The following is a 56,636-nucleotide window of genomic DNA, read 5'->3' on the forward strand; positions in this document are numbered from 1 at the left end:
GCGATGAAGCAGGAACCCACCCGAAGCCCACGCGGCAGGCGGGAATCTCCGTCCTTTAGGACGGAGTGGATGTCAAGTCATGAACCACATCCAGGAAGGCGTGCCGGACCGGAGAGCCGCCACGCTCCTTGACGCGGTCCACGACGCGATCAGGACCCAGGACCGGTAAAACCCCCGCTTACCGCCCCGCGACGGACCTCCGGTGACGGTCCGGACGCGCCGGATCGATCTCGTGGTCCGGGGCGCGCGGCCGGGTGGTCGGCGGGGAGGCGGACGTGGTGGTCATCGGGGACTCCTTCACGGAACGAGAATGATCTTGCCGCGGGTGCGGGCGGACTCGGCGTCGCGGTGTACCGAGGCCAGGTCGGTGAGCGGGCGGGACGCGGAGACGTCGAGGTGGACCGCGCCGGCGTCGACGAGCTTGACCAGTGCGGCGAGGTGGCTCGTGTCGTTGCGGACCACGAAGTGCACCGCGGTCACCGGGGAGCCGGCGGGGGTCGTGACCGGAACGGTCACGGACACGACGACGCCGCCCGGCCGGACCAGCGGCACCAGGGTCTCGGCGCCGACCACGACGAGGTTGAGGACCACGTCCACCGGTTCGTCCAGCGCGTCGGCGAGGGGCGTGGTCGTGTAGTCGATGATCTGGTCCGCGCCGAACCGGAGGACCGTCTCGGCACTGCGCGGACCGGCCGTGGCGATGACGTGCGCCCCGGCGTACTTGGCGAGCTGGACGGCGAACCCCCCGATGCCGCCGCCCGCGCCGTTGACGAGCACCCGCTGCCCGGACGTGACGCCCGCGTGCTCGAACACCGCCTGCCACGCGGTGAGACCGGCGATGGGGATGGCGGCGGCGTGGGCGAGGGGAACGGCGTCCGGTGCCGCGACAAGGGTGTCCGCGGCGGCGGTGACGTACTCGGCCGCGGCACCGCCGCCGTCGAGCCGGCCGATGACCCGGTCTCCGGCGGCGAGGGTGTGCACGCCGCCGCCGACCTCGACGACCGTACCGGCGACGTCCCCGCCGAGCGTGTACGGCAGGTCGATCCGGAAGACGGAGCGCAGGAGCCCGCGGCGCAGGCCGATGTCGGACGGGTTGAACGAGGTCGCGGCGACGTCGATCAGCACCTCACCCGGGCCGGGCACCGGCCTGGGGATGTCGTCGAGGCGGATGACGGACGCGTCGCCGTATCGGTGAATTCGCATGGCTTTCACGGATCGAACCTAAGGGTGAGGCAGGAAGACGAACCATGCTTGGAGATCCCTCATTCATAATCGATCGTCTCCGCGGGGATATCCTCGCCGTATGGACGTGCTCAGCGACGTGATCGCGGTCATGCGAACCGGACAGCCGCGCTCGGCGCGGGTGGCCTGGCACGCCCCGTGGGCGCAGCGGTTCGCCCCCATGCCCGGGGCCGCGGGCCTGCAGGTGATCCTCCAGGGGCCGTGCTGGCTCATCGGGCCGGACGGCGACCCGGTGCGGCTGGTCGCCGGGGACGTGGTGTTCCGGCCCCACGGGCGCGGGCACACGCTGGCCGACAGCCCGTCGACCCCACCGGCCGCGCTCGACTGCGATCCGGGCGACCCGCGGTTCCTCCAGCGCTACGTCACCGACACCGTCGGCGTTCCCACCGGCGCCGGCGCTCCGGCCACCGTGACGCTCTGCGGCGGATACCACCTCGATCCGGCCCGCACCCATCCGTTGCTCAACGATCTGCCCGAACTCATCCACCTTCCCGCGCACCTCGGCCGGCACCCCGAGTTGCGTTCCACCGTGGACCTGCTCGCCACCGAGGTGGAACGTCCCCGCCTCGGCACGGACGCCATCGTTCCCGCGTTGCTCGACACGCTGCTGCTGCACATCCTGCGCGCCTGGCTCGACCGGCGGCCGGCCCCGGGAAGCACGGGCTGGGCGGCGGCGCTCAACGACCCGGTCACCACCGCCGCGTTGCAGGCCATGCACCGCGACCCGGCGCGGCCGTGGACCGTCGCGACGCTCGCCGCCGAGGCGGGGCTGTCCCGGGCTCCCTTCGCCCGCCGCTTCACCGCCCTGCTCGGCCAGCCGCCGCTGACCTACCTGACGTGGTGGCGGATGACCACCGCCGCCCGGCTCCTGCGGGAATCCGACGCCCCACTGCACACCGTCGCGACCAGTGTCGGCTACACGTCGGAGTTCGCCTTCGCCAACGCGTTCAAGCGCCGGTACGGCACCGCCCCCGGCAGATACCGCCGCGCCGGGTGACGCCGGTGCGCGATATCCGGAAAGAACCGCTCCGGCCTCCGCGCCGCCGGGCCGGTCCCGGCGGCGGGCGGACGGGGCCGGGGACGCGCGTGCCGGGAAGGGGTCCAAGGGCCGGGGACGCGCACACCGGGAGGAGATCGAAGGACCGGGGACGCGCACCGGAGTCCTAAGCTGTCCGACCATGCGCTTCCTCCCGCCAGGCACCGGCTCCCCGCGGCCTGCCCGACGCCTCACCGCCCTCACGCGATGGACCCTCCTGACGGCCGTCTGCCTCACCGTCCTGCCGTCAGGGGTCGCGCAGGCCGCCGCGCCCAAGAACCCGCTCCTGAGAAGCGGAAAGCTGGCGGCCACCTCGTGCCAGGAACCACCGATCATCGACAGAGGCGTGCCGCTGATGCGCGAGTATCTGACGGCGGCCATCAAATGCCTGAACACCTCATGGTCCGCCCATTTCGCCCACGCCGGGCTGAGGTTCCGCAAGCCCACGGTCCGCTTCTACGAGGAACCCGCGCGGCGCGTGTGCGGAGTGCGCTGGCCCGTCAACGCGGCGGCCTTCTACTGCACAGAACGGGCCACGCTGGTGTTCCCTCTCACCGGTCACTGGATCGAGGGCCGGACCGACCTGTACCCCCTCAAGGTGGCGGCCCACGAGTACGGCCACCACCTGCAGAGCCTCACCGGCGTCAGGTCCGCCTACGAGGCCCGCGTCCGCGCCGACCACTCCCACCAGGCCGAACTCGGCCGCCGCTACGAACTCCAGGCCGACTGCCTGGCGGGGGTGTTCCTGGGCAGCGTACGAGGGTCGCTGCCACGTACCGAGCGGGACTGGGAGGCGCTGTCCGGCGCGCTCCGCGCCAGCGGCGACGACCTCGACCACCGTACCCACGGCACCGGCGCCAACCGGCTCCGCTGGTTCGAGCGCGGTTACCGGGCGGTCTCCCCCGCCGCCTGTGACACGTGGACCGCCGTTCCTTCCCGGGTCTCCTGAGCCGGGCCGCAGACGCACAGGGCACGGGCGCACCCGGGTGGTCGCTCGGAGTGGTGGGTGGTGCCGGGGGACGCTCCGGCCACCACGGCGACACCTTTCCCGGCTTTCCCGGCTTTTCGGACTTTCCCGGCGCATGGTCGCCCGGGACGCCGTCGACGCGTGTGCCGTCGGCCCCGAACACAGATGATCATGCGCTCTGATCTCGTGTAACGGCCTGTCGCCACGAGATGATGTGCGGGCATGAACAAGCCGTCGTTAGGTACCGATGACCTGGTCGAGCACCGGCCCCTGCCGCGTGACGAGCGAGACCTCCTCGCGGGCGAACACGGCGCGCCCGTCCGGGCTTCGCACCGCGCCGAAGCGGCGCACCCGCTCCGGCCGCTTCCCCCGGGACCGTTCGAAGTCGCCGGACGAGGCGGTGGAGCATGTGACCCGCCAGGTGAAGGGACCGCCCGCGGAACCCGATCGGCCGCGTCTTCGCCGCGGGCGTCACACCATCACAGCCGCACCGAAGGGTAGGACATCAGCATGCCGGCCCGAGACCACGAACTTCTGCAGGCTGCCAAACGCATCGCCGCCCCGCTGGGCCTCGCCCCCGACGAGGTCATGCGGCGCGTCGTGGAGCTGGGCCGCGGCGACCGCGCCGACTGGTCCAGCGGCGAACTCCTGCTGCTCGCCCTCGCCGAACTGGCCGCCGAGCGGCCGCTCTCTCCCGGAGCGGACAGACGCACCGAGAGGGTCGAGGACATCAAGGCGCCGAGCCTCGGATTCGTCTCGGGTGGGTCCGTTATACCCGAGGAGGAGAACATCGAAAAGCCGCACAGGGCACGATTCCACCGGAATTCCGGCTCTTGATGATCTTTCTTATCGGAACCAAACGAGCATAAACCGCAAAGACGCCCCGGAAAGACGGGCAGAACGCCGGACGCGCCGGGACCGGCCGGCAGGCGAAGGGGCCCGGCCGCGAACCGGTCGACCGGGGCACCGCTCCGGAGGCCGCCTGCCACGTCATCATCCCGGAAGACCGGCTCGCCGGAGCCCCGCGCGGCTAGAGGTTGATCTGGTAGAGGATGAAGCCCCGGTTCACGGCGATCTTGTCGTAGAGCCCCCGGGCGGCGGTGTTGGTCTCCTGGGTGGACCAGTAGACGCGACTGCAGTCACGGGCGCGCGCCCACTCGGTCACCGCTTCGATCAGCGCCCGTCCCGCGCCCTTGCCCCGGGCCTGCGGCGCGGTGAAAAGGTCCTGCAGGTAGCACACGTCCGGCGACGTGGTGCTGGCATGGATGAGGAAGTGCGCGATGCCGGCCAGCTCGCCGTCGAGCTTCGCGCCGAGGGCGTGCATCCGGACATCCTCCCGGAACTCGTCCCAGGCCCGGTCGTACAACTGGGGCGTGAGCGTGCGCTCGTAGAAGTCGTTGTAGCCGCGGAACAGGATTTCCCAGTGGGCTCGGTCCGCGGAGGTGAGCTTGCCTATGGTGAGCATGCGATGGCCTCCGAACAAGGGGCGGGAGTTCAGCCCCTATCTCCCCCCGCGGGAACCGTCCCGAACGTCGACCGGGTGTCGCTTCCCGACAACCGGCCGCCGCCCCCTGTCCCACACCCCTCCCCGTCCTTCCCGACGAGAGGCGTCCCTCCCGGACAACCGGATGACCCGGCGACGGGCCGCGGCCTCCTCCGTGACCGGTCACCGGTACGTCTGCCACCTGACCTGCTGGTCGCGGGCCCTGAAACTGCGCATGCGGTGTTCCCACTGCGGCCGGATGCCCGGGTTGCTGCGCAGGACGGGCACGACGCTGGTGACCAGTTTCAGCTCACGGAGGCGGCGCAGGACCGGGAAGCCCGGCCAGCGGGTGACGTCGAAGCCGTAGCCCTCGGCGAGCGGCGTGTGCTCGTCCCAGGGGTAGTCCATCCGCAGGCGCCCGACCGCGACGGGGACCAGGTCCCACTCGCGCGGGCCGATCGCCGTACTGTCGAAGTCGCACAGCACCGGCCCGGCGGGGCCGGCGATGACGTTGCCCATGAACACGTCGCCGTGGATGACCCCGGGGGGAAGCACGTAGCCGAGGGCGGCGAGCCGCTCCTCGATCTCGTCGCACTCGTCCAGCAGGAAGGCGTGGTCGTCCGCGGACAGGTCCTCCGGCTCGTCGAGCCGCTGGCGGACCTCGGCCATCGGAGTCCACTCCGGCAGGTCCACCGGCGGGTCCGGAAGCGTGTGAAGCCTCCTGAGCATGGCGGCCAGGTCGCCGCCGCCGGGGGGCGGGCCCACCTCGGGGGTGTTCTCCCACAGGGTGACCAGGTGGCCCTCCACCTGGAGCGGCTGCTCGCAGCCGGGCAGGAGCCGTACCGCGGGGAAGTCGTGGTCGGCCAGCCAGCGGGCGACCCGCACCACCGTCGGCACGCGGGAGCGGGCGGCCGAGGATCCGGCGACGCGCACCACGACGGGCGCCCCCCGGAGGCGGAAGACGGCGTTGTTGGTGAACTTGATCAGCTCGGCGTCACCGGGTACGAGCCCCACCCGGGCGCAGACCGACGCCAGCAGCGAGTGGAGCCGGTCGCGAGTGAGGCCGCCGGTGTGATCGGTGGTCACTGTCATGCCGCGCGCACCGCCGAGATGCGCCGGGCGAGGTCCTGCGCGTCACCGCTGTTCGCCCGCATCATGGCGACGGCCTGCAGCGGCGCGAGGCGGTCGATGATCCTCACCGAGCGGATCTCGGTCGCCAGGGTGACGGCCTCGTCGCCGTTGGCGATCCCCGAGGTCATGTCACCGGCTCTGAGCTGCACCGTCGCGAGGGCTGTCAGCTCGAAGGCCCTGCTTCTGGCCATGCTCGGGTCGCGCTGCCCGAGCGCGTCGGTGAGGAACCGCTCGGCGATGCCGAGATGGCTGTCGAGATGGGTCACGGCGAGGTCGGCGTGGACCATCCCGCTCGTGGCGTCGAGGTCGGCGGTGCCGAAGAAGCTCACCCAGGCGGGGGACTCGCGGTCACGGGCGCGGGCCAGCTCGTCGCTCGCCCTGTTGATCGATTTGAGGGCGAGATCGCTGTCGCCCAGCAGCGCGTAGGCCCAGGCCTCGTTGGCGAAGAGCATCGCCACGGTCCGCTCGCAGCTGGCGTCCTGCGCGCAGATCTGCCCGAGCTGGAAGAACCGCAGCGCGTCCAGGATGCGGTCGCAGTGGAGGTGGACGCGTCCCATCCGATACAGGACGTTGGCCGCGAGCGAGGAGTTCCTCGCGTATTTGGCCTGCTCCAGCGCGCGGGCCAGGTGGCTCCTCGCCGCTCCGTACAGTCCGACGTCGAAGGAGGTCCAGCCCGCGAGGTTGTGCTGGTCGGCCAGTGCCTCGTGCAGCCGCAGGGTGACCGACTCCGGGCACGTGGCCCGCAGCAGCCGCTGCGACCAGGCCAGCTGCGCCACCACCGCGTCGCGGCAGACGCCGCCCCCGTGCCGGTAGTCCAGGGCGCGCAGTGTCCGGGTCACCGCCTCGATCTGCTCGACGTCGGCCATGCCGATGCGGTACGGGACGGGGGTCTCCGTGGGTGTCAGCGGCTCGGCCCACTCCTCGGCGTCCCCGACCGTCGCGCCGATGGTCACCTGCGCGGCGTGCGCGAGGAGGCGGCGCACCTGCTCGTCCTCGCAGGGGTCGTCACGGTGGTCGGCCACCGCCGTCCCGGCCGGCGCGGTGGAGGAGGCGTCGTAGGCCAGCCCCATGTAGCCGCGCGGGATTCCGAGACCGTCGGCGATCCGGGCGAGCACCTCGTACGCCATCACCTGGCGGCCCTTGAGGATCTCGGAGATCTCCGACTGGGACTGCGCCGTGAGGGCGGCGATGTGACGCTGTGAGACCCCTATTCGCTGGAGCAGCCGGTACACGGTGGCCATGTCGCGGGCGGCCAGAGCCTGGCGCATCTGTGGACGTTCCCAGAGTGCGGGGTCGATTTCCTGCGCGTTCCCACTGCTGACGTTCATGCCGACCTTCCCGGCCGAATTCCCTTGACGCGTTTCCTTGACGCCAAGGTAACCGGCGACACGGTGCCGCCGAGGCCGTATAGGTGCTACCGATCATGCAAGGTGATCGGCCGGGCCTATCAGCGAGGCGATCTGCGGACAGTATTGGCCCCGCGACTCTCCGTATATCGCTCTTGTCTCGCACCATGGGTAATTCAGATCGGCGGGCGGCCTGCCGCCTCGGTGGCCCCGCGCCCCCGTGCCCTACGTGATAGGAGCGACGATGCTCACCGAGCACGCTCTGCCTCTGGACTTCGGCGTGCACGGCAAGATCCCCGGCCGCTTCCGGATGACCGCCTGGTGTCTTCCGCGGAGCAGCGCCGCCCGCCGCGCCCGCAAGCTGCTCCGCGACCTGCTGTCCCGGCCGCCCTTCGCCGCCCACGAGGTCGCCGAGATGGAGGTCGTGGTCACCGAACTGGCCACCAACGCCGCCGGTTACGCCCCCGGCCCGTACGAGCTGCGCGTCCTGCACGACCACGACCTACCGATCTGGGCCGAGGTGGCCGACTCCGGCGACGGGTTCCCGCTGATCGAACGCCTGCTGCACCACCCGTTCACCACCCCCTGCCGCGTGGACGATCTGGAGCTCGGCGGGCGGGGCCTGCGGATCGTCGACGAGTTCACCGCCGGGCACTGCGGGACCCGCTGGACGCGGCTGTGCGGCACCGGGCGGATCGGGACCGGCGTCTGGTTCGACCTGCCCGCGCACCACCCCCGGGCGTATCCCTCGCATCTCCGCGCATAGCCTTCCCTTCCGGACATAGCCCCCCGTACCGTCACCTCCCCGACGGCGTGGTATCAATTGAATGACCAGATAAGAACATCCGGTCAAATTTTGAGAAACGGTGGGGCCGTGAAGCCGGAGACCAGAAAGGCGGGGCGACCGCCACAGGACGCCTCACATCGGCTCGCGCGGGCGCACCGCGTCCTGGACACCGCCGCCGACCTCGTCCTGCGCTGGGGGTACGACAAGACCACCGTCGAGGACATCGCCCGGCGGGCCGGGGTCGCCAAGGGCACGATCTACCTGCACTGGAAGACCCGCGAGGAGTTGTTCGCCGCGTTGCTGCGCCGCGAGCGGGTCGAAATGATGACCGAGGTGCGGCGGCGGATCGGGGACGGCCCGGCCACCCTTCGCGACCTGCTCAGGTTGCTCGCCTCGGAGCTTCTCGGCAGGCCCCTGATGCGGGCGAGCATCCTGGGCGACTCGGAGGTGCTGGGCAGGCTCACACGCCAGAAGCGGGACGGCGCGGCCGGCACCGAACTGGGCGGCGACTTCCAGACCTACCTCGGCACGCTGCGAAGGCACGGCGCGCTGCGAGACGACCTGTCGCCCGCCGAGCACGTGACCGTGCTCATCTCCGTCCTGTACGGGTTCCTGATCGTCTCGCCGATGATGCCGGCCGGGTACAGGCCGCCCGACGAGCGACTGGCGGAGCTGATCGCCGACGCCGGCGGCAGCGCGATGGAGCCCGCCGGCCCGGCCCCCGCCGACGTCACCGGGGCGGTGACGCTGGCCACCCTGGAGTACGTCGACGCCGCCGTGGAGGCCGCGCAGCGGAAACTGCGCGTCTCCCTCGGCTTCGAGGAGTTCAAGGAGTTCGAGAAGAACGAGGAGAACGAGGAGAACGCGCGGTGAAGACCCTCCCCCTTGACGACGAAGCGGCCGACCTCGCGCTGGCGGGCGGCAAGGGAGCCTCGCTGGCCCGGATGGCCCGCGCGGGCCTGCCGGTTCCCGACGGCTTCCACGTCACCACGGACGCCTATCGCGACTTCGTCTCGCGCGACGGCCTGAACGACCAGATCATGGAGGCCGTCTCCGGCACGCCCCCGGAGCAGGCGTCGCGGCGGATCGCGGCGCTGTTCTCCGAGCGGGAGATACCGGCGGAGACCGCCGCCGAGATCCGCGCGGCCCACGCGAGGCTCGGTGAGGACGTGCCGGTCGCCGTACGCTCGTCGGCCACCGCGGAGGACCTCCCCGACATGTCGTTCGCCGGGCAGCAGGACACCTACCTCAACATCCGGGGCGACGGCCTGCTGGACGCGGTCCGGCGCTGCTGGGCCTCGCTGTGGACCGCGCGCGCCATCGCCTACCGGGCCGCGAACGGCGTACCGCAGGACGAGGTGGCGCTGGCCGTGGTGGTCCAGGAACTGGTGGCCGCCGACGCGGCGGGCGTCCTGTTCACCGCGAACCCGATCACCGGCGCCCGCGACCAGGTCGTGATCAACGCCTCGTGGGGGCTCGGCGAGGCCGTCCTCGGGGGGCAGGTGACGCCCGACACCGTCATCGTCGCCAGGACCGGCGGCAAGGAAGGCGGGAACGGCGAAACAGGTGAAACGGATGAAATAAGCGACATCGGCGAGATCGTCGAGGAGCGCGTCGGCGACAAGACTGTCATGACGGTCCGCACCCCCGGCGGCACGCGCGAGGAACCCGTGCCCGAGGACCTGCGCCGCCGGCCCGTGCTCGACCCGGCCCAGATCATCCGGCTCGCGCGGCTCGCGACGGAGATCGAGGCGCTGTACGGAACGGCCATGGACGTGGAGTGGGTCAGGCGCGAGGGGACGTTCCTCGTCGTGCAGGCCCGCCCGATCACCCGGCTCAGGCAGCGGGTCGAGGAGTGGAACGACAGCCTGGCCGGCGACTACCTGTGGACCGGCGCCAACCTCGGCGAGGCCATCCCCGACGTGATGACGCCGTGCACGTGGTCGCTCGTCCAGATCTTCATCAGGGAGGCGATGTCGACGTCGGCGTTGCCGGGCTTCGACATGGTCGGCAACATCGGCGGCCGCTTCTACATGAACCTGAGCGTCGTGTTCTCGGTGGGGCACGCCCTGGGCATGCGGAAACGGCTCGGCGCGGTCGAGCAGGTCTTCGGCAGGCTGCCGCGCGGCCTGGACGTGCCGCTGCTGCCCGCCTCGCGCTGGCGGATCATCAAAAGCGTGCTGCCGCTCGTCTTCACCCTGCGCAAACGGATCGCGGTCAACACCGAAAGGATGCCCGCCTTCCTCGCCACGGCGCAACGGCGCTGCGCGGCGCTGCGCGAGCGGATCGCCGCCACCGCGACCACGGGCGAGCTGGCCGGGCTGTGGGAGGACGAGCTGCTTCCGTACTTCGTGGAGGCCAATCAGACCCTGGAGGCCGCCGGGCGGCAGGGCGGCAATCTCCTGGTCATGACCCGCGCCAGGCTGCGCGAGATGGTGGGCGAGAGAGACGCCGAGGCCATGCTCACCGGTGCCAACGCCGACGGGGAGCTCGCCAGCCTCGGGACGATCGTCGGCCTGGAGAGGCTCGCCGCGAAGGAGATCGACAGGGAGACGTTCGCCCACCTCTACGGGCACCGGGGCGCGCACGAGTTCGAGGTCTCCATCCCCCGGCCCGGCGAGGACCCGCGGTGGATCGACGCGCAGCTCGCGGCCGTTCACGAGCGCGACGGGCGCACCGGTACGCTGCTCGACCGCCAGCGGGAGGCGCGGGAGGCGGCCTGGAGCCGCTTCGCGGAGCGTTACCCCCGCAAGGTGGCGGCGACGCGCCTACGGGTGGCGCGGTGGAACGCGATCGTCCGTGACCGGGAGTCGGCCCGCTCGGAGGTGATCCGCGCATTCTGGGCGTTGCGCGCCTTCGTCCTGCGGGCCGGAGAGCTCACCGGCCACGGTGACGACCTGTTCTTCCTGTCGATCCAGGAGATCCTCGCCGTCCTGCGCGGCGACGACACACCGACGGCGAAGGTGGCGGTCCGGCGGGCGACGTACGAGCGGTACGCGGCCCTGCCCGCCTACCCCACGCTGATCGTCGGCCGTTTCGACCCGGAACGCTGGGCCGCCGACCCCGACCGGCGCGGCGACATCTTCGACGCCAGGGGCGGCGGCGCCCCGGTGAGCGACACCGTGACCGGCTTCCCCGGAGCGCCGGGCGTCGTCGAGGGCGTGGCCCGCGTCATCGCCGGCCCCGAGGACGGCGACAGGCTCGCCCCCGGCGAGATCCTCGTGACGACGCTGACCAACATCGGCTGGACCCCGATGTTCCCCCGCGCCGCCGCCGTGGTGACCGACATGGGCGCTCCCCTGTCACACGCCTCGATCGTCGCCCGCGAGCTCGGCATCCCGGCCGTGGTCGGCACCGGCAACGCGACCATGCGCCTGCGCGACGGCGACCGGATCAGGGTCGACGGCGAGCGCGGCACGGTCGAACTGCTGGAGCCGTGACCCCTCGCCCCCGACCGTCCCCCGTCGCGGGGCGGCGGTCCCGAAGCGGTAAAAAAACCAGCGGCGTGAAACGCCCCGCTCTGTTAGCTTCGATGCAGTTCCGCCGGGCGAGGTCCGGCGACAAATATGGAGGAAGCCATGGCTGCCCGGGATCTGACACCGGGCCACCGCATCACCCCGGCCGTTTCGGCGCGGTGACGGTCAAGGTCGACGCCTGGGTGGCGGTCGACCTTCTCCCGTGGTGCCCGGTGACGTCGCGATCATGTTGACACACGACACCGTTGGAGCTTTTCCATGTCACACAACACCTCATCCACCTGGTACGCGAACTTCTTCACCGAACTTCCCAACGAGTTCTGGCGGCGCGCGGCGACGCCGGAATCCACCGAGGCGGACGTCGACTTCATCGAACGCCACCTCGGCCTGCGCCCCGGCGCCCGCGTCCTCGACGCGCCCTGCGGCAGCGGCAGGCACACGCTGGCACTCGCCGCGCGTGGCCACCGCCTGACCGGCGTCGACATCTCGGCCGAGGCCATCGGGTACGCCCGGCGGGCCGCGACCGCCGCCGGACTCGACGTCGAGCTCACCATCGCCGACATGCGCGACATCCCGCGCGACGGCTCGTTCGACGCCGCCGTCTGCATGGGCAACAGCTTCGGCTACCTCGAACCCGAGGAAACCCGCGAGTTCGTCGCCGCGCTGGCGGACGCGGTCCGGCCGGGCGGAGGGCTGGTGGTCGACTTCAACGCGACGGCCGAGTCCGTCCTGCCCGGTTACCAGGGTGAGCCGCGCCAGATGCGGACGGGCGACATCACCGTCACGGCGACGACGGGCTACGACGTCGCCCGCAGCCGTCTGATCAGTGGTTATAACTTCACCCGGGGCACGGAGGAACTCGAGGTCACCGCGATCCACCATGTCTACACCAGCGCCCACCTGGGCCAGATCCTCACCGACGGCGGGTTCACCGGCGTCGAACGGTTCGGCGGGCCTGACGGCTCGCCCTTCGAGATCGGCGCCGGACGGTTGCTGCTCACCGCGCGCCGCGCGAAGGGACGGCATCCGGCGGGAACGTGAGCACCGGCCACGACGAGTTCCCGGCAGGAACCGCCCCCTAGCGCCCTGAGCGGCACCCCCGCCGCCCGCCTCCGGAGGACCCGGAACGACTCCCGGAGGCGGGCGGCGGGGTGACCCCGGTCCAGGCGCGGGCAATGCGCTCCCGGCGTACGGCCAAACCGACGAAGTGGCCCGTCACGTGGCGCGACGGCGTCCCGAAGGCGGCGAAGAGCGTAACCACGGCACGCCCACGGGCGGGAACACGGGGAACACAGGGAACATGAGGAAACCGGGAAACCGGGGAAGGACCCGATACGAGAAGACGAACCACCGAGGAAGGCCATCGCTCATGAGGATCACGCTGGTCCAGGGGGACATCACCACGCAGGACGTCGACGCCGTCGTCAACGCCGCCAACTCCTCGCTCCTGGGCGGCGGCGGGGTCGACGGGGCCATCCACCGGCGCGGCGGCCCCGCGATCCTCGCCGAATGCCGAGACCTGCGCGCCTCCCACTACGGCAGGGGACTCGCCACCGGCCAGGCCGTGGCCACCACCGCGGGAGACCTCCCGGCCCGGTGGGTCATCCACACCGTCGGCCCGGTCCACTCCCCCGCCGAAGACCGTACGCACCTCCTGGCCTCCTGCTACCGCGAATCCCTCCGCGTCGCCGACGAGCTCGGCGCCACCAGCGTCGCCTTTCCCGCCGTGTCGGCGGGAATCTACGGCTGGCCGATGGACGACGCCGCCCGTACCGCCGTCGACACCGTGCGGGCCACCCCGACACAGGTGACGGACCTGCGGTTCGTCCTGTTCACCCCGGACGCCTACGCCGCCTTCGAAAAGGCCCTCGACACCGCGGAGTCGTAAGCCGTCCCCGGCCGAACGGCCCGGGGGCAACCGGACCCGGGGGCAACCGGCCTCGGCTCACCCGGGAAATTCCTCGGACGTCGCCGGCGCCCTCCGGTCCGCCGCACGGCCGGACGGCGCGGTCGGGCGGCGCGGTCGTCAGGCCGGCTCGTCGCCGAGCGCTCCCTCCAGGCCCAGATCGCCATCCGGGTAGGGCGGCGCGGGACGGCGTCGTGGCAGGGGCCATCGACCGGCCCCGGGGCGTGCCCGCGGGGCGAGGGTGAAGGACCCGGTGAACCAGGCGGCGAGCAGCGCGCGGTCGATCAGCGTCAGGTCGGTGCCCGCCGCGCACTCCCTGGCCGGAGCCGTGAAAGCCGCCGAGGTGACGAGCACGCCGCGATGGCCGGGATAGGCGTGGAGCGCGCCGAGGAGGTCACGGATCTGGGGTGAGCCCACCGAGGTGCCCCAGCGCTTGCACTGGATGACGAAGCGGTCGCCACCGGGCGCGGTCGCGACGACGTCGACGCCACCGTCACCGCTGCCGCCGACCCTGCGCACCCCGCGAAAGCCCTCACGCCGCAGCAGGGCCTCGACGAGGGCCTCGAACCGGTCACCGGTCATGCGGTCGACGCGTTCGAGGCGCGCGTTGTCTCGCAGCCATTCCCGCTCCCGGGCCTCGATCACCCGATGGCGGAGCAGGAGCACCCCGGCCAGACCCGCGGCCAGCGCGATCGTGCCGCCGATCACCAGCGGCCAGTTGGCGACGACGACGTCGACGAGCCACATGACGACCACGACGAGGGCCAGAACCGCGACCGCCCACAGGAACGCGTCTCCGTCACCCTTGCGCCGTCGAGGTCTTCGCCCGCCGGGCGCCCGCCGTCGCACCGCCTTGGCCGGTGTCCGTCGCCGTGCCATCGCGCACCTCCGGGGGACGAGGTCGGAACGTTGCCGCTGACCCTGCCGACTCTGACAACGGGCACCGACAATTTCCAGGGCGACGTGCTTTGGGGCGACCGGCGAGCACGGATTCGTACCGGCCGCATCGGACACGTCCCGCCCGCGGGCCCAGGTGTCCGGTCAGCCGGCCACCACGGCACCGGCGGGGATTCGAGGCCGCAGGCCGCGTTCGCCGGGATGAAGCGGAGCTTCCCGGACGGAACGTCCAGCCGGGGCGAACCCCTCGGCCGGGCCGAAAGGACAGGTGCTCGAACGGCCGACGAGGGGTGGGATGGCCGGGCCGTCGTCGATCACGATCGTGACGCCTCTTCCGGGCGGGCCGAAAATCTCACGCGTGCCCGGAGGAGACGGGCGAATCCCCGCGGAGCGCCTCGTCGATGTCTCCGACACCGGCGAGGCGCTCCGCGATGTCCGCGACGAGTGCCGCCTCCGCGTCCGCCGGATAGGAGTGGCTCCCCGGGAAGCTCCGCATCTCGAACCCGGCGGCCGCGACGCGGCTCCAGGCACGCATCTCCTCGTGGCTGACGAGCGGGTCGTCCGTCCCCAGGTAGCCGACGATCGGAGCGGTGACCAGCGGGGTGGACGCGGGCCGGTAGGCGTGCAAGAGATCGTGGTCGGCCCGCAGCGCGATCATCGCCAGGTCCATCAGCTCCGGGAAGCGCAGGAGCATCGGATCCGCGGCGGCGGCCTGCTCGGCGAGCTGGCGGTCACCGATGGGCACCCTCCTCGCGTCGTCCGCGCACAGGTGCGGCGCCGCGTACGCCGACACCAGCAGTGCCACCGGGGAGATTTGGTGTCGTCCGGCGAGCCTGACCGCGACCTCGTACGCGACCACGGCGCCCATGCAGTGCCCGAACAGGGCGAACGGCCGGTCCGCCAGGGTGACCAGTGCCCGGCAGATGTGGTCGACGAGGGGTTCCATGCGGTCGATCGGCCGCTCGTTGACGCGGTTCTGCCTGCCGGGGTAGCACACGGCGGAGAGCTCGACGTCGGCGGGCAGCCGGTCCTGCCACCCGCGATAGGAAGCGGCGGCACCCCCGGCCTGCGGGAAGCAGACGAGGCGCACGCGAGGCTCGGCGAGCGGGCGCTGCCTGCGCAGCCACGTGCGGGAGTCGGCCGGGATCGTCTCGGTCATGGGAGGTCGTTCCTTTTCGAGGACCGTGTTCCCCCGCCGGGGAACACGAACACCACGTCGCCACCCGTACGAGCGGCGGGGGCGGGGGCGGGGGCGGGTGCGCCTGCCGCGTGCCCGCGCAGGGCCGCCACGGCGCGGGACCTCTCGCGGAGGACCCCCGCGTGGCGGAAGGGGAGGCGGCCGGACGCCAGGGTGTGGGCCAGGTCGGTGAACCCGGGGTCGGCGAACTCAGGGTCGGCACCCGAGACGTCGGCACCCGGGATACCGAGATCGGGGGCACCGGGATCAGGGGCGCCGGGATCGGGGACGCCCGGTCCGGGCACGCCGGGTCCCCGGGGATCGGGATCAGGCCTCCCGGGGCCGGGAGTGCCCGGTCCGGGGATTCCGGGGCCGGGGACGGCCGGGTTGGGAAGGCCCGGACCGGGCGTGCCAGGACCCGGGAAACCGGATCTCGCGATGCCGTCGGCGCGACCGTCCTCTCCGATGCCGCCGATGCCGCCGGTACTGCCGGTGCCGTCAGTGCCGCTGGTGCCGCCGGTGTGCGTCGCGTTGACCTCTGCGCGTTCGGGCGAGACCGACGCCCACCTCTCGAAGAGGTGGGCGTCAGCCTCACCGCAAACCGGTTCGAACCCGTGCATGCTTCCCCTCAGCGGTTGTGGAGGGCCGCTCGGCGGCTACGGAACTGTTCGGTGAGCACCGCCACGTGCTCGCGCCGGTAGCCCTGCTCCATCGCCGTCAGCACGCGCTCGCGCATCACACCGAGGTAGGACTGGTCGATCCCGGCCCGTTCCGCGATGCCCGCCAGGTTGTTGAGGGTGTTCAGATGCGAGGTCAGCGGAGCCTGCTCGAAGGTGTAGTCACGGCGCGCGATGAGACCGAGGCCGACGCCGATCGTGTTCTGGAAACCGTGGTCGTAGAGCGGCACGGATTCCGCGAAGTCGTTGAGGGGGACGCCCATGCTCTCCGCGATGGCCGAGCATTCGAGGAAGCCGTTGACGAACGCGTAGTAGAAGGCGCTGGAGACGACGTGGTAGGCCTTGACGTAGCCGGGGTCGGGGCCCAGGCGCACCTGCTTGCCGGACAGCGCCTCGGTCACGCCCGCCAGCTCCTTGAAGTCCTCGGCCGCCCCGCCGTAGACGGCGAAGCAGTCTTCGGTGCCGATGGCGTCCGGATAGTTGAGAATCGCGGCCTCCAGGTATCTGCCCCCGGCGGCCTCCACCCGCTCCCGCAGGGGGGTGACGTCGTCGGGGAGGCCGCCGGCGTTCTGGACGACGAGCCTGCCGGAGAGGTCGGCCGCGGCCTCGTCGAGGACCGCGTGGGTGATCTCGTAGTTGAGAAGGCACAGCAGCACGATCGGGGAGGCCTCGATCGCTTCGGCGGCCGTCTCGTAGAGGTGGACGTCCCTTCCCGCGAGCCTCTCCGAGCGTTCGGGGGTGCGGTTCCAGACCGAGACCTCCAGGCCCGAGTCGGCGCAGGCCCGGACGATCGCGGACCCGATCACGCCGGTCCCGATGACCGTCACATCCGTCATGTCAGTGCTCCATCCTGGTGAAGGTCATGACGACCCCGCCGACCTCGGCGGCGTCCGCCCACGCGGCGAAGGTGCCGAGCGGCCGCGCGGTGCCGGACGCCCCGCACCCGGCATCCGGCCGGGTCCCGCGCTCCCGCGGCCCGCGTGTGAGCCTGGAGAAGGAGTCACGGACGTTCTCGGTGATGTCGACGAGCTCCGTGGCGACCATCCCGGCCCGCCGCGCCGCCGACAGATGGTCTTCCGGCGCGTCGAACGACACGGCGTTCAGCGTGGCCAGGTAGGGGGCGATGCGCCCGCGGACCTCCTTGGTCATCGGAACCCGCGGGTAGGGGGTCTCGACCACCAGGCGGCCTCCCGGGCGCAGGACCCTGGCGATGCTCCGGTAGAAGGCCGTGACGTCGAGGTGCGGGGTGACCTCGAAGGCCAGCGCCGCGTCGAACGAGGCGTCGGTGAACGGCAGGTCCAACGCGTCGGCGCGCCGGAACCGCACCATCTCCTCCATGCCCTGTGCCTCGGCGTGCTCGGCTCCGTCGCGCAGCGCCTCCCGGTCGACGTCGATCGCCACGACCCGCGCACCCAGGGTCCGGGCCAGGCGCACCGCCGGGCGGCCGTCGCCGCAGCCCACGTCCAGCACCCGGGAGCCCCGGCCCACGCCCAGCCTGGCCACCACGAAGTCGGTCATCCGCTCCGTGGCCTCCCGGGTCGACGCGTCGTCGTGCGGGCCCGCCCGGAAGCCGTGGTGCCGGTCGGGCCCGGCGGTCTCACCCACCAGCGCCACGAGCTCGTTGTAGGTCGACTCGATCTCCGAGGACGGCGAGGGGCCGGTCCTGACGTTTCCCGCGTCCATCCGGAATCGGGAGTCGTCACCATCCAGACCAGAAATAAGAGGCCCCCTTAACCAGACTTAACCAGAGAAACGCAAGTCACCCCAATAGTCACAAATCGCCGGTTGAACAAAATCTCCGGCCGAGCAAAACACTAGCAGCGGGCGTCGACACAGTCGATGACCACGAATAATGGCTTCTCGCCAGACAAGGTCAACATTTCCACCGATATCAGCGTTGACACCTCGCCGTTTTACCATAAAACCATTCTTAAGCAAAAGGTATTCAAAACCGTATGTCCCCGTGAGACGACGCCCTTTTCCTGAGCCCTTGCCGTAATCGAAATGCCTGAGAATCCGCTTCCCCGGAGCCCGGAGGTCGCCGCACCGGATCCCGCCGTCGCGCGCGTCTCGCATCCCGCAAGCGCATTCCAGGTAAATCCGGACGATAGACGGGGTCACGACGATTCCCCGGTTCCCGATCCTCGGACCCCACCGTTTCCCACCCCGCCAGGGCCCGCCCCGTCACGGCCCGGCCCGGTACGCGATCCGGCCCGGTACGCGATCCGGCCCGGCGGGCCGGCGAGCCCGCCTTCCGTACGGCCCCCGGCCGGAGGCGACCGCCTCCCCCGTACGCCCGGACAACGACACGGAGCGTCAACGTGGCGTCAGCGCTGCCGCCATCCCCGTCTGATTCCCGTAGAGATAAGCCCGAAAAACACCGAAAAGGAGATAACGTCACTTTCGTACGAGTTCTCATCAGGAGGAAGTAATGTCGGAAGTCCCGTTATACGTGCCGGTCCGCGAAGGCGCCTTCAGCATGTCACTGCGCCTGTTCAGGACCGATTCGGGCAGGAGGACAGCAGCCGCCTTCTCCTCGCCGATGCGCCTGACCAAGGTGCTCGGTGCCGGCCAGCGCTGGATCCGGCTCACCGAGCCCGCGCTCCGACGCATGATCGAGGACCTGGACGTCACCGGCATCGTGATCGACCCCGCCGGGACGACTCGCCAGGCGTCCCCGCAGGCCGCGTGATGTGCGTTCTCACGCAGGACCTGGAATGCCAGACGGCTCCCGGCGCCGATCGCCTGCCGGTGCTTCCCTCGGACGCAGATCGCGACGACGCCGCTCCCCGCAAGCAAATCGATCTTCTTGACCGTCACCTCGACACCCGGCACGTCGTCTGGAACGGCATCGCCAGACGCTCCTCGAGCATGACGTGAAAGTCCGAGAGCTGCTCGTGCTCATCGTAGGCGTCGACGGTGGCCTCCTCGGCCAACGCCTCCAGCTCCGTCTTGCTCAACTCTGCCGCGATCACCAAGGCCGGGGCTTCCGCGCGACTTCGCCGGGAAACCCGGTCCCGGCACAGGCCGTACGGAGATCAGACGGCCTGCGAGGCGGCGGCCTCGGGGCGCAGGTCGGCGAGGCTCAGCCGGTGCGCGGGCTCGTCGGGCAGGACGATCCGGCGGGTGGGGGCGAGGCCCGGTCCGATGTGGAGCAGCTCGCCGGGCTCCATCGGGCACCAGTCGGGGTGGTCGTCCATGTGCTCGCTGGCGACCACGAAGGCGGGAACGTCGGCCAGGTCGCGGGAGCGGACGCGGATACGGCCCTCGGTACCGCTCTGGTCGAGGTGCCGGCCGCCGTGGCACCCGCCCGCGGCACGCTGGAGCACGTACAGCCGGTGGGTGTCGGGGTAACGCAGCGCCCACAGATCCTGCGGGGTGGTGAGGACCAGGTTGAGGGCGTAGACAGGCAGGTTCTCGGCGACCCAGCGGGCTGCGGCCTCGATACCGGCGGCGACGTCGCCGCCGTGCGCCCTGGTCTCACGGGTGATCAGCGCGAAGAAGCGCTCGGAGTCGGTCTCTCCCTCGACCAGCTTTCGATACTCGCCCAGCTCCGCGTCGAGGTCGTCCAAGCCCTCGATCACCCCGTTGTGGGCGAAGAGCCGCCCGTCCTGCAGGAAGGGATGCGTGTTGCGTCTCTCCAGGCCGCCGGTGGAGGCGAAACGTACGTGGGCCACGAAGGTGGCGGATTCCGTCTCCTTGGCCTCCTCGGCGAAACACTGGTCCCGGTAGGCAGCGACGGGCGTCTTGTGCACCTCCGGAGTGCCGTCGGTGTCGAAGTACCCCAGACCGGTCCCATCGGGATAGTGGTGACTCTGCTCGCTGAGGCTGTCCGGCGCGTCCAGGAGCCAGAAGGTGGCACACGTACGCCGAGGCGCGCTGCTCAGACCAAACAAACGGCACATCCCGACCTCTCCTTCTCCCTCGTCCTCCGCCCACGCCGGCTCTCCCCGGTCGGCGCGGGCGTCTCCGAACGCCGCCGCCGACGCCTTCATCCGTGGCGCCGGGGTCTCTTGCTCTCGGTGCCGTGCGCGAAGCCTCCGGCGTCATCGGCGGTGCGGTGTGGCCCGCCCCGAGCCTCCAGGCGGGGCAGGACCCTGCGCAGGTCCTCCATCAACAGATCGGCCAGGTCGTGGCTGAAGCCGTTGCGGACGACGACGCGCAGTACCGCCAGGTCCGTACGGTTCTCGGGGAAGGTGTAGGCGGGCACCAGCCAGCCGCGCTCACGCAGCACGGCGGAGACGTCGAAGACCGTGAAGTCGTCGACTCCCTCACGTACCCGGAAGGCGAACACCGGAGTCTGGCCTCCGTCGGTGATCAGCTCGAACCGGTCCAGCCCGGCGATCTCCCCGGCCAGGCGGGTCGCCACCTCCCGGCACGTCCGCTGCACCCGGCGGTAGCCGTCGAAGCCCAGCCTCAGGAAGTTGTAGTACTGCGCGACCACCTGGGCGCCCGGCCGGGAGAAGTTCAGTGCGAAGGTCGGCATGTCCCCGCCGAGGTAGTTGACGTGGAAGACCAGGTCGTCGGGGAGCGCCGGGGAATCGCGCCACAGCACCCAGCCCACCCCGGGCATCACCAGGCCGTATTTGTGCCCGGAGGTGTTGATCGACACCACTCGCGGCACCCGGAAATCCCAGTGCAGGCCCGGGTCGAGGAAGGGGGCGATCATCGCGCCGGAGGCGCCGTCCACGTGGATCGGCACGTCAATGCCGGTGCGGGCCTGCAACTCGTCCAGGGCCACCGCGATGTCGGCGACGGGCTCGTAGCTACCGTCGAACGTGGAGCCGAGGACGGCGACGACACCGATGGTGTTCTCGTCGCACGCCTCGACCGCCGTCTCGGGGCTCAGGTGGTATCGATCGCCCTCCATCGGCACGTACCGGGGTTCGACGTCGAAGTAGTCGGCGAACTTCTCCCAGCAGATCTGCACGTTGACGCCCATCACCAGGTTGGGCCGGTTGGCGGGGCGACCCTCCGAGCGGCGCCGGTGCCGCCAGCGCCGCTTGAGTGCCAGACCGCCCAGCATCGCCGCCTCGCTCGACCCGGTCGTCGAGCAGCCCGTCGCGCGGTGGGGGTCCTCTGCGTGCCAGAGCCGGGCGAGGATGTCCACGCACCGCGTCTCCAGCTCCGCGGTCTGCGGATACTCGTCTTTGTCGATCATGTTCTTCTCGACACACTCGGCCATCAGCCTCAGCGCCTGCGGCTCCGCCCAGGTGGTCACGAACGTCGCGAGGTTCAGCCGCGCGTTGCCGTCCAGCATCAGCTCGTCGTGCACCAGCTGGTAGGCCGTGTCCGGCTCCATCTCCCTGTCCGGCATGGCGTGGCGCGGGACCCGGAGGGGCTCCCGGCTGAAGATCGGGTTGATCTCCAGATCCCGGCTTCCGCGCCCGGTGTGACCGGGCCGCCTCAGAGGCATCGTCCACCTCCTTCCCGAGCCGATCCAGCACCGTGAGCTGGGACTTTCCCCTTGAACGGGGTACCCCGCCACCGCCGTTCGACACCCCCGCCGAAGATCGGCAGATTTCATCGGGAGGCCGGGAGGCTCCATCAGGAGTCAGGGGGTGAAGACGTTGAGGAGCCTCTCCTTGACGCGATCGGAGCCGGGGCCCGGCTGGACTTGTCGGCCAGACTTCGCTGATTGGCCGGATCGACGTCATCGGTCGGTGGCGGGTGCCTGCTGAGAATCGCTCATGCGTAAACCTCTGTTCTTGACAGCCGTTATCGCGGCCTCGCTGGCCGCCGGTCTCCTGTCACCCGCTGCCCAGGCCCAGACGGGCCGCGGCCCCGCCGTGACCTTCGCCCTGCTCGGCGACACACCGTACGGCGACGCGCAGCGCGCCGAGTTCCCCGCCCTCGTCAAGGCCGTCAACGCCGACCGGAACGTGCGCTTCGTACTGCACGCGGGTGACATCAAGGACGGTTCCTCCACCTGTGACGACGCGCGCTTCGCCGATCTGGCCAAACTGTTCGGCACCTTCGACGACCCGTTCGTGCTGACCCCCGGCGACAACGACTGGACCGACTGCCACCGCACCTCGGCGGGGGGCTACCTGCCCACCGAGCGCCTCGACGCGCTCCGCCGGGTGTTCTTCCCGACCCCCGGCCGTACTTCCGGTCGTCACTCGATGCCGGTCCTCACCCAGGCCGTCGACCGGCGCCACCGTGACTACCGTGAGAACGTGCTCTTCACGCGTGAGCGCGTCGTCTTCGCCGCGGTGCACGTCGTCGGCAGCGACAACGACCTGGCACCGTGGGCCCAGCTGCCCGGCGGGGACCGGCCCGAGCCGCGGAAGGCCGAGTTCGAGGCTCGCGAGGCCGCCGCGCTCGACTGGATCGACACCGCGTTCGCCACCGCCAGGCTCACCCGCGCCCCGGGCGTGCTGCTGCTCATGCAGGCCGAACCCGTCGAGACCCCCGGGTTCGCCGAGATCCGCAAGCGCGTGATCGACAAGGCCCGCGCGTACGGCAAGCCGGTCCTGCTCGTGCACGGCGACGAGCACGTCTACGAGGTGGAGCCGTCCTACGCGGGGGTGCCCAACCTGACCCGGCTGGAGACGTACGGTTCCACCGCGACCCAGTGGCTGCGTGTCACCGCCGCCCCGAAGACACCCGGAGTCTTCTCCTGGGAGCCGCAGACGGTGACGCCCAGGTAACCGGCCCCTCCCCACCGGCATGTGGACGTCCCGGTGTCGCGAACTCCGCCGACGCGGACGCCGCGCCGGAGCACACGTCGTTCCCTGACACCCGTCGGGGGACGACTCACCCCCGCGACCGCCCTGATGACGCTCATCCTCGGGGCACGCCACTCTCGTTCGTCTCGGCGCGACCTGACGAGGGCGTGCTTGGCGGGAGTGCGCCTGCCCGGGAACGCGGTGCCGGCCACACGTGCCACGCGATCACGTAGCAGAGGAGGACGGCGCCGCACCCGGCCACCCCGCCCAGGATCACGCAGCGCACCAGGTCGTACAGGCTCACCGCGGCACGGTCACTGTTCCCCAGCATGACCGCGCCGACGCTCGCGGCTCCCACCCCGGCGACCAGGACCCACCCCCGCGTCCGTCCCGTCACGCCGGGCCAGCGCCCCGGCCGTACGGCCGTACGCCGGTACCACAGGGCGAACCAGCAGGCCAGGACCACGAGCCCGCCCAGCGAACTGGCGTACATCACCACGTTGAACACCCTGTGCGCCCCGACGACCGAGACGCGCATCGCCGGCCAGTGCACCACGGCGAAGCCCCCCACCTGGGTGAACCCGTCCCACACCAGGTGCGTGGCGACACCGGTCAGCAGCGCGGCCACCACCGCGACCCCGCGCCCGGACGGCGCCCGGTCGGGCAGCCGTGCGCGCAGTCCCTCCGGGGCCAGCGCCGTCAACGGCGTGCGCAGCAGCAGGTGGAAAACGACGAGCACCACGATCCCCGCGGGCAGGTCCACCAGCAAGGCGCCCAGCCAGCCGTGGGTGATGTTCGAGGAGAAGGGCAGCGGCACGTAGTACGGCAGGTCGGGCACCATCGCGCCGACCGCCAGCGCCGAGGGAGGCAGCCATCGCCGCAGTGGCAGGATCGCGACGATGTGGCTCAGGGTGAAGGGCACGCCCCATTATCGACGCGGGCGATGATCATGTCGGACGGTCGGCCATCCGTCGGCCGGACGGCGAACACGACGACCCGACAGGCCAGGAGGCTCGGGAAAACCGGGAGGGCCGGGAATCGACACGGCCGCGCGGCCGGATCTCGGCGGAAATGTCGGCGGGCCCTGCCAGGATCTCGCCACCTGACCGAACACCTGATCCTGGAGACCACGCCATGGAAGCGAAGGACGTCCGACCGGCCGCCTGGGACGAGGTGCGCGCGCTCATCGACACCGGCGACGTGGCCGGGATCACGAAGACCGTGGCGGCGCTCGACGAGGCCGGGCGGCGTGAGGTGGCGCGCGAGCTGCCCGGATACGTCACGGTGCTCCAGGAGAGGGAACGGCGGGCTTCGACGGAACGCGAGGCCGAGCGCGAGCGGACGCGGCGGGCCCGGCAGGAGGAGCTGCTGAGGCGGCGTGACTCCGGGGAGATCTGCGAGCACCACTACCAGCAGTCATGGCACAGGACCTGGTACGACGATGACGACGGCTGGGAGGGCGTCTCCGGGGACGACGCCTGGATCGAGCCGATGCGGGTCGCGGGCGCGGGCACGATCGGCGGCGCCGCGGCCGTGGTGACGTGGATCAACCGCAGGGAGTTCGACCGCTGGGACCTCGCCGGCGCCCAGGTGGTCGACGGGATCGAGCCGCTGCTCGAAGCGATCGCCTCGCGGCCCGCCGCGTGGCGGGCCGACCTGGCCGTACGGGTCGCGCTCCGGCTCCGTCCCCGGCGTCGCCGCGCCCCCCGTGACCGGAACCTGCCGCTGGCGCTCGCCCTGCTCCGCCGTACCGGCGCCACCCCGCCCGCGCACGACCCGCTCGTCGTGGGGTGGGTGTCCCGTGAGTGCAGGCTCGGCGAGCTGCGGGACGATCCGCTGCTCGACCACCTGCTGCCGCGGCTCTTCGAGGCCGAGGGCGTCGGCCGGACGCTGCGGAACGAGCGATCCGGGCCGGACGGCACCACCTCCTGGCTCCGCGCCCTCCCCGCCCTCGCGGCCGAGGGCCGGGTATCGCGCGAACTGCTGATCAACGGCTGCCGGAGCCGTTTCCTGCGCGGTGGCGCAGGCCCCGACCTGCGGTTCTTCGTGCGCCTTCACGAGCTGCTCGAGCCCACTCCGGCCGAGATCGAGCCGTACGCCGTCGACTACCTGCGACTCCTGCCCAGCGCGCCGGGGCCGGTGGCCGAGCTGTCGCTGAAGCACGTGCGCCGGTTGACCGGCCTCGATCCGGCGGACGTGGTGGAGGCGCTGGAAGGGCTGCTGTTCCGCGCGGAGGGCGGGCTGGTGCGCACCGGTCTGGCCTGGCTGGAAGAGTCCGTGCGGCGGTCGCCGGGCCGGGCCGACGAGCTGGCTCCCGCCCTGGCCATGGCGTTCGGCCACGAGGCGCGGGCCGTTCAGGAAAGGGCCGTGCGCCTCGCGGTCCGGCACGCCGCGCACCTCACCCCGCTCGGCGCCGAGACCCTCCGCGGCGGCGCGGGCACGCTGGCGCCCGACCTGCGCGACCGGCTGACCGCGGCCATCGGCGGCGAGCGCGCCGAGGAGCCCGACGACCAGCCGGCGTCACCGACGGCTGAGGCGGGAGGTCGCATCGGCGGATCATCATGAGGGGGCGCCGGGACGGCCGTCATCCGTAACCGTCTTCCGTGACCGTGAAAGCACATCGGCGGATCGGGTGATGAAGGGTGACCGCTGATCGCGTCCGAAGGGTTGCACATGACGGGAAGACCATCGTGACCACGATGTCCTGGACCGCTCGTCCGGCGGACGAGGCCGAGGTCGTCCGGCTCTCCCTCGTCGAGTCCGAGCGCTTCAGCGCGATCTTCGACCTCCACTTCCACGAGATCCACCGCTATGTCGCCCAGCGGCTCGGCGCCGACAGCGCGGAGGACGTCGTGGCGGAGACGTTTCTCACCGCGTTCCGCAAGCGGGCGCTCTACGACCCGTCGCGCGCCGGCGTGCGGGCCTGGCTGTACGGCATCGCGACCAACCTCATCGGCAAGCAGCGCCGTGTCGAGGTGCGCACGCTACGCGCGCTCGGGCGCCACGGCCCGGATCCCGACTCCCCCGGGCACGAGGAACGGGTCGCGGCGCGAGTCAGCGCGGAGAGCCTGCGGCCGAGCCTGGCGACGGCCCTGGCCGGACTCCACCGGCGAGACCGCGACGTCCTGCTCCTGGTGGCCCTGGCCGGGCTCAGCCACGAGGAGATCTCCAGCGCCCTCGGCATCCCGTACGGGACCGTCGGGTCACGCCTGAACCGGGCCAGGAGAAAGCTGCGCACCGCGCTGGGCGGTACCAACCCCATGCTCGAACCCGAGGAGACCGATCATGGATGAGCTGGAGAGGGTTCGCGAGCTGTACGGCGAACCGCAGGCCGATCCGTTCCTCAAGGCCAGGGTGTTCGAGCGGCTGGAGGCCGAGCCCCGGCGCCGGCGCCGCCGCCGGTTGTCATGGACGCTGACGGTGACCGGCCTCGCCACCGCCGTGGCCGTTACCGTGGCGGTCGTCGTTCCGGGGACGACCGGGAGCCAGGCCCCGGCGATCTCCGGGCGGTCGGTCCTTCTCGCGGCGGCGACCAGGGCGGAGGCGGATCCCGCGACGACGGGCGCGTACTGGCGCGTCAGGAAGCTGCACCGCAGGACGCACCCCGAGCCGCTGGGAAGCGGCGAGAACCGCTACCGGGTGGTGGAGTCGTGGCTCACCGAGCAGTGGGCCACCAGGGACGGCAGGATCTGGGCCGGTTCCCGGACGCTGGGGGCGCGACCGGAAAGCGAGGCCGACACGGAGGCCTGGCGCCGTGACGGCTCTCCCACCGAGTGGACGGACGCGGCCCTGTCACAGGATCCGTCACGGAATCCGTCGCGGGATCCGTCACAGGACCCGTCGCGGGATCTGCCGCGAGACCCGTCACGAGGCGAGGGAGGAGCGCTGTCCGCGTCGCCGGGCGAGGGCCTGCTCAGGGCCGTCACCGGCAGGGCGGCTTTCAGCATGGCCGGTCACGACATGACCTTCGAACAGATCCGGGAGCTCCCGGCCGACCCCGCCGCCCTGAAGGACCGGGTCTCCGGGATGGTACGAGGCGTGCGGGGCGGCCCGGACGGCGGTGTCCTGGCGGACGCGCTCAGCGGCCTGCTGTGGAGCAAGCCGTCATCGCCCGAGGTGCGGGCGGCCGCCTACCGGGCCCTGGCGGAGCTGCCGAACGTCCGCTACCTGGGTACGGCGACGGACGAGCGGGGCAGGAAGGGGGCCGCGTTCTCCTTCAGCGTACGGACCTCTCCGACCGTCCCCGCCCCCGTTCAACGGACGCTGGTCATCGACGTCGCCAGCTCCCGGGTGCTGTCCTCGACCGACACGGGTGGATCGGGGGCCGTGGGGGACGAGGTCGAGGTGGTCCTGGAGGCGGGCTGGACGGACGACAAGCCCGCCCCTCCCGCACTCCCGTAACCCGCACGCCCTCTCCGAACCGCGCCGGACCCGCCGCCGTCTCCACACTCCTGTAGGCCGCCGTCTCCGGGCTGCCCCCGGACCTGCCGTCTCTCCGCACTCCCGTAGCCCACCCGCCACCTCCGGGCCGGGCCGGGTCGGACGGGCGCGGCCCGGACCGGAGGCGGCGGGCCGCTCATCGTCTCCGGGCACCTGTGGCCCGTCCATGTCCACCGACCTCCCCGGCCGGTTCACGGAGCCCGCGAACCTTCCCTGTCCATCCGCGGAGCCCCGGACCTCGCCGGTTCGCGAAGTCCACGGACCTTCCCGCCCTGTTCGCGGAGCCCGCACCGGCGCGGGCCCGTGGACCTCGGGCCCCGGCCGCACTCGTTCGGCCACGCCCGTCCCGGTGCGCCTCGGGCGCACGGCCTGCGGGCGCGTGAAAACGCCCCTACCAGCACCCTTTGGAGCGATCACTTGTTTCAGCGTGCCCGCGGGGCCCTCGGCCTGATCGCGAACCGTCCCGCCCCGTTCTCCCTCGCCTCGGAGGACGGCCCGGTCGTCTACCAGGCCGGGTGGTTCCCAGCGATCAAGGTGGCCGAGGTCATGCGGGGCCGGGTCACGTTCGTCGGCCTGCCCCCCGTCGACCTGGGCCCGGACATCGACTGGCGTCTCGACCCGTACCGCAACCGTTCCTGGACGCTGAACCTCCACGCGATGAGATGGATGGGACGGCTGGTCGGGGAGTACGAACGGTCGGGAAGACGCGAGTACCTCACCCGCGCCACGGAGATCGCCGGCGACTGGGTCCGGAAGAGCCCGCGCGGCGGGACCGGTGTCAGCCCCTGGGCCTGGGCCGAGCATCCGGTCGCGCTGCGCGCACCGGCCCTGGTCTGTCTCAGCGCGTACGTGCGTGCCACCTGGCTGTCCGACAGCCTGGTCGAGCACGCCGGGATCCTGTCCGACCCCGCGCTCTACCGTCAGGGCCACAACCACGGCCTGGACCAGGACATCGCGCTGCTGGCGATCGGCTGCCGTCTCCGGCGGGAACGATGGAAGGACCTGGCCATCCGGCGGATGGCCGAGTCGGCGGAAGTCTCCATCGACACGCAGGGGGCGCTGCACGAGCAGGCCCCGAGATACGGCGCCTACGTTCACCGGCGTCTGGGGACGGCCATGGCGGCGATCGAAAGGTGCGGGGCCGAGATCCCCGCGGGCCTCGCGGCGCGGCGGACGTCGCTGGAGGCGTACGTCAGCCACGCCACCCAGCCCGACGGCCGCCTGGTGCCGATCGGCGACAGCCCGGCCGACACGCGTCCCGGGGGTTTCCCGCACGGGGAGAGCACGGTGAAGGTGTTCGACGGCGGCTACGTCTTCGGCAGGACGGCGTGGGACGACCCGGAATCCGCCTACTACTCGATCAGGTTCGGCCCCGGGCGCCGCCTGCACGGCCACGAGGACCATCTGGGCGTCACCTATCACGCCCATGGCCGGGACATCCTGGTGGAGGCGGGCTTCCACTCCTACGAGAGAACGGCCTACCGGGAGTGGACGGCCTCCCCCGAGGCGCACAACGTTCCCGTCGTCGTGGGCGCCGCCTTCCGCGAGGGTACGGCGACACGCCTCGCGAGTTCGTCCATGGGCCGCACCCGCCAGTCCTACACGCTCACCGACGACGCGTACGGCGTCAGCCGCACGCGCTCGGTCCTGGTCTGCCACGGTGCCGATCTGATGGCCGTCCTGGACACGGTCCCGGCCGGGGCGGCGCTGCGCAACCTGTGGCACCTCGGCCCGTCGCTCAGGGTGGTCTCCAACCACGGCGGCAGGGTGGTGCTGGCCGACGGGAGCTGGCGGGCGACGCTGCTGCAACTCGCGATGCCCTCCGGCCGGCCGATCGGCGGCCAGGAGGTGCGGGCCTGCGCGATCTCGACCGGTTACCTCAGAAAGGCGGAGACGGCGACGGTGCTCTCTCCCCCCGCCGCCTCCCTGCTGACCCTGGTCGTCCCGGGCACCGGAGACCCGGAGGTCACTCTCTCGGAGGGGAGGGTGACCGTCCACACCCCCGGCGGCCCCGTCTCCTTCGCGCCCTCCCTCGACCACCCATGACGGGCGCCGTGGTTCCCGCCGGGCCGGTCCGGTAACCCGGTGGCCGTCCGACGGCCGCCCGTGGCACGGTGTACCGGTGTCCGATCTCATCAGAGCACCCCGCTCGGTCGCCGAGGCCGTCGCCGCCGAGCGAGACGGCGAGCGGTTGCGTTACCTGTTCTTCTGGGGCCACCGGCCGCCGCGTGACGGCGTCGTCGGCGCCGGATGCCTCAGCCAGTGGTGGGAGGTCACCTTCACCTCGGAGGGGCACGACTTCCGGTCGGCCGAGCACTACATGATGGCTCACAAGGCGTGGCTGTTCGGCGACGGCGAGACCGCCGCGCGGATCCTCGCCGCCTCGCACCCCGGCGAGGCCAAGAAACTCGGCCGTGAGGTCCGCGGCTTCGACGAGGCCGTGTGGGACGAGCATCGCTACGAGATCGTGGTGCGCGGCAACGTCGCCAAGTTCGGCGAGCACCCCGAGCTGAAGGACTTCCTGCTCGGCACCCGCTCCCGCGTCCTGGTCGAGGCCAGCCCCGTCGACCGGATCTGGGGCATCGGGCTCACCGCCGACGACGAACGCGCCGCCTCCCCCGCCACGTGGCGGGGCCTGAACCTGCTCGGCTTCGCCCTCATGGACGCCCGCGACGCCCTGGGCGCCACACCGTGAAACGGCCCAGACCCACCTCGATCGAGGCGAAGACCCGCGGCACCGCGTCTCCAGCCCGCGTGCGGTACGACTCGGCCGCCCACGAAAGCTCTCGAAGGCATCCCCCCGTTCCCGATGGGTGGCCACGATGACCGATCCTGTTCTCCCCGACGCGCTTCCCCTCATCCGCCGGGGGTGGGTCGACGACGCGCCCGCGGTCCGCGAGATCTTCCTGGCCGCCTCCGCCGACAAGCCCTACCTGCGAGAGTCCGACCCCGACGTCGGACTTCCCGGGTGGATCGGAGGCTTCCTGGAGTGCGGCTACGAACACGAGCTCTGGGTCGCCGAGCTCCACGGCCGGATCGTGGGCTTCGCGACCCTCGGCATCGACCAGCTCGGCCACCTCTACGTCACCCCGTACGCGCAGAACCGCGGCATCGGAACGGACCTGCTCGCCCACGCCAGGCGCGTCCGGCCCGGCGGGCTGACGCTCATCACCCCCGGGGTCAACACCGGCGCCCGCCGCTTCTACGAGCGGCACGGCTTCGTCATGACCGAGGGCGACGAATCGGATGTGACGTACTCCCTCCCCGAAGGCTGAAACCCGACACGGGCTCACCGGCCCAGGGGTACGTCACGACCGGCCATGAGTGATCGGACACTCCCCGCGTCATGTCTGCCCCCATGGTTCGGGCAGGGCCACAGGTCGAGGGGTCCGGGCGCGTGCGACACCTGGAAGGCTCCCTCCTCGAAGGTCGCCTGACCCCTGCCGGCACGTCTCGGGGGAAACCGCCGTCCGAGCGGTACCACCACCGGGTGGTACCGCTCGGAGGCGGTCAGCCGACGGCGCAGGTCCCTCCGTTGAGGCCGAAACGCACCGGGGCGGGCAGGGTGCCGCTGTACGAGGCGGTGAACCCGACGTGGGTCGCGGAGCCGGCGGGGATGACCTTGTTCCACGGCTTGTTCGTGCCGGTGATCCGTGAACCGGCCTGGATCCAGTCGGCGGACCAGCCCGAGACGAGGCGCACGGCCGACGTCGGATAGTCGATCGTCAGCGTCCAGCCGTTGATCGCGGTCGTACCGGTGTTGCGCACGGTGATCTCCGCGTTCAGCCCCGAGCTCCACGTCGTCGCGCGGTACGACACCGTGCACGACGGGCCGGGCGTCGGCGACGGGCTCGGGGAGGGGAGACCTCCCCTGGCCAGGGCGGACAGCGGGTCGGACGGCGCGCTGAGGTTGCCGGCCGCGTCCCTGGCGACCACGACGTAGGTGTAGCGCTGCCCGATGACCAGGCCGGGTTCGGCGAAGTTCGGGAACCCGGGAGAGGCGATCGTGCCGACCTTGGTGTAGGCCGTCGCGGTCTCGCGGTAGACGTCGTACGCCGTCACCGCCACGTTGTCGCTCGACGGCTGCCAGCAGAACGTGACGCCCCGATAGTCCTGCAGGCAGGCGTCGCGCAGGCCTTCCGGCTTGGACGGGGGCACGCGGTCGCCCGGCAGGGGGGTCGGCGAGGCGGTCGGGGGCGTCCCGACCGTCGCGGACACCGTGATCAGGGTGGAGGGCGGGCTGATGTTCCCCGCCGCGTCCCTGGCCACGACGTACATCGTGTACGAGCGGTTCAGCTCGCCCGAGAAGCCGCCGATCGTGCCGGTCGTGGTGGTGGCGAACACGAAGCCGCCGACCTCCAGGCGGTACAGGTCGTAGCCGACGACCCCCGTGTCGTCCGTCGAGGGGTTCCAGCAGATGGAGGCGTACCCGGTCGGGGTGGAGGCGAGCGGCACCGGGCAGGGCCGCGGCCCGGTGGGACGTGTCGGTGGCCCGGTGTCCTCGGCCGCCCCCGCCGGAACGGCCGCGTACGCGGCGCCCCTGTCAGGGACGGCGGCCAGGGCCGTCTCTCCGGCCGGGCCGATCATCGCCAGGGCGGCGGTGAGCAACGCCAGGGTGAGGACCCCGAGGGTGAGAAGGACGGCCGGCAAGGATCGTCTGCCGAGGTGCATGATGCCCCTATCGAATCGCGTCGGCGTGTGACCCCCCACACGGATTGTCGACCATTTCGGCGTTTCGCACCACACCCGTGGATTCCGCGGGAGTGGGCCGGGTCCCGCGGCCGCCGGATGGGCCCGGGGGGATCAGGCGCCGCCGGACAGGAAGGTCATGTGCGGCGATGGTTCACCGTTGTGACCGGGCTCACAGCCGCTCTTCTCCTCGGTCCCCGGCCAGGGTGCACCCCAGGGTGTTGCCCTGGGGTGAGACACGCGGGTCCCAGGTGAGCATGTCGGGCATGAAACGACGCTTGATCGCCCTGATGGTGGCGGCACTACCGGCGTTGGCAGCGCTGGTGCCGACGGCCGCCGACGCCGTCTCCCGCGACAGCGGCCCCGTGGCCGCCACGAGCTGTGCCGCGGTTCCCGTCTCCGCTCCCTCCGGCACCAAGGTGGAGTCGGTGAAGGCGGTCGCCAACGCCGGCGGAACCGTCACGTTCCCCGCCGCTCCTCCACTGCACCCCAAGGAGGAGACGCTCACCGACGTGCCGGCCTGGTGTGACTTCACCGTCACGGTGAGCCACCCGGGCGCGAACGACCACGTCACCATCAGGGTCTCGCTGCCCCAGGAAAAGAAGAAGTGGACCGGACGGTTCCAGGCCACCGGCGGCAGCGCCTACCTCGCCGGTGACCTCAGCGGCGCTCCGCTGGTCGGCGCGGTGAAGGCCGGCTACGTCGCCGCGGCCACCGACGCCGGTGTCGGCGCGAACCCGCTCGACGTCAGCGGCTGGGCGCTCACCCCGGCCGGCAAGGTCAACACCCCGCTGCTGAAGAACTTCGCCTCCCGCTCGCTGCACGACATGGCCGTCATCGGCAAGGACGTGGCGAAGAGGTTCTACGGCCGATCCGTAAGTTACGCGTACTGGAACGGCTGCTCGACCGGCGGCCGCCAGGGGTACGCCGAGGCCCAGGATCACCCGACGGACTTCGACGGAATCCTGGCCAAGGCGCCGGCCGTCAGCTGGGACCGGTTCGCGGTCGCCACGCTCTGGTCGCAGGCCGTCTTCAACGAGGAGAAGGTCGCGCCCACCCCGTGCGAGCTGGAGGCGTTCAACACCGCCGCGGTCAAGGCCTGTGACGCCCTCGACGGGGTCAAGGACGGCATCATCGACAACCCGCGGAAGTGCCACTGGGACGCCCGGCGGCTGACCGGCGCCAAGATCGTCTGCGAGGGCACCGAGATCACGATCTCCCGCGCCACCGCCGACGCGGTGCGCAAGATCTGGGCCGGACCGGTCTCCTCCTCCGGCCAGAAGCTCTGGTACGGGCCGAACAAGGGCGCGAGCCTCGCCGCCCTGGCCGCTCCCGGCGCGCCGTTCTTCGTCGCCGACAGCTGGGTCAAGTACTTCGTGACGCGGAACCCGTCGTTCGACACCACGAAGCTCACCTACGAGTCGTTCACGCAGGTCTTCCGCGCCTCGCAGCGGCAGTTCAACGACGTCATCGGCACCGACGACCCGAACCTGTCCGCGTTCGCGAAGGCCGGCGGCAAGCTGCTGAGCTGGCACGGCCAGAACGACGAGCTGGTGCCCACCCAGGGCACGGTCGCCTACCGCGAGCAGGTCAACCGGGTCCTCGGCGGCAACAAGCGGGTCGACGACTTCTACCGCCTGTTCCTGCTGCCCGGCGTGAACCACTGCGTCGGCGGCACCGGCCCGTACCCGACCGACGACCTGGGCGCGCTGGTCAACTGGGTGGAGAAGGGCCAGGCTCCGGCCACCCTCGCCGCCTCAGTCACCGGCGCCGACGGCGGGACCGTCACGCGCGACGTCTGCCGCTACCCGATGGTGGCCCGCTACACCGGCCACGGCGACACGGCCTCGGCCGCGAACTACCGCTGCGTCAACGCCTGACCCTGTCCGTACAACGCGGCGGCCCGGGATTGCCGCCGGCCAACGGCGATGCGCCGGGCCCCCGCGGGGGCCCGGCGCATCGCCTGTCGTGGCCGTTACCCGGCCCGCGTGTCCATGGCCCGGCTTCAGCGGCCGGGGAAGCGCTCGGTGACCTCCTGCAGCAGGAAGCCGTTGCCGTCGGGGTCGCTGAACGAGGCGAACGAGCCGTACGAGGGGCGGCCGGGGTAGAAGCCGGGAACCCGCTTCTCGTCGCCCGCGTGGTGGAAGACACCGCCCTCGTCGTGGAAGATCTCGCTGACCTCGACGCCGCGGCCGACCAGGTCGGCCCGGGCCTCCTCGATGTCGCGCACGATCAGGTGCACGTTCTCCGTCGATCCGGGCGCGGCGGTGCCGATGCCCGTACCCACGACGATCGAGCAGTGGGAGCCCGGCGGGGTGAAGTGCACGACCCGGAAGTCCTGACCGTCGACGTAGTCGATGTCCTCGCGGAAACCGATCCGGTTGTAGAACTCCTTGGCCCGGTCGACGTCGGCCACCGGCAGCACGATCACCTCAAGCTGGTAGTCCACCACTGTTCCCACTCCTCCACGATCTTGGCGATGCCGTCCGGCATCTGGCGTTCACGATCGCGCGCGGAGCGGGACGGTCGCCCCAGGGTGACACCCTGGGGACGGCCCTGGGTGACACCCTGGGGGTCACCTGTCGCGCAGGGCCGAGGCCAGCTCGCGGCGGGAGCCGACGCCGAGCTTGGTGAAGACCTTGCGCAGGTGCCATTCGACGGTGCGCGGGCTGAGGAACAGCACGGCGCCGATCTCCGGATTGGTGCGTCCCGCCACGGCCAGACGCACGATCTGCGCCTCCTGCGGGGTGAGCTCCTCCCGTACGCCCAGGGTCCGCTTGCGCACCGTCTCGCCGGTGGCGGCCAGTTCCCGGCCGGCCCGCTCGGCGAAACCCTCCGCGCCGATCGTTGTGAACGCCTCGTACGCGATCCGCAGCTGCGTCCGGGCGTCGGCCCGCCGGTTCTCCCGCCGCAGCCACTCACCGTAGAGCAGGCGAGCCCGGGCGGCCTGCAGGCCGAGCCGAGTCGCGGCGAACCGCTCGATCGCCTCTTGGTAGCACTCCTCGGCCGACCCGGCCGGGCCCGCGAGCGCGTCCGCGAGAGCCTGGGCGCCCCGCGCCCAGTTCGTGCCGACGGCACTCGTCCGGGCGGCGAGGCGGTCACGTGCCTCGGCCGCGACGGAGTCCGCCCCGGTGCGTACGGCGGCTTCGACCAGCTCCCCGAGCGTCCACTGCAGGACGGCGAGGTCTTCGTGCCGGGCCGCCTCAAGGGCCGCCTCCAGCGCGGCCGGGTACCGGCCGAGCCCGTTGAACAGCACCGCTCTGCTGTATCCGGCGACGGCGAGCAACCACCCCAGGCCACCCGCCTCGGCATTCCCGACCAGGGCCCTGTTGAGTTCCAGCGCCTGCTCCTCGCGTCCGCGATGCGCGGCCAGGATGACCGCGGTGGCCGGGTGCGGGAACGAGCCGGTGGCGTTCCCGAGGGCCTCGGCCTCGTCGAGCAGGTCCGACGCGTCGGCGAAGCGACCGGCGTAGATCAGCGCGGTGGCGCGGAAGGTCAGCGCACCCGGCAGGAGGGACAGCGCGCCGGTCTCGCGGGCGTAGCCGACGACCTGCTCGGTCGTGGTGAGAAACGCCACGTCGTCCCAGACCTCGTGCATGACCATCCCGATCAGCCAGACCAGGTCCAGATCGTTGTCCGGGGTGACCGCGGCCAGGGCACGGATGAACGGCGGCACCGCCGCCGCGTGCCCCTCCAGGATCCACGTCGTCAGACCCGCGAGGAGCAGTCCGGCCGGCTCCTCGCCCGAGGGAACGTCGCGGGCGGCCTCGGCCGCCCGGCGCAGGTCGTCGCCGCCGAACCGCCCCGCGTTCACGGCCGCGCCGATCGCCGCCAGATAGGTCTTCCTGGCCGCGGCGGGATCCAGCGCCTCCAGGCGGCGTGCGGCCGCGAGCAGCGGCGGCCCGGCCGCCCGGCCGGCGTTGAGCGCGAACGCGACCTGGGCGCGTAGCCGTTCCACTCCGGCCCGCTGCACCGGGTCGAGCGGGCCGAGTTCGGCGGCGGCCAGCAGGTCCGGCACCTCGGCGAGGGCCCCGGCGGCGAATCGGGCCACCGCGGCGGCCAGGGTGCGTCCGGCGCGCTTCGCCGAATCGGGGGTGAGCTCCGCCGCGCGCTCCAGGAACGCCGCGGCCGCCACCCGGCCGCCACGGGCCATCGCCCGGTCGGCCGACTGCTCCAGCTCGGCGGCGACCTCCTCGTCCGGCCCCAGCGCGGCGTGCGCCCGATGCCAGGCGCGGCGGTCGGGCTCCCGCCCGGGATCGGTCACCTCGGCGAGCGCCCGGTGCACCGCGCGCAGTTCGGTGGGCTCGGCGGAGCGCCGGCTGGCCGAGCGGACCAGCGGATGCCGGAACCGGACCCGGGTGCCGAGTTCGATCAGGCCCGCGACCGCCGCGGGCGCGGCGGCGTCCGTCCCGACCCCCAGCCGCTCCAGCGCGCGCCACAGCAGTGGCACATCGCCGACCGGTTCGACGGCGGCGGTGAGCAGCAGCGTGCGGGTGTCCACCGGCAACGCGGCGATGCGCCGCTGGAAGCCCTCCTCGACCCGGCTCACCAGCGGCGTCGCGCTGTGCCCGCCGAACCCGAACGCCAGTTCCGCGGGGGTGAGATCGCGCGGCAGTTCGAGCAGGGCCAGCGGGTTGCCGCGCGTCTCGGCGACGATCCGGTCACGCACCCGGGCATCCACCGGCCCGGGCAGCACGGAGTCCAGCAGCGCCCGCGCGTCCGCGTCCGGCAACCCCTCGACGCGCAGCTCCGGCAGCCCTTCGAGGATCCGTTCGTCGCCGGGGCTGCGCGCCGCGAAGATCAGGGCGACCGACTCGGAGTCCAGCCGCCGGGCGACGAAGGTGAGGATCACCTCCGACATCCGGTCCATCCACTGCACGTCGTCCACGGCGCAGACCAGCGGCCGCTCCGACGCGGCCTCGGCGAACAGCCCGAGCACGGCGAGCCCGACGAGCAACGAATCCGGCGGGTCGCCGGCGCTGAGGCCGAATCCGGTGGCGAGCGCGTCCCGCTGCGGCCCGGGCAGCCGATCGAGATGGCACAGCAGCGGCGCGCAGAGTTGCTGGAGCGCGGAATAGGCGATCTCGGTCTCCGGCTCCACCCCGGCCGCACGGGTCACCTGGCCGGCCGACGCGGCCTCGGCCAGGTAGTCCAGCAGGGCGGTCTTGCCCACTCCGGCCTCGCCGCGCAGCACCAGCACTCGGCTCTGCCCGGCGCGGACGTCACGCAGCAGCCGGTCGAGCGCCTCCTGCTCGCGTCGCCGCCCCCGCAGCACGGAAATCTTGGTGTTGATCGGCACGTCACCCCTCTCGCCGGGGAGGTTACAACACTCCCGTCCCCCAGCGGACGAGGGGCCGGACGTCGTGACGTGCCGAAACCCCGTGCCGGCGTTCCTGGGACCGCGATGATCGGCACTCGCCGACGATGGCCGTCGCCGCTGCTCAGAGCGGTCGGCAAACCCGTTACGGGTATGACGACACACACGGACGTCCCTCGTACACGCAGACGTCCCTTGTCCACACAGAGGCCCCTTGTGCACATGTACGTCCCTCATTACGCACGGACGTCCCTCATGCACATGGACGTCCCTCGCGCCGCCGGCGCGAGGCCCTTTTCCCGAGGCCGGACGTTCGATCCGGCCGCCGTGGCCGGATCGGTGGCGTACCGGCGCCTCGGACACCGAGTGCGTCGAACCTCAGATACCGAGCGCGTTGAACAGGTAGAGCCAGATCTCGCTGCGGGTGGGGAATGCCGGGATGGCGTGCCGCAGCCGGCGGACCGGCACCTCGCCGACGATCGCGATGGTGGCCGCCTGCAGGAAGTCGGCGACAGCGGTTCCGGTGATGGTCACGCCGACCAGCACGTCGTTGTCCTCGTCGATCAGGAACCGGCTGGTGCCGCGGGCGCCGCCGGAGAAGGCACCGCCGGCGTTGCCGTCGGTGGGCACGTCGATCACCCGGACCTTCAGACCCGCCGCCGCCGCGCTGGCCGTGGTGTGCCCGACGGCCGCGACCTGGGGCTCGGTGAAGATCACCCGGGGTGAGTTGGCGCCGTCGGCGACGTGCTCGGCCGTCATGTCCCGGCCCAGGATGTTCCCGGCCGCGATGGCCGCCTGGTACTTCGCCATATGCGTGAACAGCGCCCGCCCATTGAGGTCGCCGACCACGTAGAGCCAGTCCAGTCCGGGCACCCGCATGTGCTCGTCGACCGCGACGAAGCCGTCGGTCCTGGCGCCGACGGTCTCCAGGCCCAGGTCGGCGGCCTGCGGCGCGCGGCCCGCGGCGACCAGCACCTCGTCGCCGATCACCGTGCCGCCGTCGGTGAGGGTCACCGTCACCTTGCCGCCGTCGTCGCCGTCGCGCCGTACGGCCGTCGCCCGCTGCCCGGCGCGGATGTCCACGCCCTGCTCGGCGAGCGACTCACCGACCTCGGCGCGGACGAAATCCTCCTCGCGCGGCAGCAGTCCCCGGTCGCCCTCGACCAGGGTGACGCGGGATCCGAGCGACGCGTACGCCTGGCTCATCTCGACGCCGACCACCCCGCCGCCGATCACGATCAACGATCCGGGAATCTCCTGGGACGTCGTCGCCTCCCGGTTGGTCCACGGCTTCGCGTCCGCCAGCCCGTCGATGTCGACCAACGCGGCCCGGGTACCCCCGGCCAGGATCACCGCACGGCGCGCCTCGAGGATCTCGTCGCCCACCGCGACCCGCTTCTCCCCGGCCAGCCGGCCCCAGCCCCGGACCAGCGTGATCCCACGCTCCTTGAGCCACGGCACCTGGCCGCTGTCATCCAGGCCGCCGATCAGCTCGTCCCTGCGGCGCAGCACCGCCGGAACGTCGAGCGGGCCGGTCACCGCCTCGGCGGCCCCTGGCACCCGGCGCGCCTCGGCGAGCAGCTCGCCGGGGCGCAGCAGCGCCTTCGACGGCATGCACGCGTAGTAGGAGCACTCCCCGCCGACCTTGTCGGCCTCCACGATCGCCACGTCCAGACCGGCCTCGGCGAGCCGCCCGGCCACCACCTCGCCGCCAGGACCGGCGCCGATCACCACCACGTCGAAACTCTGCATTCCCGGATGCTCGACCCGGCGGGGACCCGATCGCCCCCGGGCGAGTCCCTGGTCCTCCCCCTGGGAGGGTGCCTGGTGAGCCTGGGGGCGGGGACCAGTGTCCCGCCCAGGGTCTCTCCCGGGGGCGGTCGGCCGGTACGGGTGGTCAGAGTGGCTCCCGTACCCCGGAAAGCCGGAAAACCGGAAAGAAAGCGGAAACCCCCGATGTCGCCCCTCCTTCGCATCTATCTCGTCCGTGGCCTCGTCGCGATCGCCTGGTCAGCCGGTTTCGCCGCCGTCCACACCTCGTTGACGGCCACCTCGGTGATCCTGCTCATCGCGTACCCGATCATCGACGTCGTCGCCTCGCTGTTCGACGTCCGTGAGGATCCCGGAACCCCGGCCCGCAAGCTGCAGGTGTTCAACACGGCGCTCAGCGCCCTGACCGCCGTCGGTCTCGGCCTCGCCGCCATCGGCGGCATCGGCGCGGTGCTGTTCGTGTTCGGCCTCTGGGCCATCGTCTCCGGTGCCGCCCAGCTGACCGTGGCCATCCGCCGCCGCGGCCCCGAGCTCGGCCTTCAGTGGCCGATGCTCATCGCCGGCGCCCTCTCGGTCATCGCCGGCATCACCTACCTGCCCGTCGCCGTCGGCGACGCCCCCGACCTGACCGCGCTGATCATGTACACGGCGGCCGGTGGCGCCTTCTTCGTCATCCAGGCCGCGACCCTGGCCTGGAAGCGGCGCCGCCGGGCGCGGGTCGCCCAGGTCTGATCGACACCCTGACGCGGTGGCTCGTCACCGATGCCGGCGGCCCGGCACCGCCACCCGTGAGAACCGGCCGATGAACGCTGTCCGGTGAGACACAGGAGGCTGCGGTGGGCCGCGGTGGGCTGCGAGCCGGTAACGATTGACGTGTTGCGGAAACGTCCGCATGACGCCCACCCGATAAAACGGTATGCGTCTGTTCGCGGGGCATCGCCGCTCGGCTGTTCCGCGGGCGCCCGTTTCACGGAATGCGCCACCCGTGCTGCGACCGCCCCGGGCCCCGAGATGGTGGATCGTCCCGGCCGCCGTCGTGGTCGCCGGCACCATCGGCGGGGTGGCCTGGTGGTTGCTGAGCGGCCTTCCTGCCGCGCTGACGGCAGTCGAGCACGTGACCGCGCGGCAGGGGGCTGTTCAAAGCGCACTGGCGGCCGGCGCGGGAGTCGGTGCCGCCATCACGCTGATGCTGGCCTTTCGTCGCCAGCATCACCAGGAGATGTCCACTCTCATCACCGCTCACGACGCCACCGAACGCCGCGTCACCGAGTTGTACACCAAAGCCGTCGAGCAGCTGGGCAGCGACAAGGCCGCGGTACGGCTGGGGGGCCTTTACGCACTGGAGCGCCTCGCTCAGGACAACCCGAACCATCGGCCGACCATCGTCAACGTCATCTGCGCCTACCTGCGCATGCCATATTCCTTCCCCGAAACCGTCGGCCCCGGGCAGGTTCACGAACACGGGCCGCACACCGTCGCCTCCACTACGGGCAGCGGTGATGCCATCGCGCAACCCGACGGGGAGGGGGAACGGCAGGTTCGGCGCGCCGCTCAGGAAATCCTGGCCGACCACCTACGTGAGGAACGGATCACTGATCAACGAGGGATCATCGCCGCTGACGGGCGGGCGTGGGAGGACATCCGCATCGACCTGACGGGCGCCACCCTGATCGACTTCGACTTCCACTCCTGCCGCACCTCCCGCGCCCAGTTCACCAGGGTCGTCTTTCACGGCGAAACGATCTTCGACCAGGCCGCCTTCCACGGTGAGGCGTTCTTCGACCAGGCCACCTTCCACGGCAAGGCCGTGTTCGAAGGAGTGACCATCGTGGGGACCACCTGGTTCGACCGTGCGGCCTTCCGCGAGGAGGCCTCGTTCAACAGGGCACGACTCGGTGGCGGCGCCAGGTTCGGTGGAACGATCTTCACCAAGGACGCCGGGTTCGCCGAAGCGATCTTTCCGGAGAACGCCTGGTTCGACAAGGCGACGTTCGGCGGGAAGACGAGCTTTCAAGGGGCGGCCTTCCACAGGGAAGCCCGTTTCACCATGGCGACCTTCGCCGAGGACGCCGTCTTCGAAAAAGGAGACTTCGCGGGAGACGCCGCATTCCGCAATGTGACCTTCAGCGGAAACGCCCTGTTCGACGGGGCGACCTTCAGCAAGAACTGCTGGCTCGACGATGCGACCTTCAGCGGTAACGCCTGGTTCGACAAGGCGACCTTCGACGCAGACGTTCAATTCGGTCAGGCTACCTTCCACAAAACCGCCCATTTCGATGGATCGACCTTCGCCGGAAACGCCCGGTTCCGCGAGGCGGCCTTCCTTGAAGACACCCGCTTCCGCAAGGTGACCTTCGACAAAACCGCATGGTTCGACGGCGCGACCTTCAGTGGTAACGCCCATTTCGACAAGGGGCTATTCACCGGAAACGCTCGTTTCGGCGGAGCCTCGTTCGGCGGGACCGCACAGTTCGGCGAAGTGGTGTTTGCGGGAGACGCCGAGTTTCGCGGGGCCACCTTCCGAGCAGCCACCTCGTTCGGCAGGGCGAGCTTTCGTAAAACCGCCTGGTTCGGCGGGGCGACCTTCGATGGAGATGTTCGACTCGATGAAACCAAAGTATCAAACCCGACTCTGCATCACACATGGCCACGGCAATGGAGAGTGGAACCACAGCCAGATGGCAGCGGCGTGCTCACGGACACCCCGGCATCCACTTCCGAATAGAAGTCACCCAAAGGGCGCTGATTCAATCTTTGGCCGCGGCAATCCAAACACGGCCACGCACGACGGAAAATCCAAATGTCGCGGTAATTACATAAAGCGTCGGCCCGCGTACTGATCCAGGTCCTTACACAGAAATCAGAACGACACCGGCGAGGTCAACGTTCCTCGAAAGGTGTTTCATCCTGTGAGTTCCATGGTGGCCGTGACCGTCGGCAGCGGGCCAAGAAACTCGGCAAAAAATACACGGAACCGCGCGCGGCCTGCACAGAGCCGGAACTCATACTCCCGCGGGAATTCATCCACGGAGGCGCCGGCACAGGCAGCATGATCCGCGACCGCGCCAGCCGACCGGCGCCCATCGACCTGGACGGCTTCACCGCCGGGAGAAGATCGTCTCAGGCCATGAAAACGTAGACCAGAGGCACTCTCGCCCTGATCGCGGAGGGTAGGGCGGGCGGGACTCGAACCCGCGACCCAGGGATTATGAGTCCCCTGCTCTAACCGGCTGAGCTACCGCCCCTCGTGCACACCGTACGCGGCATTCAACCAAACGTAGGCACTGTTCGCACACCTGCCGGGCGGGACGGGTTCAAGATGTGACCTTCGGCGAGACCGGGCACGGGACCGGGCTCCGGCGGAATCGCTACCCTACTGGTGAACCTTGTTGAGGAGTGTTGGATCATGCGCGTTGTTGAAGCTTTCAGGGACTCGTACGGCGCGGAGCCTGCCGGGGTATGGCACGCTCCGGGGCGGGTCAACCTGATCGGGGAGCATGTTCGCGCTGCCGTGGGGGGTGACCGCGGCGGTGTCGCCGCGCGAGGACGGGGTGATCAGGCTGCGGTCCCTGCAGGCGGGGGAGCCGGTGACGCTGGTGACGCTCGACGAGGCCGAGGGCTGGGCCCGCTACGCGACCGGGGTGTTCTGGGTGCTCCGCGAGGCGGGGCTGGAGCGGGGACGCCCCGGCGGCGCGGATGTGGTGATCGACGGGGACGTGCCCCAGGGGGCGGGACTGTCGTCGAGCGCGGCGCTGGAGGTGGTCGTCGGTACGGCGCTGAACGAGCTGTACGGCCTCGGCCTGACCAGGATGGAGATCGCCCTCGCCGCGCAGAAGGCCGAGAACGACTTCGTGGGCATGCCGTGCGGGATCATGGACCAGGCCGCCTCCGCCCTCGGTGAGGAGGGGAAGGCGCTGTTCATGGACTGCCGGAGCCTCGGGACCAGGAGCATCCCGTTCGACCTGGCGAGTCACGGCCTGCAGCTGCTGATCATCAACACCGGGGTGCACCACGAGCTCGCCGACGGGCAGTACGCCCGCCGCCGCAGGGACTGCGAGAACGCCGCCAAGCGTCTGGGCGTCGACTCGCTGCGTGACGTCACGGACCTGGCGGGCGCCCTCGCGAAGCTGAGCGGCGACGAGCGCAGACGCACCCAGCACGTGGTGACGGAGAATCACCGGGTCGAGGCGGTGATCGGGCTGCTGCGAGCCGGGGCGGTACGGGAGATCGGGGCACTGCTGAACGCCTCCCACCTGTCGCTGCGCGACCAGTTCGAGGTGTCCTGCGCCGAGCTGGACGTGGCCGTGGAGTCCGCGGTCAGGGGCGGGGCGCGAGGGGCGCGGATGACCGGCGGCGGGTTCGGCGGCTCGGCGATCGCGCTGGTCACCGACGATCGGGTGGAGTCCGTACGGGAGTCGGTGACCGGGGCCTATGCCGAGCGCGGCTGGGCCGCACCGGAGATCTACCCGGCGACCCCGGCCGCGGGAGCCCGCCGGCTGCTCTGACCGTCCCCGCCCCGGCGCGCGGGATCACCTGACCGACCGGCCCGATTCCGGGATCACCCCCGAGCCTGTGCCCGCGTCCCGACCCGCGCCCGCATCCGGACCCGCGTCCAAACCCGCATCCGAACCCGAACCCGCGTCCGAAGCCGAACCCGAGCCCGAACCCGCGCCCGGGCCCGCGTCCGAAGCCGAATCCGAACCCGAAGCCGAATCCAGAGCAGAGGCCGACGGCCAGTCGGGCATCAGCGGCGGGCCGTCCCGCTCCACCGCGAGAACCATCCGGCGCAGGAGCTCGTCGAGGACCTCGCGGTCACCGGGACCGAGCGGGCCGAGCAGTGCCCGTTCCGAGAGGTCGCCCTGGTCCATGCGCTCCTGCCAGACGGTGCGCCCGGCGGGGGTCAGCGCGACGAGCAGGCGGCGGCGGTCGCCGGGGTCGTGCACGCGGTCGACGTATCCGGCCTGTTCCAGCCGGTCGAGCCGGTTGGTCAGCGTGGCCGGGTGGGTGTCGAGCCACCCGGCCAGCAGCGAAGGGGTCGCCCGGTAGGGCGGCCCGGCCGCGACCAGGTGGTGGAGGACCTCGAACTCCCAGGTCTTGAGCCCCCCGGCGGTCAGCCAGGCGTCCCTGTTCCGTTTGAGCAGCCGCACGAGCATCTGCATGCGCGTGACGATCCCCTCGATCTGCGGGTCGAGGTCGGACAGCTCCCGGGACCAGTGCGCGATGTGCCGATCGATGGAGTCAGGCTCTGGCATGCCCACAGGGTAACGCCGCCTTCCGGCGAGCCATCTTTAATATGGATGCATAAATTATGGTTTCGTAGTAATTTCTCTTCCATGCCCCCTTCCACGACCCTTTCGCGTGGCCCCTGGGCCCCCTTACGAGACCCCCGCTTCCGCCTGCTGTGGGCCGGCCAGGCCCTGTCGTACATCGGCGACTCCGTCACCGCCGTGGCCCTCGCGCTGGCGATCGTCACCACCACGGGTTCGGCCACCGACCTCGGAGTGGTCCTGGCCGCCCAGTCGATCGCCACGGTGGCGCTGATGCTGCCCGGCGGCGTCTGGGCCGACCGGCTTCCGCGCCGTCGCGTGATGATGGGCGCGGACATCGTGCGCGGGCTCGCCCACGCCGTCATGGGCTTCGAGCTGATCACCGGTACGGTCGACATCGTCCACCTGGCGGCGCTGGCCGCCGTCTCGGGGGCCGGTTCCGCGTTCTTCCTGCCCGCCACGACAGGCCTGGTGCCCGCCACCGTGGCGGCGGAGCACCTCCCCCGGGCCAACGCGCTCATGGCGATCGCCCAGCGCGGGTCCATGCTGCTCGGCCCGGGGATCGCCACCGCCCTCGCCCTGACGGCCGGCCCCGGCTGGGCGCTGCTCCTGGACGCCGTGACGTTCGCGGCCAGCGCGGTGCTGCTGGGCCGGCTCCGGCTCGCGCCGATCCCGCCCGCGCCGCGCGAGCGGTTCGCCAGGCAGCTGGCCGAGGGCTGGGCGCAGCTGCGCCGCCACCGGTGGTACTGGACGAACCTCGTCGGCCACTCCCTGTGGAACCTCAGCCGCTGCGCCCTGATCACGATCGGGCCCGTGATCGCCGTCACCGGTCTCGGCGGCGAGCTCGCCTGGGGCACGATCGTGCAGGGCGGCACGGTCGGCGCCCTGTGCGGCGCGCTGCTGGCACTGCGGGTGAGACCGCGAAAGCCCCTGGTCGCGGCGAACATCGCGCTCGCGCTCGGGGCGCTGCCCCTGGCCCTGCTCGCCGCCGGGGCACCCGCGCTGATCGTCGCGGCGGCCTACGGGCTGATGACCGGCGGCCTGGCGTTCATGGCACCCCTGTGGGAGACCGCCGTGCAGGAGCACATCCCGGCCGAGGCGATCTCACGGGTGTCCGCGTACGACTGGCTGCTCTCCCTCGGGCTGACCCCCCTCGGCATGGCCCTGGCCGGACCGCTGGCCGGCGCGGTGGGCACGGCCCCCACCCTGTACGGGGCGGCGGCGCTGCTGGCGGTCTCCTGCCTGGGGGTGCTGGTCCTGCCCGATATCCGCGGCCTCCGTCAGGGCTCGGCCGACACCAGTTTGGGCACCGCGCCGAGCAACTCGCGGGTGTAGTCGTGCCGGGGCAGGAAGAACACCTCATCCACGTGTCCCTCCTCCACGACGCGCCCCCCGCGCATGACCAGCACCCGGTCGGCGATGTGGTGGACCACCCCGAGGTCGTGGGAGATGAAGATCAGCGCGGTCCCGTCGGCGGCCTGGATCTCCGCGAGCAGGTCGAGCACCTGGGCCTGGATCGACACGTCCAGCGCGGAGACCGGCTCGTCACAGACGAGCACGTCGGGGCGGGTGGCGAGGGCCCTGGCGATGGCCACCCGCTGGCGCTGGCCGCCGGACAGGCGCCGGGGGTGCCGGCTGGCGACGTCCGCCGGGAGGCCGACCCGGTCCAGCAGTTCGGTCACCCGGTCCTTCCTCCACGAGCTTGAGTGCCCGCGGGAGAGCTCGTCCGCCGCGAGGTTCCTCTCCCTCAGGAAGTCGCCCGGCGAACCCTGCGAATCCGGCGGACCCGAGGGGCCCGCCGCGGGGGGAACGGTCCCGCCAAGGGAGGCACGGAGGAAGTCGAGAAGGGAACCATTCCCCGGGGAGGCTCCCCGACGCGATCCGCTCCCGAAGGGGGCGCCACCCGAGGATCCGCTCCCGAGGGGAACACCGCGCGAGGATCCGCTCTCGAAGGACATGCCGCGGAGGGGTTCCGCGACCAGGCGGCCCACCGTGTAGCGGGGGTCGAAGGAGTCGAGCGGGTTCTGGGAGATCACCTGGATGCGGGACCTGCGGGAACGCCGCGCTCGCTCGCGGATTCCCGACCAGGGCTCGCCTCCCAGCCGGACCTTCCCTGAGGCGGGTTCGAGCAGTCCGAGGACGAGCCGGGCGACCGTGGTCTTCCCCGAACCGGACTCTCCCACGATGCCGAGCGTCTCGCCGGGATAGACCTCGAAGGACACGTCGTCGACCACCGTGCGCGAGCCGTACGCGGCCGACAACCCCGAGACCTCCAGGATCGGCGCGGCGTGGTCCACGGTCCGCTCCGGCAGCGGGGTGCGCAGCGCGATTCCTCCGGCGGCGATGGCGGACAGGCGGGTGCCGCGCGAGGCGGCGGAGGGGACGGCGGCGAGCAGCAGCCTGGTGTAGTCGTGCCGGGGCGCGGACAGCACGCGTCCCGTCGGCCCCTCCTCGACGATCACCCCGTCCTTCATGACCAGTACGCGGTCGGCGATGGCGGAGACCACGGCGAGGTCGTGGCTGATCATGAGCAGTGCGGTGCCCTCCGCCTTGCGGGCGGCGAGCAGGCGCAGGATCTGGGCCTGCACGGTGACGTCGAGGGCGGTCGTCGGCTCGTCGGCGATGATCAGGGGCGGACCCGCGGCGATGGCGGAGGCGATCAGGGCGCGCTGGCGCAGTCCCCCGGACAGCTGGTGGGCGTACTGCCGGGCCCGCACCTCCGGTTCCGGCACCCCGACCGCCTCCAGCAGCTCGATCACCCTCTCCTTCCGGGCCGCGCGGGGTACGACGTCGTGGGTGGCGAGCACCTCGGCGATCTCGTCGCCGACGGTACGGAGCGGGTCGAGCGAGGTCAGCGCGTCCTGGAGCACCAGCCCCGCGAACCTGCCGCGCAGCCGCCGCCAGTCTCGGGCGCCGAACCTGAGCGCGTCCTTGCCGTTCACGGCGAACCGGGAGGCCGTGACCTCGGCGCCGGGACCGGTCAGCCCGACCAGGGTCCTGGCCGTGACGCTCTTGCCGGAGCCGGACTCCCCGACGATCGCCACGCACTCGCCCGCCTCGATCGACAGGCTCACCCCCCGCACTGCCCGCACCCCGGCCCGGGGGAAACCGACCCGCAGGTCCTCGACATCGATGAGGCTCATCGGTTTCTCCCCTCGAAACGACGCTGCAGGCGGCGCCCGACGAGCGTCAGGCTGATGACGGTCAGGGTGACGGAGAGCCCGGGGAAGAGCACGCTCCACCAGGCGACGCGCAGGTAGTTGCGGGCCTCCGACAGCATCGAGCCCCACTCCGGGCTGGGCGGCTGCGGGCCCATGCCGAGGAAGCTGAGCCCGGAAGTGGCGATGATGGCGGTGCCCATGCCGATCGTGGCGAGCACCGGCAGGGGGCCCAGCACGTTGGGCAGCACGTGGCGGGCGACCAGCACCGGCCTGGCCAGGCCGAAGGTGACCGCCTGCTCGACGTAGCCGGAGCGGCGCACCACGAACGTCTGGGCGCGGATCACGCGAGCGTAGTTGGGGATCTGCGCGATGCCGATCGCGAGGATCACGTTGCCGGTGCCGGGACCGGTGATGGCGATGACCAGCAGGGCGAGCAGCAGTTCGGGGAAGGTCGCCAGGACGTCGAACAGGCGGCTGAGCAGCTCGTCGACGTAGCGCGGGGACAGCCCGGCCAGGACGCCCAGCAGGGTACCGGCCCCGGCGGCGAGCAGGACGGCGGCGGCGCCGATGCTCAGCGAGTGCCCGGCGCCGTGGACGATGCGCGACAGCACGTCGCGGCCGAGGTGGTCGGTACCGAACCAGTGCTCGGCGCTCGGCCCCGCGAGGGCGTGCAGCGGGTCGGCGGCCAGCGGGTCGACACCGGTCAGCAGGCCGGGCGCCACGGCCGCGACCGCGGCGACCACCAGGAACAGCAGCGGCACGACCAGGGGCGCGCTGAAACCGTGGCGGCGCCCGGCCTGGGCCGGGACGGCTGCCGCGACACCGGAGACCTCCGTGACCGTCGTCATCGGCTTCTCCTCAGTCGGGGGTCGATCGCGAGGTAGGCGAGGTCGACGATCGTGCTGACCGTCACGTAGGCGAGGGCGGAGATCAGCACGACCGCCATCACCAGGGGCATGTCCTTGCCGTTCACCGCGCCGACGGTGACCTGGCCGAGCCCGGGACGGCCGAACACGGCCTCCACGATGATCGCGCCGCCGAGCAGGTAGCCGGTGAACCAGCCGGTGAGGGTGACGGCCGGGAGCAGGGCGTGGCGCAGCGCGTGCCGGGCGACGAGCCGCCACTCGGTGATGCCGCGCGAGCGGGCGGTCACCGCGAACGGCTCCTCCAGCGCCCGTTCCAGGCCCTCGCGGAGCACCTGGCCGAGCACTCCGGCGATCTGCAGCCCGAGCGCGAGCCCCGGCAGGACGAGGGAGACGAGTCCCCTGTCCCCGGAGACGGGGAACCAGCCGAGCGTGAAGGAGAAGACGGCGAGCAGCAGGATGCCGATGAGGAACGGCGGGACCGAGACGACGACCAGTTCCCACAGCCCGGCCAGCCCGCCGAGCCAGGAGCGGCGCCCGGCGGTGGTCAGGGCGAGCACCAGGGCCAGGACGACCCCGAAGAGCGCGGCGGTGAGCGCGAGCTGGATCGTCGGCAGGATCTGGGAGGACAGGATCTCGCCGACGCCGCGCTGCAGGATGTAGGAGTGGCCCAGGTCTCCCTGGAGCAGGCGGAGCAGATAGTCGCCGTACTGCTGGAGCGGGGAGCGGTCCAGCCCCCACTCGGCGATGATCTGCGCCCGCCGCTCGGGGGTGTCGAGGCCGTCGCCGATGAGCACGTCGACCGTGTCGCCGGGGACGAGCATCAACGCGAGGTAGGCCGCGGTGGCGGCGGCCCAGAGCACGGCGACGCCCGCTCCGAGCCGCCGGACCACCGGGCCGAGCCACCCGGCGGCGGCCAGCCCCCGCCGCCGGGTGAGTGTGAGAGTGCTCACGTCCCTATCCGGACGTCGTAAGCACTGTTGGGAGTGCCGGAGACCGGCTCGAAGGTGATCCCGGTGACCCCGGCGCCGTAGGCGATCTGGTCGGCGGGCACGTAGACCGGGAGCAGGATCACCTCGTCGGTGACGACGATCTTCTGCACCTTCGCGTAGAGCTCCTTGCGCTTGGCGAGATCGGTGGTGGCCGAGGCGTCGGCGAGCAGCTTGTCCAGCTCGGCGCTCTCGAACTTCGTGCGGTTGATCGCGGCGCCCTTCGCCAGGATCAGGTTGAGCGCCGCTCCGGCGTCGGTGTCGCCGCGCGAGTTCTCGAAGATCTCGTACTCGTTCTCGTCGATGGCCTTCTGCGCGGTGCCCTGGTCCACGATCTTGACCTGGAAGTCGATTCCCGCGCTCTGCTTGACGGCCGCCTGGACGGCCTGGGCGAGGATGTCGCGGCGGTCGCGGACGAACGGCGCGGCGTTGACGGTGCGCACCGTCAACCTCTTGCCGTCCTTGACCCGGAAGCCCTCGGCGTCGCGCTCCTTCCAGCCCGCCTCGTCGAGCAGCTGGTTGGCCCGCGTGGGGTTGTTGCCGAAGGTCTTCTCCAGCGAGGGGTCGTAGAACTGCGGGCTGCCCTGGCCGATGACGCTCCAGGCCCGCTTTGCGGTGCCCTGGTAGACGGAGTTGAGCACGGCGTCCACGTCGACGGCGTCGCGGAAGGCCTCACGGACCCGCTTGTCGTCGAACGGGGGGCGGGAGACGTTGAAGTAGTAGGAGAACGCGCTTCCCGAGTTGAGGCTGGTCTCCAGCTTGAGCTCCGGGTCGCTCTTGATGAGGCCGATCTCGGTGGCGGGCACGCCCTCGATCACCTGCACCTGCCCCGAGGTGAGCGCGCCGACCCGTACCGCCGCCTCGGGCAGGAAGCGGTACGTGATGTCGGCCAGGTGCGCCGGCCCCTGGTGGGCGGAGCCGGTGGGCGGCCAGTTGTAGTTCGGGTTGCGCTTGTAGTGGACCTCCTGGCCGGGGGTGAACCGGTCGAGGATGAACGGCCCGGTGCCGACCACGTCGACGCCGCCCGCCTTGAGGTCCTTGGCGTTCTTCAGTGACTTCGGGGAGACCTGGCCCGCGTACGGGGAGGAGAGGAAGTCGAGGAACAATCCGTCGGGGGCCTTCAGCGTGATCTTCAGGGTGTGCGGTGCGGTCGCCTCGGCCCTGTCGAAGTTGCGCAGCTGGATGGCGCTGAGCGCGGCGTTGTAGCCGGGCGAGACGAGCTGGTCGAGGTTGGCCTTCACCGAGGCGGCGTCGAACTTCTCGCCGTCGTGGAAGGTGACGTCGTCGCGGAGCTCGAAGGTGTAGGTCAGCCCGTCCTCGGAGACCTTCCAGGACGTGGCCAGCCACGGCAGGAACTCGCCGTCCCTGCCCCGGGCGATCAGCGCGTCGAACTGGTTGTGGACCAGGAGGCGGGCCTTGTTCTGCCCCCACTGGTGCGGGTTGAAGGTGATCGGCTGCGTCTCCACCGCCCACACGAGCGACCCTCCGTCGCCACCGCCGCCCTCACCGGCCGCCGCGCTCGGGGCCCCGCTCTCGGCTCCGCACGCCGCGAGCGCCAACACTCCGGCGAGCACAAGGGCGCCCCATCGCAACTTCACGTTCTTCTCCTCGTGCTTCTGTACGACGTGCTTCCGTGTGACGAACTTCTGTACGTACCTCTGTACGGCGGACTTCTGTACGACGGACTTCTGTGCGACGGGCATCTGGGCGATGTGCTCGGTCGGTTCGGTGACGCATCGGTCGGAGCGGTTCACGCGACGTGTCGCCTTATCTGGGTTCCGGCGGCCTCGGACAGCACGATCCGGGCGAGGGCGTCGGCGTGGCGGAAGAGCGGGGCGTTGAGGCGGGGCCTGGCGAAGCCGCCGGTGGCCCGGCCGCCGACGACCCAGGGGCCGAAGGCGAACCTGCGTGGGTGCGGGGTGCCGGTCCTGTCGAGCAGGCGGCGGTCGGCGGGCCGTACGTTCACCAGGCCCGACTCCTCGTCGAGCTCGCCCCGGTCGCGGAGCGCGCTGATGAGCGGGTCGACGGCCCGGCTCACGCTGGGCGCGGGCAGCCTGGCCTCGACGAGGGTCGTGGCCGTCACGCCGCCGGGCACGGTGGGGCTCTGTGCCCGCCAGCGCCCGTCGTGGTGGTCGACCTTGAGGTCGGCGCCGAGGAAGGTGACCACCCCGGCTCCGGCCAGGGCGCGCAGCTCCTCCAGCCGGGGTCCCGGTGGGCCGCTGGCGACGTAGCTGAAGAACCCGCCGAACCACGGGTCGGAGATGCCCAGCTCGGCGAGGACCCCGTAGACGGAGAGCAGGCCGAGGATCATGGCGTGGTCGGCGCTGTGCGACGGGTCGGAGCGTCGCTCCAGGTCGACGGAGAGATAGCCGCGCATCCACTTCTGCAGACCGGCCTGGTCGCCGAACCGGATGCCGCTCAGCGGCCGGTCGAGCCGGTCGAAGTCGAGCCGGTCGAAGTGCCGGGGCACGGCCGAGCGGATCAGCCTGCGCATCCCGGCGCTGCGCCACTCCTCGGCGGCGAAGCCCTCCTCGAACTCCTCCCAGCCCAGCTTGGCGCGCTTGGGGTGGGCGGTGATGAGCTCGTGGTAGTACGCGAAGGCCAGCTCCTTGGCGACGAGCGGCCACACGTCCCGGCGGAAGTTCCACGGCCCCTCGCCCAGCGCCTCGCGGGTGAGGAAGCGCGGCACCGGCGGTCGGACGCCCGTGAAGGGGTAACCGGTCTTGGAGTGGTACGGCACGCCGCGCCGCGACCCCACGTACAGGAGAGGCTCGCGCCCGTTGGGCAGGTAGACCAGCTCCCCGTCGTACTCGCGGACGAACCGGCCGCCCCTTCCCGAGGTGAGCAGCACCATCAGGTCGACGAAGGCCAGCCCCATCCCCCGCATGATCACCGGTTCCCCCGCGGGGATGCCGTCCAGGTCGAGGTCCGCCGCGTAGCCGGTGGGCAGGTACCGCAGTCCCCCGCGCGCGGCCAGATCGGCCAGCGCCCTCTCCTCCCGCGTCGGGGTCACGTCGCCGTGCCCCTGGGCCAGGATCACCGCGTCGGCCTCGATCGTCTGACCGTCCTCCAGTTTCACGGCCTGGCCGCCGGAGACATTGGCGAGGTCGACGGCACGGGCGGCGTGCACGTGCACCCGGACGCCGCGCGGGGCGTTCGCCACCGCGTTCCGGAAGACGTGGGAGAGGTAGCCGTTCTGCGCCGGGCGGGAGGCGAACCTGCCGGGGTCGCCGCCGAGCCACTCGGCCAGCGTGGGTCCGGGGCGGATCGGCCCCTCGCAGCGCACCGACTCGTCGGTGAAGAGCGTCACGTCGGCGGCGGCGGAGTTCATCCAGAGCAGGTCCGGCTGGTCGCGGCGCCAGACGCGCCCGCCACCCGGTGGGTGGGGATCGATCACGTGGACGTCCAGCGACGGCCAGCCGAGCAGGTCGGCGGCGTTGGCGCAGATGCGCTCCACCAGGCAGGTGCCCGTCGGCCCCGCGCCGACGACGGCGATCGAGGCGCTCATACGGCGGCTCTGCGGTGCGGCTGGTCCCAGTCGGCATGCAGCGGCTCGACCGGGACGCGCCAGACGTCGGTCTCGCTCTCCCGGTGGGAGATGACGGTGAAGTCGGTGTTCTCGCGGAAGGCGGGGTGGGCGTACAGGTCCCTGGCGTAGGCCCACAGGTTGGGGAAGGCGGTCAGCGGGCGCTCGCTGATCCTGGCCGCCGGGTTGTCGCTCAGGTCGAAGCGGAGCAGGGTCGGCCAGAGCCGCACGTCCGCCTCGGTGATCCCCGAGCCGAACAGGAACCTGCGGTCGGCCAGGCGGGCGTCCAGCTCGTCCAGGAAGGCGACCACGGCCCCGCGCGCCTCGGTGTACGCGGCCTCGGTGGTGGCCGACGCCACGCGGCCCGCCGCCGTGTTGACGAACTCGTAGATCCTCGTGTTGAGCTCGTCGATCTCGGGCCGGAGCTCCTCGGGGTAGAGGTCGGCCTCCGGGTCGCCGCCGAACCGGGTGGCCAGGTCGATCGTGATGTCGGGGAAGTTGTTGCTGACGATGCGGCCGGACGTCCTGTCCCACAGGACCGGCACCGAGACGTGCCCGTCGAAGCCGGGCTCGGTCGCCTCGTACGCCTGCCGCAGGATGGTGAACCCGTTGACCGGGTCGGCCCCGCGCCGCTCGCGGAACGCCCACCCGCGCCCGTCGCGCTCGTCGTCGACGTAGGAGAGCGAGACCACGTCCTGGAGTCCCTTGAGGGAGCGCACGATGGCCGCGCGCTGCGCGTACGGACAGACGGCCGCGACGTAAAGGTGGTAGCGCCCCGGCTCGGCGGGGAAGGCGGGTGTGCCGATCCGCCCCTGGAAGGGGTAGCGCGGGCCGGGCCTGCCACCGGGCCGGTAGTGGCCGTGGGTGTCGAGGTCGACGGGGCTCGCGTGGTTCAGTGTGCTGGTCTTCGACATGTGGCACTCCCGGGCATGTCTCGGTGACCCCGGTGAAGGGGTCCGCGCTTGCGGCACGCCCACCGTGCCGCCAGGTCTCCCCCGGGGGCACCCCGCCGCGGTGCGAGGGTTGCCGGTCAGCCAGCCGGGGCTTCTCACTGACACTCTTAACCTATTTAGAAGGTAGGAAATACATAGATCTCTGTCAAGCCTTAGTGTCGGGGAATGTCCTACGAGAGTGTGAATGTGGTCTACCGCAAGTACGACGGGTCACTGCACTGGCACCATCGCGGCCTGTTGCTCGGCGAGGACGAGCACGGGGTGTGGACGGGATGCCTCGCCGACTCCATCGGCCGCAAGGGTGACGGCCCCGCGATCCCCAGTCCGCACCCGTTCGTGATGCTCTTCCCCCGCGACGCCTGGTGGACGGCCGCCTTCAACGCCGCCCCGCACAAGCACGAGATCTACTGCGACATCTCCACGGTGCCGGAGTGGAGCGACGGCCAGGTCACCATGGTCGACCTGGACCTCGACGTGATCCGGAGCCGCCGGAACCTGCTGAAGGGCCGCCAGAACCGGGTCTTCCTGGACGACGAGGACGAGTTCGAGGAGCACCGGGTCAAGTACGCCTACCCGCCCGACGTGGTCGAGAGCGCCCGCGCCTCGGCCGCCTGGCTGATGGAGGCCGTCACCACCCGCACCGCCCCCTTCGGGGACGCGCCGCACTGGCTCACCCTGGTCACCTGAACGCCGGTCGCCCAAGTCCGGCCACCCGGGCTCCGGCCCCCGAAACCCGGACCGCCGGGCCCGCTCACCCGGGGCCCGGCGGTCTCCGGCGCGACGCGTCCCGTACGGGCCGGCCGTGGCGAGGGCGCCCCCTCGGTGCCCCCGCCACGGCCACTCTCGGCGCCCCCCGCGCTCTCGGCGCCCCCCGTGCTCTCAGCGGGCGCGGCGGCGGAACAGCCTGCCGGAGAGGAGCCCCGAGACCAGCAGGAAACCGCCGCACCAGGCCAGGGCCTTCCATGGGTCGTTCCCCACGGGCTGGCCGAGCAGCAGGCCGCGCACGGACTCGATGATCGGCGTGGCCGGCTGGTTCTCCGCGAATCCGTGCAGCCACTCGGGCATGGTGCGCACCGGGACGAAGGCGCTGCTCGGGTAGGGCAGGAACATCACGAGGAAGGTGAAACCGCCCGCCGCCTCCGGCGTCCTGGACAGCAGGCCGACCACGGCCGAGACCGCGGAGATGGCCAGGACGAACACCACCAGGATGCCCACCGCCGCGGCCCAGCCGGCCAGGTCCGCCTCCGTCCGGAAGCCGAGCAGGAACGCGACGGCGAACACGATGACGAGCGAGGTGAGGTTGCGCACGGTGCTGGCGGCCACGTGCCCGCCCAGGAACGCCCCGCCGCCGACGTCCATCGCCCTGAACCTGTCGACGATCCCCCGGCTCATGTCCTGGCTGACGGCGACCGCGGTCAAGGAGGCGCCGTAGGAGGCGCACATGACGAGGATGCCGGGGACGGCGTAGGTGACGTAGTCGACGCCGGTCTGGATCGCGCCGCCGAACAGGTAGACGAACAGCAGCATGACCAGGACGGGCATCAGGAACGAGGTGAACAGCGCGTCGAGGTTGCGCAGCGACAGGCGGACGGCGCGACCGGTCATCACCGGCCAGGCGACGAGGTCAGACACCGGCCCGCTCCCTGTTCGTCAGCGCGAGGAACGCGTCGTCGAGCGTGGCACCGCGCACAGTGAACCTCTCGACCGCCGAACGCCCCGGGTCCACCTCGTCCAGTAGGGCGCGGATGCTCGCGGCGCTCCCGTCGGTGGCCGCCTCCACGGTCAGCCTGAGGAGATCGGTGTGGACGGCACGCGCCCCGAGGAGGCGCGTCACCTCGGCGAACGACCGGGCGTCCGACAGGACGAGGTCCAGCCTCCAGGTGGCGACCCTCGCCTTGAGCTCGTCGGCGGTGCCCTCCGCCACCACCCGCCCGCCGTCGAGCAGCGCGATCCTGTCGGCCAGGCTGTCGGCCTCCTCCAGGTACTGGGTGGTCAGAAAGACCGTGGTGCCCGAGCCGGCGAGGCGGGTGATCACCTCCCACATCGCCTGCCTGCTCCGTACGTCGAGTCCCGTGGTCGGCTCGTCGAGAAAGATCACCGACGGCGCGCCGACCAGTCCCGCGGCCAGGTCCAGGCGTCGCCACATGCCGCCCGAGTACGTGCCGACCCGCCGCTTCCCCGCCTCGACCAGGTCGAACCGCTCCAGCAGCTCGGCCGCCCTGCGGCGGGCCCCGCCGCGTGACAGGCCGGACAGGCGGCCCATCATCCGGAGGTTCTCCTCGCCGGTCAGCAGCTCGTCGACCGCCGCGTGCTGGCCGGTCAGGCTGATGGCGCGGCGGACGTGACGGCGGTCGCGCACGACGTCGAACCCGGCGACCGTGGCCCGTCCCGCGTCCGGCGTGACCAGCGTCGCCAGGGTGCGCACGGTCGTCGTCTTGCCCGCGCCGTTGGAACCGAGCAGCGCGTACACGCTACCCCCGGCGACGCGCAGGTCGACGCCGGTCAGGACGGCGACCCGGCCGTAGGACTTGGTGAGGCCGACCACCTCTATCGCTGGTTCCACTACTCCTCCTGCGTATGGCGTACGCTCTACTGTTTATGGCATACGCGGTATTGCGTAAGGTATACACTCACAGAAAAGGACGGTCAAGCCCGGGAGCGCGATGGAAGTGCCGGAGAGCGTGGAGATCGCCTGGGGCCTGCGCGAGCGGCCGGGCAAGGGGCCCAAACGCACCTTGAGCCTGGAGCACATCGTGGAGGCGGCCCTGCGGGTGGGCTCCGCGGAGGGGCTCGCCGCGGTCTCGATGAGCAAGATCGCCGCCGAGCTCGACGTCTCCACGATGGCGCTCTACCGCTACGTCTCGT

Annotated in this window: 48 protein-coding genes, 1 tRNA gene, 1 pseudogene and 1 riboswitch (1 of these 51 running past the window's edge); of the genes and pseudogenes, 23 read left to right on the forward strand and 27 right to left on the reverse strand. The window is 71.5% G+C overall.

The genetic code is table 11. The features are described 5' to 3' along the window. Positions 1-297 precede the first annotated feature (297 nt). On the reverse strand, positions 298-1,203 hold the full coding sequence (locus tag ACSDR0_RS31790; protein ID WP_435292600.1) for an NADP-dependent oxidoreductase: 906 nt from the start codon (positions 1,201-1,203) through the stop codon (positions 298-300). Between the two features lie 100 nt (positions 1,204-1,303). Between ACSDR0_RS31790 and ACSDR0_RS31795 the strand changes: the two genes are divergently transcribed. From ACSDR0_RS31795 to ACSDR0_RS31805, 3 genes are all read left to right on the forward strand, one after another. Continuing rightward, complete coding sequence (locus ACSDR0_RS31795; RefSeq protein WP_435292601.1) at positions 1,304-2,239, forward strand: AraC family transcriptional regulator; 936 nt, start codon at positions 1,304-1,306, stop codon at positions 2,237-2,239. A gap of 181 nt (positions 2,240-2,420) precedes the next feature. Further along, a complete protein-coding gene (locus tag ACSDR0_RS31800; protein ID WP_435292602.1) occupies positions 2,421-3,227 on the forward strand; it encodes a neutral zinc metallopeptidase in 807 nt (268 codons plus the stop codon). 528 nt (positions 3,228-3,755) lie between these two features. Next, positions 3,756-4,082 carry a hypothetical protein gene (locus ACSDR0_RS31805; protein ID WP_435292603.1) on the forward strand — a complete coding sequence of 109 codons (327 nt, stop codon included), beginning with the start codon at positions 3,756-3,758 and terminating at the stop codon, positions 4,080-4,082. A 193-nt stretch (positions 4,083-4,275) separates the two neighbouring features. On the opposite strand, the gene ACSDR0_RS31810 is transcribed toward ACSDR0_RS31805, so the two are convergent. The 3 genes from ACSDR0_RS31810 to ACSDR0_RS31820 all read right to left on the reverse strand — a co-directional run bounded on the left by ACSDR0_RS31810 (position 4,276) and on the right by ACSDR0_RS31820 (position 7,187). Beyond that, positions 4,276-4,710 carry a GNAT family N-acetyltransferase gene (locus tag ACSDR0_RS31810; protein WP_435292604.1) on the reverse strand — a complete coding sequence of 145 codons (435 nt, stop codon included), beginning with the start codon at positions 4,708-4,710 and terminating at the stop codon, positions 4,276-4,278. A 201-nt stretch (positions 4,711-4,911) separates the two neighbouring features. Next, the gene (locus tag ACSDR0_RS31815) at positions 4,912-5,820 is read right to left on the reverse strand and encodes a phosphotransferase enzyme family protein (protein ID WP_435292605.1); all 909 of its coding nucleotides are present in this window, start codon (positions 5,818-5,820) and stop codon (positions 4,912-4,914) included. Next, positions 5,817-7,187 carry a helix-turn-helix domain-containing protein gene (locus tag ACSDR0_RS31820; protein ID WP_435292606.1) on the reverse strand — a complete coding sequence of 457 codons (1,371 nt, stop codon included), beginning with the start codon at positions 7,185-7,187 and terminating at the stop codon, positions 5,817-5,819. Before ACSDR0_RS31820 ends, ACSDR0_RS31815 begins: the two co-directional genes overlap by 4 nt. 262 nt (positions 7,188-7,449) lie before the next feature. Here ACSDR0_RS31820 and ACSDR0_RS31825 point away from each other — a divergent pair, with 262 nt between their 5' ends. From ACSDR0_RS31825 to ACSDR0_RS31845, 5 genes are all read left to right on the forward strand, one after another. Beyond that, the gene (locus ACSDR0_RS31825) at positions 7,450-7,971 is read left to right on the forward strand and encodes an ATP-binding protein (protein ID WP_435292607.1); all 522 of its coding nucleotides are present in this window, start codon (positions 7,450-7,452) and stop codon (positions 7,969-7,971) included. Positions 7,972-8,079: 108 nt separating this feature from the next. After that, positions 8,080-8,865, forward strand: coding sequence for a TetR/AcrR family transcriptional regulator (locus tag ACSDR0_RS31830; protein WP_435292608.1), 786 nt, complete (start codon positions 8,080-8,082; stop codon positions 8,863-8,865). Beyond that, complete coding sequence (locus ACSDR0_RS31835) at positions 8,862-11,432, forward strand: PEP/pyruvate-binding domain-containing protein (RefSeq protein WP_435292609.1); 2,571 nt, start codon at positions 8,862-8,864, stop codon at positions 11,430-11,432. The genes ACSDR0_RS31830 and ACSDR0_RS31835 overlap by 4 nt, the downstream gene beginning before the upstream one ends. A 294-nt stretch (positions 11,433-11,726) precedes the next feature. After that, complete coding sequence (locus ACSDR0_RS31840; RefSeq protein ID WP_435292610.1) at positions 11,727-12,509, forward strand: SAM-dependent methyltransferase; 783 nt, start codon at positions 11,727-11,729, stop codon at positions 12,507-12,509. A 328-nt stretch (positions 12,510-12,837) separates the two neighbouring features. Further along, the gene (locus ACSDR0_RS31845) at positions 12,838-13,356 is read left to right on the forward strand and encodes an O-acetyl-ADP-ribose deacetylase (RefSeq protein WP_435292611.1); all 519 of its coding nucleotides are present in this window, start codon (positions 12,838-12,840) and stop codon (positions 13,354-13,356) included. Between the two features lie 138 nt (positions 13,357-13,494). Here ACSDR0_RS31845 and ACSDR0_RS31850 read toward each other — a convergent pair whose 3' ends face one another. The 5 genes from ACSDR0_RS31850 to ACSDR0_RS31870 all read right to left on the reverse strand — a co-directional run bounded on the left by ACSDR0_RS31850 (position 13,495) and on the right by ACSDR0_RS31870 (position 17,808). After that, positions 13,495-14,253, reverse strand: coding sequence for a restriction endonuclease (locus ACSDR0_RS31850; protein WP_435292612.1), 759 nt, complete (start codon positions 14,251-14,253; stop codon positions 13,495-13,497). 370 nt (positions 14,254-14,623) lie between these two features. After that, positions 14,624-15,430 (reverse strand): thioesterase II family protein, encoded by an 807-nt coding sequence (locus tag ACSDR0_RS31855; protein ID WP_435292613.1) that lies wholly within the window; start codon positions 15,428-15,430, stop codon positions 14,624-14,626. After that, positions 15,427-16,068, reverse strand: a complete 642-nt coding sequence (locus tag ACSDR0_RS31860; protein ID WP_435292614.1) for a hypothetical protein — start codon at positions 16,066-16,068, stop codon at positions 15,427-15,429. Before ACSDR0_RS31860 ends, ACSDR0_RS31855 begins: the two co-directional genes overlap by 4 nt. 8 nt (positions 16,069-16,076) lie before the next feature. Beyond that, complete coding sequence (locus tag ACSDR0_RS31865) at positions 16,077-16,961, reverse strand: NAD(P)-dependent oxidoreductase (protein ID WP_435292615.1); 885 nt, start codon at positions 16,959-16,961, stop codon at positions 16,077-16,079. Between the two features lies 1 nt (position 16,962). Next, positions 16,963-17,808: an SAM-dependent methyltransferase gene (locus ACSDR0_RS31870; RefSeq protein WP_435292616.1), complete on the reverse strand. Its 846-nt coding sequence runs from the start codon at positions 17,806-17,808 to the stop codon at positions 16,963-16,965. Positions 17,809-18,556: 748 nt separating this feature from the next. Between ACSDR0_RS31870 and ACSDR0_RS31875 the strand changes: the two genes are divergently transcribed. Beyond that, positions 18,557-18,817: an SAV_915 family protein gene (locus tag ACSDR0_RS31875; protein WP_435292617.1), complete on the forward strand. Its 261-nt coding sequence runs from the start codon at positions 18,557-18,559 to the stop codon at positions 18,815-18,817. Positions 18,818-18,941: 124 nt separating this feature from the next. Here the strand turns inward: ACSDR0_RS31875 and ACSDR0_RS31880 are convergent, their stop codons facing one another. The 3 genes from ACSDR0_RS31880 to ACSDR0_RS31890 all read right to left on the reverse strand — a co-directional run bounded on the left by ACSDR0_RS31880 (position 18,942) and on the right by ACSDR0_RS31890 (position 21,541). Next, complete coding sequence (locus ACSDR0_RS31880; RefSeq protein ID WP_435292618.1) at positions 18,942-19,085, reverse strand: calcium-binding protein; 144 nt, start codon at positions 19,083-19,085, stop codon at positions 18,942-18,944. 78 nt (positions 19,086-19,163) lie between these two features. Further along, positions 19,164-20,030, reverse strand: a complete 867-nt coding sequence (locus ACSDR0_RS31885; RefSeq protein WP_435292619.1) for a class II glutamine amidotransferase — start codon at positions 20,028-20,030, stop codon at positions 19,164-19,166. Between the two features lie 86 nt (positions 20,031-20,116). Then, positions 20,117-21,541 carry a glutamate decarboxylase gene (locus ACSDR0_RS31890; RefSeq protein WP_435292620.1) on the reverse strand — a complete coding sequence of 475 codons (1,425 nt, stop codon included), beginning with the start codon at positions 21,539-21,541 and terminating at the stop codon, positions 20,117-20,119. Positions 21,542-21,833: 292 nt separating this feature from the next. Here ACSDR0_RS31890 and ACSDR0_RS31895 point away from each other — a divergent pair, with 292 nt between their 5' ends. After that, the gene (locus ACSDR0_RS31895; protein WP_435292621.1) at positions 21,834-22,778 is read left to right on the forward strand and encodes a metallophosphoesterase; all 945 of its coding nucleotides are present in this window, start codon (positions 21,834-21,836) and stop codon (positions 22,776-22,778) included. Positions 22,779-22,911: 133 nt separating this feature from the next. On the opposite strand, the gene ACSDR0_RS31900 is transcribed toward ACSDR0_RS31895, so the two are convergent. Then, positions 22,912-23,718: a DUF4184 family protein gene (locus ACSDR0_RS31900; protein ID WP_435292622.1), complete on the reverse strand. Its 807-nt coding sequence runs from the start codon at positions 23,716-23,718 to the stop codon at positions 22,912-22,914. A 212-nt stretch (positions 23,719-23,930) separates the two neighbouring features. Between ACSDR0_RS31900 and ACSDR0_RS31905 the strand changes: the two genes are divergently transcribed. The 6 genes from ACSDR0_RS31905 (at position 23,931) to ACSDR0_RS31930 (ending at position 30,511) form a co-directional block, all read left to right on the forward strand. Then, positions 23,931-25,361, forward strand: a complete 1,431-nt coding sequence (locus tag ACSDR0_RS31905; RefSeq protein WP_435292623.1) for a hypothetical protein — start codon at positions 23,931-23,933, stop codon at positions 25,359-25,361. Between the two features lie 134 nt (positions 25,362-25,495). Then, positions 25,496-26,089, forward strand: a complete 594-nt coding sequence (locus tag ACSDR0_RS31910; RefSeq protein WP_435292624.1) for an RNA polymerase sigma factor — start codon at positions 25,496-25,498, stop codon at positions 26,087-26,089. Beyond that, positions 26,082-27,197, forward strand: coding sequence for a CU044_5270 family protein (locus tag ACSDR0_RS31915; RefSeq protein ID WP_435292625.1), 1,116 nt, complete (start codon positions 26,082-26,084; stop codon positions 27,195-27,197). Before ACSDR0_RS31910 ends, ACSDR0_RS31915 begins: the two co-directional genes overlap by 8 nt. A 456-nt stretch (positions 27,198-27,653) precedes the next feature. Then, entirely contained in the window at positions 27,654-29,282 is a 1,629-nt protein-coding gene (locus tag ACSDR0_RS31920; RefSeq protein ID WP_435292626.1) for a heparinase II/III domain-containing protein, read from the forward strand. 76 nt (positions 29,283-29,358) lie between these two features. Beyond that, positions 29,359-29,931, forward strand: coding sequence for an NADAR family protein (locus tag ACSDR0_RS31925; protein ID WP_435292627.1), 573 nt, complete (start codon positions 29,359-29,361; stop codon positions 29,929-29,931). 127 nt (positions 29,932-30,058) lie between these two features. Continuing rightward, entirely contained in the window at positions 30,059-30,511 is a 453-nt protein-coding gene (locus ACSDR0_RS31930; protein ID WP_435292628.1) for a GNAT family N-acetyltransferase, read from the forward strand. Positions 30,512-30,746: 235 nt separating this feature from the next. Here ACSDR0_RS31930 and ACSDR0_RS31935 read toward each other — a convergent pair whose 3' ends face one another. Then, the gene (locus ACSDR0_RS31935; RefSeq protein WP_435292629.1) at positions 30,747-31,886 is read right to left on the reverse strand and encodes a cellulose binding domain-containing protein; all 1,140 of its coding nucleotides are present in this window, start codon (positions 31,884-31,886) and stop codon (positions 30,747-30,749) included. A gap of 305 nt (positions 31,887-32,191) precedes the next feature. Here ACSDR0_RS31935 and ACSDR0_RS31940 point away from each other — a divergent pair, with 305 nt between their 5' ends. After that, complete coding sequence (locus ACSDR0_RS31940) at positions 32,192-33,805, forward strand: tannase/feruloyl esterase family alpha/beta hydrolase (protein WP_435292630.1); 1,614 nt, start codon at positions 32,192-32,194, stop codon at positions 33,803-33,805. 125 nt (positions 33,806-33,930) lie between these two features. On the opposite strand, the gene ACSDR0_RS31945 is transcribed toward ACSDR0_RS31940, so the two are convergent. The 3 genes from ACSDR0_RS31945 to ACSDR0_RS31955 form a co-directional block, all read right to left on the reverse strand. Continuing rightward, positions 33,931-34,386, reverse strand: coding sequence for a VOC family protein (locus ACSDR0_RS31945; RefSeq protein ID WP_435292631.1), 456 nt, complete (start codon positions 34,384-34,386; stop codon positions 33,931-33,933). 114 nt (positions 34,387-34,500) lie between these two features. Continuing rightward, positions 34,501-37,224, reverse strand: a complete 2,724-nt coding sequence (locus ACSDR0_RS31950; RefSeq protein WP_435292632.1) for a helix-turn-helix transcriptional regulator — start codon at positions 37,222-37,224, stop codon at positions 34,501-34,503. Positions 37,225-37,620: 396 nt separating this feature from the next. Beyond that, positions 37,621-38,994 carry a dihydrolipoyl dehydrogenase family protein gene (locus ACSDR0_RS31955; protein ID WP_435292633.1) on the reverse strand — a complete coding sequence of 458 codons (1,374 nt, stop codon included), beginning with the start codon at positions 38,992-38,994 and terminating at the stop codon, positions 37,621-37,623. Positions 38,995-39,198: 204 nt separating this feature from the next. Here ACSDR0_RS31955 and ACSDR0_RS31960 point away from each other — a divergent pair, with 204 nt between their 5' ends. Together ACSDR0_RS31960 and ACSDR0_RS31965 are read left to right on the forward strand one after the other, a co-directional pair. Then, entirely contained in the window at positions 39,199-39,744 is a 546-nt protein-coding gene (locus ACSDR0_RS31960; RefSeq protein ID WP_435292634.1) for a hypothetical protein, read from the forward strand. A gap of 304 nt (positions 39,745-40,048) precedes the next feature. Beyond that, positions 40,049-41,737 (forward strand): pentapeptide repeat-containing protein, encoded by a 1,689-nt coding sequence (locus ACSDR0_RS31965; RefSeq protein WP_435292635.1) that lies wholly within the window; start codon positions 40,049-40,051, stop codon positions 41,735-41,737. A gap of 446 nt (positions 41,738-42,183) precedes the next feature. On the opposite strand, the gene ACSDR0_RS31970 is transcribed toward ACSDR0_RS31965, so the two are convergent. Further along, positions 42,184-42,257: transfer RNA gene (locus tag ACSDR0_RS31970), tRNA-Ile, on the reverse strand. A 161-nt stretch (positions 42,258-42,418) separates the two neighbouring features. Between ACSDR0_RS31970 and galK the strand changes: the two are divergent. Then, positions 42,419-43,517: pseudogene (gene galK, locus ACSDR0_RS31975) on the forward strand (galactokinase). Between the two features lie 24 nt (positions 43,518-43,541). On the opposite strand, the gene ACSDR0_RS31980 reads toward galK, so the two are convergent. After that, complete coding sequence (locus ACSDR0_RS31980) at positions 43,542-44,264, reverse strand: MarR family winged helix-turn-helix transcriptional regulator (protein WP_435292636.1); 723 nt, start codon at positions 44,262-44,264, stop codon at positions 43,542-43,544. Between the two features lie 81 nt (positions 44,265-44,345). Here ACSDR0_RS31980 and ACSDR0_RS31985 point away from each other — a divergent pair, with 81 nt between their 5' ends. Continuing rightward, positions 44,346-45,614 (forward strand): MFS transporter, encoded by a 1,269-nt coding sequence (locus ACSDR0_RS31985; protein WP_435292637.1) that lies wholly within the window; start codon positions 44,346-44,348, stop codon positions 45,612-45,614. Here the strand turns inward: ACSDR0_RS31985 and ACSDR0_RS31990 are convergent. Genes ACSDR0_RS31990 through ACSDR0_RS32015 form a run of 6 tightly spaced genes read right to left on the reverse strand, consistent with a single transcriptional unit; the run spans position 45,560 to position 53,732 of the window. Then, positions 45,560-47,422: a dipeptide ABC transporter ATP-binding protein gene (locus ACSDR0_RS31990; RefSeq protein WP_435292638.1), complete on the reverse strand. Its 1,863-nt coding sequence runs from the start codon at positions 47,420-47,422 to the stop codon at positions 45,560-45,562. The genes ACSDR0_RS31985 and ACSDR0_RS31990 overlap by 55 nt on opposite strands. Then, entirely contained in the window at positions 47,419-48,288 is an 870-nt protein-coding gene (locus ACSDR0_RS31995; protein ID WP_435292639.1) for an ABC transporter permease, read from the reverse strand. Before ACSDR0_RS31995 ends, ACSDR0_RS31990 begins: the two co-directional genes overlap by 4 nt. Next, complete coding sequence (locus ACSDR0_RS32000) at positions 48,285-49,256, reverse strand: ABC transporter permease (RefSeq protein WP_435292640.1); 972 nt, start codon at positions 49,254-49,256, stop codon at positions 48,285-48,287. The genes ACSDR0_RS31995 and ACSDR0_RS32000 overlap by 4 nt, the downstream gene beginning before the upstream one ends. Then, positions 49,253-51,046, reverse strand: a complete 1,794-nt coding sequence (locus ACSDR0_RS32005) for an ABC transporter substrate-binding protein (protein WP_435292641.1) — start codon at positions 51,044-51,046, stop codon at positions 49,253-49,255. The genes ACSDR0_RS32000 and ACSDR0_RS32005 overlap by 4 nt, the downstream gene beginning before the upstream one ends. After that, on the reverse strand, positions 51,043-52,800 hold the full coding sequence (locus tag ACSDR0_RS32010; protein ID WP_435292642.1) for an FAD/NAD(P)-binding protein: 1,758 nt from the start codon (positions 52,798-52,800) through the stop codon (positions 51,043-51,045). The genes ACSDR0_RS32005 and ACSDR0_RS32010 overlap by 4 nt, the downstream gene beginning before the upstream one ends. Beyond that, positions 52,797-53,732, reverse strand: coding sequence for a glutathione S-transferase C-terminal domain-containing protein (locus ACSDR0_RS32015; protein WP_435292643.1), 936 nt, complete (start codon positions 53,730-53,732; stop codon positions 52,797-52,799). The genes ACSDR0_RS32010 and ACSDR0_RS32015 overlap by 4 nt, the downstream gene beginning before the upstream one ends. A gap of 39 nt (positions 53,733-53,771) precedes the next feature. Then, positions 53,772-53,884: riboswitch (SAM riboswitch) on the reverse strand. Between the two features lie 52 nt (positions 53,885-53,936). Here ACSDR0_RS32015 and ACSDR0_RS32020 point away from each other — a divergent pair. Then, complete coding sequence (locus tag ACSDR0_RS32020; RefSeq protein ID WP_435292644.1) at positions 53,937-54,458, forward strand: DUF402 domain-containing protein; 522 nt, start codon at positions 53,937-53,939, stop codon at positions 54,456-54,458. 192 nt (positions 54,459-54,650) lie between these two features. Here the strand turns inward: ACSDR0_RS32020 and ACSDR0_RS32025 are convergent, their stop codons facing one another. Both ACSDR0_RS32025 and ACSDR0_RS32030 read right to left on the reverse strand, forming a co-directional pair. Next, complete coding sequence (locus ACSDR0_RS32025) at positions 54,651-55,403, reverse strand: ABC transporter permease (RefSeq protein ID WP_435292645.1); 753 nt, start codon at positions 55,401-55,403, stop codon at positions 54,651-54,653. Then, entirely contained in the window at positions 55,396-56,334 is a 939-nt protein-coding gene (locus tag ACSDR0_RS32030; RefSeq protein WP_435292646.1) for an ATP-binding cassette domain-containing protein, read from the reverse strand. Before ACSDR0_RS32030 ends, ACSDR0_RS32025 begins: the two co-directional genes overlap by 8 nt. A 100-nt stretch (positions 56,335-56,434) precedes the next feature. Here ACSDR0_RS32030 and ACSDR0_RS32035 point away from each other — a divergent pair, with 100 nt between their 5' ends. Continuing rightward, positions 56,435-56,636: the start of a TetR/AcrR family transcriptional regulator gene (locus ACSDR0_RS32035; RefSeq protein ID WP_435292647.1), read on the forward strand. Its footprint extends 536 nt past the window's final position; 202 of the gene's 738 nt are visible here — the first part of the coding sequence; its start codon is at positions 56,435-56,437; the stop codon falls past the right edge of the window.

Source organism: Streptosporangium sp. G11 (assembly GCF_051192615.1).
GTDB lineage: Bacteria > Actinomycetota > Actinomycetes > Streptosporangiales > Streptosporangiaceae > Streptosporangium.

Excerpts from the sequence above, each read along its gene's own strand:
- ACSDR0_RS31790 (WP_435292600.1), bottom strand. The coding sequence starts at position 1,203 with ATGCGAATTCACCGATACGGCGACGCGTCCGTCATCCGCCTCGACGAC.
- ACSDR0_RS31795 (WP_435292601.1), top strand. The coding sequence starts at position 1,304 with ATGGACGTGCTCAGCGACGTGATCGCGGTCATGCGAACCGGACAGCCG.
- ACSDR0_RS31800 (WP_435292602.1), top strand. The coding sequence starts at position 2,421 with ATGCGCTTCCTCCCGCCAGGCACCGGCTCCCCGCGGCCTGCCCGACGC.
- ACSDR0_RS31805 (WP_435292603.1), top strand. The coding sequence starts at position 3,756 with ATGCCGGCCCGAGACCACGAACTTCTGCAGGCTGCCAAACGCATCGCC.
- ACSDR0_RS31810 (WP_435292604.1), bottom strand. The coding sequence starts at position 4,710 with ATGCTCACCATAGGCAAGCTCACCTCCGCGGACCGAGCCCACTGGGAA.
- ACSDR0_RS31815 (WP_435292605.1), bottom strand. The coding sequence starts at position 5,820 with ATGACAGTGACCACCGATCACACCGGCGGCCTCACTCGCGACCGGCTC.
- ACSDR0_RS31820 (WP_435292606.1), bottom strand. The coding sequence starts at position 7,187 with ATGAACGTCAGCAGTGGGAACGCGCAGGAAATCGACCCCGCACTCTGG.
- ACSDR0_RS31825 (WP_435292607.1), top strand. The coding sequence starts at position 7,450 with ATGCTCACCGAGCACGCTCTGCCTCTGGACTTCGGCGTGCACGGCAAG.
- ACSDR0_RS31840 (WP_435292610.1), top strand. The coding sequence starts at position 11,727 with ATGTCACACAACACCTCATCCACCTGGTACGCGAACTTCTTCACCGAA.
- ACSDR0_RS31845 (WP_435292611.1), top strand. The coding sequence starts at position 12,838 with ATGAGGATCACGCTGGTCCAGGGGGACATCACCACGCAGGACGTCGAC.
- ACSDR0_RS31850 (WP_435292612.1), bottom strand. The coding sequence starts at position 14,253 with ATGGCACGGCGACGGACACCGGCCAAGGCGGTGCGACGGCGGGCGCCC.
- ACSDR0_RS31855 (WP_435292613.1), bottom strand. The coding sequence starts at position 15,430 with ATGACCGAGACGATCCCGGCCGACTCCCGCACGTGGCTGCGCAGGCAG.
- ACSDR0_RS31860 (WP_435292614.1), bottom strand. The coding sequence starts at position 16,068 with ATGCACGGGTTCGAACCGGTTTGCGGTGAGGCTGACGCCCACCTCTTC.
- ACSDR0_RS31865 (WP_435292615.1), bottom strand. The coding sequence starts at position 16,961 with ATGACGGATGTGACGGTCATCGGGACCGGCGTGATCGGGTCCGCGATC.
- ACSDR0_RS31870 (WP_435292616.1), bottom strand. The coding sequence starts at position 17,808 with ATGGACGCGGGAAACGTCAGGACCGGCCCCTCGCCGTCCTCGGAGATC.
- ACSDR0_RS31875 (WP_435292617.1), top strand. The coding sequence starts at position 18,557 with ATGTCGGAAGTCCCGTTATACGTGCCGGTCCGCGAAGGCGCCTTCAGC.
- ACSDR0_RS31885 (WP_435292619.1), bottom strand. The coding sequence starts at position 20,030 with ATGTGCCGTTTGTTTGGTCTGAGCAGCGCGCCTCGGCGTACGTGTGCC.
- ACSDR0_RS31890 (WP_435292620.1), bottom strand. The coding sequence starts at position 21,541 with ATGCCTCTGAGGCGGCCCGGTCACACCGGGCGCGGAAGCCGGGATCTG.
- ACSDR0_RS31905 (WP_435292623.1), top strand. The coding sequence starts at position 23,931 with ATGGAAGCGAAGGACGTCCGACCGGCCGCCTGGGACGAGGTGCGCGCG.
- ACSDR0_RS31910 (WP_435292624.1), top strand. The coding sequence starts at position 25,496 with ATGTCCTGGACCGCTCGTCCGGCGGACGAGGCCGAGGTCGTCCGGCTC.
- ACSDR0_RS31915 (WP_435292625.1), top strand. The coding sequence starts at position 26,082 with ATGGATGAGCTGGAGAGGGTTCGCGAGCTGTACGGCGAACCGCAGGCC.
- ACSDR0_RS31930 (WP_435292628.1), top strand. The coding sequence starts at position 30,059 with ATGACCGATCCTGTTCTCCCCGACGCGCTTCCCCTCATCCGCCGGGGG.
- ACSDR0_RS31940 (WP_435292630.1), top strand. The coding sequence starts at position 32,192 with ATGAAACGACGCTTGATCGCCCTGATGGTGGCGGCACTACCGGCGTTG.
- ACSDR0_RS31955 (WP_435292633.1), bottom strand. The coding sequence starts at position 38,994 with ATGCAGAGTTTCGACGTGGTGGTGATCGGCGCCGGTCCTGGCGGCGAG.
- ACSDR0_RS31960 (WP_435292634.1), top strand. The coding sequence starts at position 39,199 with ATGTCGCCCCTCCTTCGCATCTATCTCGTCCGTGGCCTCGTCGCGATC.
- ACSDR0_RS31980 (WP_435292636.1), bottom strand. The coding sequence starts at position 44,264 with ATGCCAGAGCCTGACTCCATCGATCGGCACATCGCGCACTGGTCCCGG.
- ACSDR0_RS31985 (WP_435292637.1), top strand. The coding sequence starts at position 44,346 with ATGCCCCCTTCCACGACCCTTTCGCGTGGCCCCTGGGCCCCCTTACGA.
- ACSDR0_RS31990 (WP_435292638.1), bottom strand. The coding sequence starts at position 47,422 with ATGAGCCTCATCGATGTCGAGGACCTGCGGGTCGGTTTCCCCCGGGCC.
- ACSDR0_RS31995 (WP_435292639.1), bottom strand. The coding sequence starts at position 48,288 with ATGACGACGGTCACGGAGGTCTCCGGTGTCGCGGCAGCCGTCCCGGCC.
- ACSDR0_RS32010 (WP_435292642.1), bottom strand. The coding sequence starts at position 52,800 with ATGAGCGCCTCGATCGCCGTCGTCGGCGCGGGGCCGACGGGCACCTGC.
- ACSDR0_RS32015 (WP_435292643.1), bottom strand. The coding sequence starts at position 53,732 with ATGTCGAAGACCAGCACACTGAACCACGCGAGCCCCGTCGACCTCGAC.
- ACSDR0_RS32020 (WP_435292644.1), top strand. The coding sequence starts at position 53,937 with ATGTCCTACGAGAGTGTGAATGTGGTCTACCGCAAGTACGACGGGTCA.